General features: G+C 53.4%; 42 protein-coding genes and 1 pseudogene. 24 read left to right on the forward strand and 19 right to left on the reverse strand.

The window, feature by feature from the left end:
* Window positions 1–467: 467 nt before the first annotated feature.
* The 3 genes from TH63_RS14280 to cmk form a co-directional block, all read right to left on the reverse strand.
* Entirely contained in the window at window positions 468–1,010 is a 543-nt protein-coding gene (locus TH63_RS14280) for a DUF502 domain-containing protein (RefSeq protein ID WP_048921533.1), read from the reverse strand.
* A 76-nt stretch (window positions 1,011–1,086) separates the two neighbouring features.
* Window positions 1,087–1,983, reverse strand: coding sequence for a 4-hydroxy-3-methylbut-2-enyl diphosphate reductase (locus TH63_RS14285; RefSeq protein WP_048921534.1), 897 nt, complete (start codon window positions 1,981–1,983; stop codon window positions 1,087–1,089).
* A 76-nt stretch (window positions 1,984–2,059) separates the two neighbouring features.
* Window positions 2,060–2,755, reverse strand: coding sequence for a (d)CMP kinase (gene cmk, locus TH63_RS14290; protein WP_048921535.1), 696 nt, complete (start codon window positions 2,753–2,755; stop codon window positions 2,060–2,062).
* A gap of 302 nt (window positions 2,756–3,057) precedes the next feature.
* On the opposite strand from cmk, the gene ade reads away from it, so the two are divergent.
* Together ade and TH63_RS14305 are read left to right on the forward strand one after the other, a co-directional pair.
* Complete coding sequence (gene ade, locus TH63_RS14300) at window positions 3,058–4,704, forward strand: adenine deaminase (RefSeq protein ID WP_048921537.1); 1,647 nt, start codon at window positions 3,058–3,060, stop codon at window positions 4,702–4,704.
* Between the two features lie 460 nt (window positions 4,705–5,164).
* Complete coding sequence (locus TH63_RS14305) at window positions 5,165–6,004, forward strand: sulfite exporter TauE/SafE family protein (protein WP_231583480.1); 840 nt, start codon at window positions 5,165–5,167, stop codon at window positions 6,002–6,004.
* Between the two features lie 97 nt (window positions 6,005–6,101).
* Here the strand turns inward: TH63_RS14305 and TH63_RS14310 are convergent, their stop codons facing one another.
* From TH63_RS14310 to TH63_RS14335, 6 genes and pseudogenes are all read right to left on the reverse strand, one after another.
* Window positions 6,102–6,533, reverse strand: a complete 432-nt coding sequence (locus TH63_RS14310) for a response regulator (RefSeq protein WP_048921538.1) — start codon at window positions 6,531–6,533, stop codon at window positions 6,102–6,104.
* Window positions 6,530–7,816, reverse strand: a complete 1,287-nt coding sequence (locus TH63_RS14315; RefSeq protein WP_048921539.1) for a sensor histidine kinase — start codon at window positions 7,814–7,816, stop codon at window positions 6,530–6,532. Before TH63_RS14315 ends, TH63_RS14310 begins: the two co-directional genes overlap by 4 nt.
* 180 nt (window positions 7,817–7,996) lie before the next feature.
* Window positions 7,997–8,974 (reverse strand): annotated as a pseudogene (locus tag TH63_RS14320) (PLP-dependent cysteine synthase family protein); the annotation flags it as partial.
* Between the two features lie 157 nt (window positions 8,975–9,131).
* Window positions 9,132–9,824: a carboxypeptidase-like regulatory domain-containing protein gene (locus TH63_RS14325; protein WP_048921541.1), complete on the reverse strand. Its 693-nt coding sequence runs from the start codon at window positions 9,822–9,824 to the stop codon at window positions 9,132–9,134.
* A gap of 84 nt (window positions 9,825–9,908) precedes the next feature.
* Window positions 9,909–10,646 (reverse strand): hypothetical protein, encoded by a 738-nt coding sequence (locus TH63_RS14330; RefSeq protein ID WP_048921542.1) that lies wholly within the window; start codon window positions 10,644–10,646, stop codon window positions 9,909–9,911.
* Between the two features lie 258 nt (window positions 10,647–10,904).
* Window positions 10,905–12,140: a metallophosphoesterase gene (locus TH63_RS14335; RefSeq protein WP_048921543.1), complete on the reverse strand. Its 1,236-nt coding sequence runs from the start codon at window positions 12,138–12,140 to the stop codon at window positions 10,905–10,907.
* Between the two features lie 149 nt (window positions 12,141–12,289).
* On the opposite strand from TH63_RS14335, the gene radC reads away from it, so the two are divergent.
* The 6 genes from radC (at window position 12,290) to rny (ending at window position 19,249) form a co-directional block, all read left to right on the forward strand.
* Complete coding sequence (gene radC / locus TH63_RS14340) at window positions 12,290–12,994, forward strand: RadC family protein (RefSeq protein ID WP_048921544.1); 705 nt, start codon at window positions 12,290–12,292, stop codon at window positions 12,992–12,994.
* Between the two features lie 375 nt (window positions 12,995–13,369).
* The gene (locus TH63_RS14345) at window positions 13,370–13,981 is read left to right on the forward strand and encodes a DUF1684 domain-containing protein (protein WP_048921545.1); all 612 of its coding nucleotides are present in this window, start codon (window positions 13,370–13,372) and stop codon (window positions 13,979–13,981) included.
* A gap of 425 nt (window positions 13,982–14,406) precedes the next feature.
* Entirely contained in the window at window positions 14,407–16,821 is a 2,415-nt protein-coding gene (gene pheT / locus TH63_RS14350) for a phenylalanine--tRNA ligase subunit beta (RefSeq protein WP_048922863.1), read from the forward strand.
* Between the two features lies 1 nt (window position 16,822).
* Window positions 16,823–17,119: a hypothetical protein gene (locus tag TH63_RS14355; protein ID WP_048921546.1), complete on the forward strand. Its 297-nt coding sequence runs from the start codon at window positions 16,823–16,825 to the stop codon at window positions 17,117–17,119.
* A gap of 179 nt (window positions 17,120–17,298) precedes the next feature.
* Window positions 17,299–17,589: a cell division protein ZapA gene (locus tag TH63_RS14360; RefSeq protein WP_048921547.1), complete on the forward strand. Its 291-nt coding sequence runs from the start codon at window positions 17,299–17,301 to the stop codon at window positions 17,587–17,589.
* A 67-nt stretch (window positions 17,590–17,656) separates the two neighbouring features.
* A complete protein-coding gene (gene rny / locus TH63_RS14365; RefSeq protein WP_048921548.1) occupies window positions 17,657–19,249 on the forward strand; it encodes a ribonuclease Y in 1,593 nt (530 codons plus the stop codon).
* Between the two features lie 701 nt (window positions 19,250–19,950).
* On the opposite strand, the gene TH63_RS14370 is transcribed toward rny, so the two are convergent.
* The 3 genes from TH63_RS14370 to TH63_RS14380 form a co-directional block, all read right to left on the reverse strand.
* On the reverse strand, window positions 19,951–20,535 hold the full coding sequence (locus tag TH63_RS14370) for a carboxymuconolactone decarboxylase family protein (protein WP_048921549.1): 585 nt from the start codon (window positions 20,533–20,535) through the stop codon (window positions 19,951–19,953).
* Between the two features lie 158 nt (window positions 20,536–20,693).
* Window positions 20,694–21,251 carry a peroxiredoxin gene (locus tag TH63_RS14375; protein WP_048921550.1) on the reverse strand — a complete coding sequence of 186 codons (558 nt, stop codon included), beginning with the start codon at window positions 21,249–21,251 and terminating at the stop codon, window positions 20,694–20,696.
* Window positions 21,252–21,298: 47 nt separating this feature from the next.
* On the reverse strand, window positions 21,299–21,775 hold the full coding sequence (locus TH63_RS14380; protein ID WP_048921551.1) for a Dps family protein: 477 nt from the start codon (window positions 21,773–21,775) through the stop codon (window positions 21,299–21,301).
* 383 nt (window positions 21,776–22,158) lie between these two features.
* Between TH63_RS14380 and TH63_RS14385 the strand changes: the two genes are divergently transcribed.
* Complete coding sequence (locus tag TH63_RS14385) at window positions 22,159–23,094, forward strand: hydrogen peroxide-inducible genes activator (protein WP_048921552.1); 936 nt, start codon at window positions 22,159–22,161, stop codon at window positions 23,092–23,094.
* Window positions 23,095–23,147: 53 nt separating this feature from the next.
* Here the strand turns inward: TH63_RS14385 and agaR are convergent, their stop codons facing one another.
* On the reverse strand, window positions 23,148–23,912 hold the full coding sequence (gene agaR, locus TH63_RS14390; RefSeq protein ID WP_048921553.1) for a transcriptional repressor AgaR: 765 nt from the start codon (window positions 23,910–23,912) through the stop codon (window positions 23,148–23,150).
* Between the two features lie 601 nt (window positions 23,913–24,513).
* On the opposite strand from agaR, the gene TH63_RS14395 reads away from it, so the two are divergent.
* The 12 genes from TH63_RS14395 to TH63_RS14450 all read left to right on the forward strand — a co-directional run bounded on the left by TH63_RS14395 (window position 24,514) and on the right by TH63_RS14450 (window position 42,258).
* Window positions 24,514–26,163, forward strand: a complete 1,650-nt coding sequence (locus TH63_RS14395) for a glycerol-3-phosphate dehydrogenase/oxidase (RefSeq protein WP_316931926.1) — start codon at window positions 24,514–24,516, stop codon at window positions 26,161–26,163.
* Window positions 26,164–26,168: 5 nt separating this feature from the next.
* A complete protein-coding gene (gene glpK, locus TH63_RS14400) occupies window positions 26,169–27,683 on the forward strand; it encodes a glycerol kinase GlpK (RefSeq protein ID WP_048921555.1) in 1,515 nt (504 codons plus the stop codon).
* 12 nt (window positions 27,684–27,695) lie between these two features.
* Window positions 27,696–28,424: an MIP/aquaporin family protein gene (locus TH63_RS14405; RefSeq protein WP_048921556.1), complete on the forward strand. Its 729-nt coding sequence runs from the start codon at window positions 27,696–27,698 to the stop codon at window positions 28,422–28,424.
* 318 nt (window positions 28,425–28,742) lie between these two features.
* Window positions 28,743–30,077: a glycerol-3-phosphate transporter gene (gene glpT, locus TH63_RS14410; protein ID WP_048921557.1), complete on the forward strand. Its 1,335-nt coding sequence runs from the start codon at window positions 28,743–28,745 to the stop codon at window positions 30,075–30,077.
* 42 nt (window positions 30,078–30,119) lie between these two features.
* Window positions 30,120–33,389 (forward strand): SusC/RagA family TonB-linked outer membrane protein, encoded by a 3,270-nt coding sequence (locus TH63_RS14415; protein WP_053093820.1) that lies wholly within the window; start codon window positions 30,120–30,122, stop codon window positions 33,387–33,389.
* 13 nt (window positions 33,390–33,402) lie between these two features.
* A complete protein-coding gene (locus tag TH63_RS14420; protein ID WP_048921559.1) occupies window positions 33,403–34,863 on the forward strand; it encodes a SusD/RagB family nutrient-binding outer membrane lipoprotein in 1,461 nt (486 codons plus the stop codon).
* Window positions 34,864–34,888: 25 nt separating this feature from the next.
* Window positions 34,889–36,145, forward strand: a complete 1,257-nt coding sequence (locus TH63_RS14425) for a DUF5689 domain-containing protein (RefSeq protein ID WP_156180630.1) — start codon at window positions 34,889–34,891, stop codon at window positions 36,143–36,145.
* 243 nt (window positions 36,146–36,388) lie between these two features.
* On the forward strand, window positions 36,389–37,564 hold the full coding sequence (locus tag TH63_RS14430; protein ID WP_197088565.1) for a phospholipase D-like domain-containing protein: 1,176 nt from the start codon (window positions 36,389–36,391) through the stop codon (window positions 37,562–37,564).
* Window positions 37,565–37,626: 62 nt separating this feature from the next.
* A complete protein-coding gene (locus TH63_RS14435) occupies window positions 37,627–39,021 on the forward strand; it encodes a Gfo/Idh/MocA family protein (protein WP_082161702.1) in 1,395 nt (464 codons plus the stop codon).
* A 128-nt stretch (window positions 39,022–39,149) separates the two neighbouring features.
* Window positions 39,150–40,562, forward strand: coding sequence for a calcineurin-like phosphoesterase C-terminal domain-containing protein (locus TH63_RS14440; RefSeq protein ID WP_048921562.1), 1,413 nt, complete (start codon window positions 39,150–39,152; stop codon window positions 40,560–40,562).
* Between the two features lie 41 nt (window positions 40,563–40,603).
* A complete protein-coding gene (locus TH63_RS14445) occupies window positions 40,604–41,518 on the forward strand; it encodes a glycerophosphodiester phosphodiesterase (RefSeq protein WP_231583481.1) in 915 nt (304 codons plus the stop codon).
* Between the two features lie 29 nt (window positions 41,519–41,547).
* Complete coding sequence (locus TH63_RS14450) at window positions 41,548–42,258, forward strand: GDSL-type esterase/lipase family protein (protein WP_053093821.1); 711 nt, start codon at window positions 41,548–41,550, stop codon at window positions 42,256–42,258.
* A gap of 163 nt (window positions 42,259–42,421) precedes the next feature.
* Here TH63_RS14450 and sucD read toward each other — a convergent pair whose 3' ends face one another.
* Window positions 42,422–43,312 (reverse strand): succinate--CoA ligase subunit alpha, encoded by an 891-nt coding sequence (gene sucD, locus TH63_RS14455; protein WP_048921564.1) that lies wholly within the window; start codon window positions 43,310–43,312, stop codon window positions 42,422–42,424.
* Between the two features lie 226 nt (window positions 43,313–43,538).
* Between sucD and TH63_RS14460 the strand changes: the two genes are divergently transcribed.
* From TH63_RS14460 to TH63_RS14470, 3 genes are all read left to right on the forward strand, one after another.
* Window positions 43,539–49,421: a carboxypeptidase-like regulatory domain-containing protein gene (locus TH63_RS14460; RefSeq protein WP_048921565.1), complete on the forward strand. Its 5,883-nt coding sequence runs from the start codon at window positions 43,539–43,541 to the stop codon at window positions 49,419–49,421.
* Window positions 49,422–50,150: 729 nt separating this feature from the next.
* Entirely contained in the window at window positions 50,151–51,044 is an 894-nt protein-coding gene (uvsE, locus tag TH63_RS14465; RefSeq protein ID WP_048921566.1) for a UV DNA damage repair endonuclease UvsE, read from the forward strand.
* Window positions 51,045–51,176: 132 nt separating this feature from the next.
* Entirely contained in the window at window positions 51,177–52,181 is a 1,005-nt protein-coding gene (locus TH63_RS14470) for a DUF6929 family protein (protein ID WP_197088566.1), read from the forward strand.
* A 78-nt stretch (window positions 52,182–52,259) separates the two neighbouring features.
* Here the strand turns inward: TH63_RS14470 and TH63_RS19845 are convergent, their stop codons facing one another.
* The 5 genes from TH63_RS19845 to TH63_RS14495 form a co-directional block, all read right to left on the reverse strand.
* Window positions 52,260–52,712, reverse strand: a complete 453-nt coding sequence (locus TH63_RS19845) for a T9SS type A sorting domain-containing protein (RefSeq protein WP_053093822.1) — start codon at window positions 52,710–52,712, stop codon at window positions 52,260–52,262.
* 92 nt (window positions 52,713–52,804) lie between these two features.
* Window positions 52,805–53,533, reverse strand: coding sequence for an SGNH/GDSL hydrolase family protein (locus tag TH63_RS14480; RefSeq protein WP_076606498.1), 729 nt, complete (start codon window positions 53,531–53,533; stop codon window positions 52,805–52,807).
* A 149-nt stretch (window positions 53,534–53,682) separates the two neighbouring features.
* Window positions 53,683–55,068 (reverse strand): lysophospholipid acyltransferase family protein, encoded by a 1,386-nt coding sequence (locus TH63_RS14485; RefSeq protein WP_048921568.1) that lies wholly within the window; start codon window positions 55,066–55,068, stop codon window positions 53,683–53,685.
* A gap of 241 nt (window positions 55,069–55,309) precedes the next feature.
* On the reverse strand, window positions 55,310–55,795 hold the full coding sequence (locus TH63_RS14490; RefSeq protein WP_048921569.1) for a DUF4112 domain-containing protein: 486 nt from the start codon (window positions 55,793–55,795) through the stop codon (window positions 55,310–55,312).
* A 286-nt stretch (window positions 55,796–56,081) separates the two neighbouring features.
* The gene (locus TH63_RS14495) at window positions 56,082–57,533 is read right to left on the reverse strand and encodes a carbon starvation CstA family protein (protein WP_048921570.1); all 1,452 of its coding nucleotides are present in this window, start codon (window positions 57,531–57,533) and stop codon (window positions 56,082–56,084) included.
* Window positions 57,534–57,671 lie beyond the last annotated feature (138 nt).

Here is a 57,671-nt window from a genome sequence, read left to right on the forward strand (position 1 = left end):
GAGGGAGACTTTTTTACTTGAAAGGAAACGCAATTGAATCTGCAAGGAGAAGAAGCCGCCACCTCAAATGGCACAGCCCTCCCCTTTCGGATGCTTAAATATATCACAACTGGCCCAGATTCCTGCTTCCCGAGCGGTTTATTGCAAATACCCTGCCCGGTCTTAGTCACCAGGGTAATGGTGGTAAAAGACAAAAATCCGTTTTGGGCCTGTTTTCTGTAAAACAGGCCCAAAACGGATTTCCTTTCCCTGCCGCAAGTTTAGCGACCGCGTAACTTGTGGCTTGCCATTTAGTAAGTTTATAAACTTACGTACTCTATCCAGTACTTCTAACTTGCTTTCTAAGAGGAATAAGGGAGTTGAAAACTCCCTCCTATGAAAAACCACAAGTTACGCTACCGCTAAACTTGCGGCAGGCTTTTCTGTTTTGGGCCTGTTTTCAGTAAAACAGGCCCAAAACAGAAAAGCTATAGACTGGACACGCCCCCAGACACAATGAACTTCATCATCTCCCCGCTTGGGATGTCCAGGTAGGTGACATTCTCCCGGTCCACCAGAAAGAGCTCACCCGAGAAGTTGTAGGAGTGCGGGAAATAGACAGCCACTTTTTCTGGCAGGTGAATTGCTTCCATGGAGGGCTGCGTCACAAACCCCAGTTTAAAGGTATCCTGGTACTGGGTCATCTTGACCAGCACCGGTTGGTTGAATTTCTGGTTCTCGCCCACAAAGGCGTCAAATAGGTCTTTGAGCGAGGAATAGATCATGCTCACCAGGGGCAGGCGGTTCATGACGCGCTCCGTGATCACCAGAAACGGCTTTACCAGGAACGAAGAACCCACAAAGCCCACAATGGTCACAAGCAGGATAATCAAAAGCAGGCCTACGCCGGGGTACTCCAGCCAGAAAAGATCATCCAGCCAATTGATGATGGCAACAATAATGTAAACGGTAAGCGAGATGGGGGCTACAATCAGAAAGCCATTTAAAAAATAGCGAAGCAGTCGTTTCATGTTCAGGAAGATAGGAAAAAAGCCCCGTCTCCGGGGCTTTCCAATATACTCATTCTCTAATATTTTGTTTTTAGGGCTACTCCGCTACCGGGTGGCGCTGCGCCTGAATGGCGTCTGCCACTTCCTGCATCAGCCACATGGGCGTAGACGTGGCGCCGCAGATGCCCACCGAGGCCGCGTCTTTAAACCAGGCCATGTCCAGTTCCTGGGCGTTCTCCACAAAGTAGCTGTTCGGGTTTACCCGCTGGCACACCGCGTACAGGGCCTTGCCGTTAGAGCTTTTCTTACCACTCACAAAGATGACCACGTCATGCAGCTGCGCAAACTTGTCCAGTTGCGGCTCACGGTTAGAGACCTGGCGGCAGATGCTGTCGTTGGCGTCCAGATTGAAGGTCTCCATGCCGCTGTTGCGGGCCGCGGCCACGCGCTCCTCAATCAGCTCCTTCATCTTGTAGAAGCCTTTAGTGCTCTTGGTGGTCTGGCTGAACAGCGTGATGGGGCGGGTATAATCCAGTTGGTCCAGGTCTTCCTCGGTAGTAACCACAATGGCCTCGTTACGGGTCTGGCCGGCTAAGCCAATCACCTCGGCGTGGCCTTGCTGCCCATAAAGTACAATCTGGCCGTTCTGGGTTTTTACGTTGTCATAGGCGTGCTTCACGCGGTTCTGTAGTTTAAGCACCACAGGGCAAGAGGCGTCAATCAGTTCCAGGTTATTCTCCAGGGCGGTCTGGTAGGTTTCGGGCGGTTCGCCGTGCGCCCTGATCAGGACCTTGCAGTCCCGGAGTTCCTGCAGCTGCTCGCGGTCAATGATGCGCAGGCCCTTGTTGTAGAGGCGCTGCACCTCCATGCTGTTGTGCACAATGTCACCCAGGCAATACAGTTCCTGCACTTCCTCCAACTCATCTTCGGCCATCTGAATGGCGAACTCTACCCCAAAACAGTAGCCTGAGTTTTTATCTATGGTTACATTCATATTAAGGACACCAATATCAAGTGGACCAAAAGCGTGCTACGGCCCTGGGGTTTTACTTATCTTTTTAACAAATCAATTACCGGGCTAGTTCTATCTGCACCTGGGCAGAGGCCACTAGATCCAGTACAAAATCTACCTGTTCGTCAATGGTGATGTGCGAGGTGTCCAGCAAATGGGCGTCCTCAGCGCGGCGCAACGGGCTCTCGGCACGGGTAGAGTCAATGTGGTCGCGCTTCTTCAGGTTCTGCACAATCTCGTCATAAGGTACCAGTTGGCCTTTCTCCAGCAACTCTTCCTGGCGTCGGCGGGCGCGGGTGTCCACATCGGCGGTCATGAAGACCTTCACCTCGGCATCTGGGAAAACGGCAGTGCCAATGTCGCGGCCGTCCATGACCACGCCGCGGCGCTTGCCCATTTTCTTCTGCTCGGCCACCATGGCGTGCCGCACAGGGGCCAGCACGCTCACCTCGCTCACCTTCTCAGAAATGTACATTTTCCTGATTTCGTCTTCCACGTTCAGGCCGTTCAAAAACACCTCGTTGCGGCCGTTCTTGGGGTTTCTATGGAAGGTGACTTCAATGTTGTTCAAGGCTTCCTGCACCTTTTTGGGGTTGGTGAGGTCTATGTAATGCTCCAGAAAATACAAAGTAACTGCCCGGTACATAGCCCCGGTATCAATGTACGCGTACCCTAATTCTTTTGCCACTTGCTTGGCGGTGGTGCTTTTACCGCACGAGGAGTGCCCGTCAAGAGCTACTACAATCTTCTTCATACCTTTCCTTAGGGAAATTGAGGATTAGCAATCTTTGGTGGGGCAGGGAATTCCCTTGCCCGAACGTTGTTGACGCTGGTAACTTTTGGTCTTCTTGCTCAACGAGGACGAAGATTTGTGCGTACAGGCAGGGCTTACCGCCCCCAGTGCCAGGCACCAAATCAACCCAAAGGAAAAAAACTTTCTCAAAACCATTAACTTTGGACGCAAAGATACACGTTATCTGCCGGAACCGCCACGGGATTTTATAACCATCTCGGTTTCGGGCCTGTTTTTCTCAAAACTCCTCTAAAACACACCTCATGGCAACACCCAGGTTTTTCAAAGTAAGCGGCAACATTATAGATGTGTTGCGGCAGGAGATTTTCCAGGGCACCGTAGAGGTGATGGATGGCCAGATTGTCCGCATTGTGCGGGAACCCGTCACCCAAACGCAGTACCTGCTGCCCGGGTTCATTGACGCCCACGTGCACGTAGAGAGCTCTATGCTGGTGCCCTCTGAGTTTGCGCGCCTGGCCGTGGTGCACGGCACGGTGGCTACCGTCTCAGACCCGCATGAGATTGGCAACGTGCTGGGCCTCAAAGGGGTGGAATACATGCTGGACAACGGCAAGAAAGTACCGTTCAAGTTTTTCTTCGGGGCCCCGTCCTGCGTGCCGGCCACGCCCTTTGAGACGGCGGGCGCCGAAATAACGCCCGAAGACATTGAGGAATTGTTTCTGCGGCCCGAGGTGAAGTACCTGGCCGAGATGATGAATTGGCCCGGCGTCCTGCACCAGGACGAGCTGGTGATGCAGAAAATAACCCTGGCCCAGAAGTTTGACAAGCAGGTAGACGGCCACGCCCCCGGCCTGCGGGGCGACCAGGCCGCTGCCTACGCCGCCGCTGGCATCACCACCGACCATGAGTGCTTCACCGCCGACGAGGCCCTGGACAAGCTGGCCGTAGGCATGAAGATCTTGATACGGGAAGGCAGCGCCGCCAAGAACTTTGAGGCCCTCATTGAGCTGCTCTCAGAGCACTCCGCTAACATCATGTTCTGCTCAGATGACAAGCACCCAGACAACCTGGTGGAAAGCCACATCAATGAACTGGTGAAGCGCGCCCTGGCCAAAGGCCACGACCTGTTCCACATTCTGCAGGCCGCCTGCGTGAACCCGGTGCGGCACTACAAGCTGGAGGTGGGCCTACTTCAGGAGAAAGACCCCGCCGATTTCATTGTCATTGACAACCCCCAGGACTTCAATATCCTGCAAACCTATATCAACGGCAAGCTGGTGGCCGAAAACGGAAAGACCAAGATTGAATTCACGCCCAGTGAGGTCATCAACAACTTCCATGCGGAGCGCAAAACCGTAGAGCAATTCCGGCTGCCCGCCGAAGGGCCTACCCGCATACGCGTGATTGAACCCTATGACGGGCAACTGATCACCGGCTTGGTGACCACTGACGGTAAGCTGGAAAACGGCAACCTGGTGAGCGATGTGAAATTTGACATCCTGAAGATGACCGTGGTAAACCGCTATCAGAACGCTGAACCCGCTATCGCCTTTATCAAGAACTTCGGGCTCAAGCGCGGGGCCATTGCCTCCAGCGTGGGCCATGATTCTCATAACATTATTGCCGTGGGCGCGGATGATGAAAGCATTTGCCGCGCCGTGAACCTGCTCATTGACGCCAAAGGCGGCATCTCAGTGGTAGACGGTGCCCGCGAGGAAATTCTTCCCCTGCCCGTAGCGGGTATCATGTCCGCCGAAGACGGCTACTGGGTGGCGGAGCAATACGCCAAGCTGGACCGCGCCGCCAAAGACCTGGGCTCTACCCTCAACTCGCCCTTCATGACCCTTTCCTTTATGGCCCTATTGGTGATTCCTGCCCTAAAGCTCTCAGACAAAGGCCTGTTTGACGGCCAGAACTTCCAGTTTGTAGACGTGATAGCTGATGAGTAGTAAAGAGAGATAGCTCATTGGCGTTTCAAGGCTGTTTTGCGGAAAACATGCTCAAAACAGGCTATTGGTCAGCACGAGTAGTCATCCTGGCCTTCAAGGTGGAACGAAACGCCTGCAAAAGATAGGTGGTTAGAATGAACTTCAAAGGGGTAACGGAAAGCGTGAGTCCCGGAAGTAAATCCGCGCCGTAGAGGGCAGTATTCTCCTTCTATTTTTTTATTGTCATCCTGAAAGGACCTTGTGGGCGAACTGGAAAAGCGGAAGAGTTTGCGCTTCTACAGCTTACCCACCAGGTCCTTTCAGGAGGACATATGGGGCATACGCTCCCTTAGATATCCTTACTTCTTTCCTGCGGGCAGCAACCATTCCGGGGTAGGGCAGTAAGCAACTAGAGGGTTTAGCAGGAGGCCAGGGAAATATATCTGCCTCTCCCCTGACCAGGTCATTTATTCCCAACAGCTTGATTACAGAAATTCTTCTATTTTTAGTGGGGGTGGCGGTAAGCGCTTTCGGGACGATGGTGGGCTTTGGGGGCGGGGTGTTTCTGGTGCCCATCCTGATCATTTTCTTCCAGTTTCCTATTGAGCTGGCCATTGGCAGTGCCATGTGCGCCTTGCTTCCGGGGGCGCTGGTCGCGTCTATCTTCAACTTCCGGGAGAAAAGTATTGATTACGTGGTGGCCTCTCTGCTGCAGTTGCCGGCCATGCTGGGAACCGTGATCGGGGCTTTTCTGGTGGCCTACATTCCGGTGCTTCCCATGCAGGTGTTCTTTGCCTTGTTTGTGCTATCCATTGGTATTTACATGCTGGCCACCTACCGCAAGGTACAGACCCGCCAGCGCGGCATGATGTACCGCATTAACCGCATGCCCACTTCCTTTATCCGGAAGAACCACCCCAGGCACCTGGCCTACCGGCTGAACGGCAGCCTGATGGCGTTTCTGGGACTGTGCACGGGCGTTATTGCCGGTCTGTTTGGGATTGGGGGCGGCTTTCTCCAGACGCCCATTATGATCAAGGCTTTCAACATCCCCTCGCAGATTGCTATCTCCACCTCCTTGTTTATTCTGATCATTACCAGCCTTTCCGGCATCTCCTCGCACTATTGGCTGGGCAATATTGACTGGAACCAAAGCATTCCTTTAATGCTGGCCTTCGCGGTGGGGGCGTTGCTGGGGAATATCCTCAAAAAAAGGCAAGCCACTACCTCCCGCAAATCGTCTGAACGGCTTATTGGCATTGGGCTGGTCTTGGCCGGGGCCAGCGTGATCATCCATATCTTCCTCAAATACGAATTCTAGCGCATCGGCTTGCCCGGTTACCCTTTTACCAGACAAAGCGTTTTAGGGCCGTTTTCTTGAAAACAGGCCTAAAACGCTTTGCCCAGATGCTGACAGGTTAGCCTTCCTTCTCCTGGAAATAGGTATCCAGCAGATACTGCACCTTCTCTTCGTTGAGGGGCTTGGTAAGGTAGGCAATGTGGCCGGCGGCGGCGCGTTCGGTGTCCTGGTTGTGCTCTGAGGTAGTGAGCAGGGCCAGCACCACGTCCTTGCGGAAACCCGGGTCCAGCTTCTCAAACAGTGACAGGAACTCAAACCCATCCATGACCGGCATGTTAATGTCCAGCAGGATAAGGGCAGGCTTGAAATAGTCCGTGGACTGCGTCTCTACGTGGCCCTGGCTTACGGCATACAGGTAGTCAAAGGCCAGTTTCCCGTTCCGGAATTCCTTGATCTTGTCTGTGATCTTCATCCTGCTGAGCAGGCGGTGGTTGAGGAAGTTATTGGTATCATCATCGTCAATGAGCAATACACCGTCTAATTTTTTCATACGCGTGTGGCGGTAGCTTTAAGATGGTTCACAAAATACAGCCGGAAAGTGGTGCCTTCGCCTATCACGCTCTCCACCTCTACCTTGCCGCGGTTGTTCTCCATAATTCGTTTTATGATGTAAAGTCCTACGCCGCTGCCTTCTACGTGGTCATGGAACCGCCGGAACAAGGAGAACAACTGAGGACCGTATTTAGTTATATCAATACCAATGCCGTTGTCCTGCACTTTCAGGACAATGTAGCCCTCTTCCAGCGCAGAGGATAGGAAAATCTGCAGGGGCCGTTGGGGCTCACGGTACTTGATGGAGTTAGAAAGCAGGTTGTACAGCAGGCTGAAGAGGTTGTCTTTGGAGAAAAACACCTCGGGCGCGGCCGAGAAATCTACCTGCAGGTCTGCCCCGGAGGTCTGTAAGTGCTCGGCTAGGCGGGCTTTCACCTGTGCCAGCACCTCCACAAAGGGCACCATGTCCATTTTTGACTCTTCCAGCGGTTTCTGGATGCGGCTTACCTCGGTTAGGTTGTTGAGCTTGCGGTGAATGCGGGCCACGGAGTCATCTAAGCGGGCAAAGAGTTGGTTCAGCTCTGGGTTATCTGGCGGCAGGTCTTCCCTGATGGCCTCCACCAGCCCGCTCACGTTCAGAACCGGCCCTTTTAAATCGCGGGAGGCGTAGTAGACAAAGTCGTCCAGGTCGGCGTTTTTCTTTATCAGCTGGTAATTCTTGGCCATGAGCTTTTTCTCAGCGCGCTGGCGTTTCTTGATCTCCTCTTCCAGGTCGCGGTTGGCGGTGATCCATTGGGCGCTGCGCTCTTGCACCTGCTTCTCCAGCTCCTGCTTAGACTCCTGCAGCGCTAGCTCTATTCTCTGGCGTTCTTCTATCTGCTCGCGCAGGGCGGCATTGTTTCGGCTCAGTTGCCGCAGGCTGGGAATGGCCAGCAGGTTGGGAATGGCCTTGAAGAGCATGATAGCCGCCACGTTGGCAATAAGGCCCAGCACCAGTTTCACTATGAGCAAAGGCTCCAGCCAGCGGTCATTCACCCAGAAACTGAACAGGTGCACAATGCCGCCCATAAGGGCGATGACCCCGAATAAGAGTAGTACCAGCTTGCGTTCCCGGTCTTCGCGTTTAAAGGTGAGGTAGAAAAGAATAGCCGCCACCATGAGAAAAGCGGTGACCACCAGAAGCTCACTGGCCAGAAACAGACCTTCCAGCCCTTTGGCCTTGGCAGAAACGCTTGAGGGTATTTGTTGGGGTAATTGATAAAGAAGCACGGTTCTGTCCATGAAAAGTATAATCTGAATAAAAACGGCCTACTACCCTATAATGTTTCCTTGCCCATGGCCAGCTCCTCAAATGTAGCATAAAGCGACAAAGGTTAAAAACCAGAATCGGTCTCCCACTCTCAAAAAGCAGAAGACCGATTCTTACCTGTTTTCAGGAAAACGGCTCTAAAACAGGAATTAGTCCAGGTAGCCCTGCTCGCGCATCCAGTCATCATTGTAGATCTTGCCCAGGTACCGGGTGCCGTGGTCTGGCAACACCACCACCAGCACATCATTCTCAGAGAGGTGCTCGCGGGCGTATTCCAGGGCGCCGTACACGGCAGAACCGCAAGACCAGCCCACAAATAGTCCTTCTTCCTTGGCCAGGCGGCGGGTCATGAGGGCACTGTCTTTATCGGTTACCTTAATGAAGGTGTCAATGAGGTCAAAGTTCACGTTCTTGGGCAGGATGTCTTCGCCAATCCCCTCGGTTTTGTAGGGGTAGATCTCATTCTCGTCAAAGATGCCGGTCTCTTTGTATTTCTTGAACACAGAGCCGTAGGTGTCCAGGCCTACTACTTTAATGTCTGGGTTCTGCTCTTTCAGGTATTTTGAGATACCGCAGATGGTGCCACCGGTGCCTACCCCCGCCGCGAAGCAGGTGATCTTTCCTTCGGTCTGTTTCCAGATCTCGGGGCCGCTGGTGTCATAGTGCGCCGCGGTGTTGGAGAGGTTGTCATACTGGTTGGGGTAGAACGAGTTGGGAATCTCCTGGTTCAGGCGCTTGGCCACCGAATAATAGGAATCTGGGTGCTCGGGGGCCACGTTGGTAGGGCAAACAATCACCTCGGCGCCCACAGCCTTCAGAATATCCACCTTCTCCTTGCTCTGCTTGTCAGACATGGTGAAGATGCACTTGTAGCCTTTGGCGATGGCGGCCAGGGCCAGGCCCATACCGGTGTTCCCGGAGGTGCCCTCAATAATGGTTCCGCCTGGTTTCAGGATGCCCGCCTTCTCGGCGTCTTCTACCATGCGCAGCGCCATACGGTCTTTCACCGAGTTACCCGGGTTGAAATACTCCACTTTGGCCAGCACGGTGGCTTTTATGCCGTCTGTGACGCTATTCAACTTCACCAGGGGGGTGTTGCCAATGGCCTCAATAATATTGTTGAAATACATAGTTTTAAGAGTGATGGGTGAAGGGGAGCAAAGGTGACCAGGCGTCACCGGCGCAACCGCCCTGTTCTGTTGGTTTTTACCTATTTAACCTCCTGCAAAACGCAGCTGCAAAGGTAACCAAAATTTTTAAGACCTGCCGGGCCGGGGCCGGGCGCGCTTACCAACGGGGGTCATAGAAGCTGGTGGTGTCTCTAAAGAACCGGTTATAGCGCAGGCGGGCCTGCCTAATGGAGTCCTGCCGGATGATGAGTCGCTCCAGCTGTTTCTGCCGTTCACGCTCCTCCATGAGTTTAGCCACGCGGCTACGTTGCCGGCCCTCCTTAGAAAACTGCTCATACAAAAACGTAAGCGGACTTATAAGCGGGTCTGCGGGCGCGGGAGACCCGGGCGGCACCAGGAAAATTGGAATATTGGGGTTTAACCGGGGTTTGGGCGGCGCAGGCCGGGGTTTCATGTTCCGCAGCACGCGGTCTACTTTCTCTGGGGTAGCCTGTTGCGACACCTTCACCTCCTTTAACTGCACGGTTTCCTGCTGCAGCAGAATGTTCACCCGCAGCTCCGTGACGCTGCGCAGGGCGGGCACGTACGTTTTCTCTTTGTAACCCAGCGCCCTAAACACCAGCGTGTCTGAGGCCGGTATCTGCAGCCGGAAGGCGCCGTGCTCATTGGTGGCCACCCCCTGCCCGGTGCTTTTCTGGTAGACAGAGGCCCCCGCAATAGGTGACTTGTCTTTTTCCTGCAATACCTGGCCGCTTACCCAGATGCTGTGCCCTGCGGTTTGAGCTGCTCCCTCCTGCGCTACCAGAAGGCCAAGAACCAAGAAAAACAAGAAGCCTAAACGCTTGACCATACAGTAGCAGAGGAGCAATAACCTTAATAGAAAAAGGCCTACCCTTCTTACTGGGCAGGCCTTTCAAAGATAGCTAGAGAACGGTTAGTTCTCCAGTTTTATTTTAGTGTCACCAGACTTGTATTTCACTTCGCCCTTCTCACGTTTTATTTTGGCGTTATCGGTTTTGATTTTAGACTCGTCGCCGTCTCTTTTCACCTTGGTATCGCCGGCCTTTATCTTGGCCTCATCACCGTCTACTTTCATTTTAGACCCGTCCTGGGCTTTGTGCTTCAACTCATAACCATAGTACTTGTTACGGTTGCTTTCATAGGCCTTGAACTGCTCTGGGGTAAGCAGGCCTTTCACTTCCATGTCTACGTTGGTATTCAAAGACTCCAGCTCATTGTAATAGGTGGTAGGATAGTCCTCGGGGTAGCCGGTTACTTCCATGTTGCCTTGCGTGCTCACGCCGCTGTCTGCCACCATCATGTCACTGGTGTTGTCTGCGGCGTACCCGGCGCTGCGGTTGGTGCTGCTGTAGCGGGTCTCCAGCTCGTTCATGTGCCGGGCCCGGTTGTAGAGCACCGTTCTTATGCGGGCCTGGGTGGCGGTATCCAGGCGCAGGTCCTGTGACATCTGCGAGGTCATGCGGTTGGCCCGTTCCCGGTACTCCGCGTCATAGTTATAGGTGGTGGCGGTACTGTCAGTAGTAGCCCCCGATGCGTTGTCTGGCGTGCTGCTATCATTGTTCTGGGTTTCTGTTGAAGTGCCGGCGTCTTCACGGCAGGCTGTAAAAGACATTGCCCCTACCACCATCAAAATCAAAAACTGCTTTTTCATAATTTCTTATCTTAAAGGAAACATCTGGTCCTACTCATCACTTGTCTCCCCTTGGTACGGCAACCAAAGGCCCAGGTTATATACAAGTTGCACTTTCCCCACAAACTTGCTTACAAGCCAGCAAACCATAAAGAGCGCTTTAAAATAAAAATTTCCTGTTTTAGGGCTGTTTTACCAAAAACAGCCCTAAAACAGGAATTGCACTCTCACGTTTCGTTTTCAGGTAAAATTTATCTTCCGGCCATGGGCCGAGCCACCTTACGCCTGGCTGCGCCTGAACTCAAACACCGTAATCTCCGGTAGAAAGCCCACGCGCCCGTGGTACCCCAGAAAGCCCAGCCCCACGTTCACGTAGAGAAACTGCTTCCCGTTCTGGTAGAGCCCTGACCACTGTTTGTACACATACTGCACCGGGCTCCACTTAAACCCGGGAATGTTCACGCCAAATTGCATGCCGTGGGTATGGCCCGAGAGGGAAAGGTCAATGTCTTTGTAGTGTTGGTTCACTTCGCCGTCCCAGTGCGAGGGATCATGGGTGAGCAGGATCTTGAACGGCAGGTGCTCAGATCCGGCGTGGGCCCTGGACAGGCTTCCGTACTTAGGGAAATGCATGCGCATGCCCCAGTTCTCCACACCCAGCAGCCCAATCTTCTCGCCGTTGCGCTCCAGCACCCGGTGCTCGTTCAGGAGCAGGTCCCAGCCGGCGCGGCGGTGGTGTTGCTTGAGCGTGTTCAGGTTCTGGATCTTGGCCTCATGGTTGGGCCAGGCCACGTAATCGCCGTAGTCATGGTTGCCTAAGATAGAGTACACCCCGTTGGGCGCCTTGATTTTGGCCAGGATATCCAGGTACGGTTCTACCTCAGAGGCCACGTTGTTGACCAGGTCCCCGGTGAAGACCACCACATCGGCGGCCTGCTGATTGATGAGGGCCACCGCTTTCTCCAGCGGCTCCCCGGAATGGAAGCTACCTGAGTGCATATCTGTGATCTGCAGCAGCTTGAACCCATGGAAAGAGGCCGGCAGGTTGGCAAACTCCAGGGTCACTTTCTTTACCTGGTAATCATAGGCGCCCTTCACCATGCCCCAGATGAGCGTCCCGAAGGGGATAGCGCCCATCACCAGCGCCATTTGGCTCAAAAACGTATGTCTGGACAGATCAAACCGGGGCTTCTCTGGTCCGCGCACCGCGTTAGACACCCACTGCACCAACCGGATGCCATCATCCAGCAGCAGGAAAAGCACCACCACCAGCTTAGACACGAACAGGATAAAGAGCAGGTTGGCCACCTCCATGCGCACCGGGTTGGGGGCTGTGCCCCGAGTCAAAAGCGCTACCAGCAGCGTGCCCAGGGTGAACAGGCTGAGCGACCAGTAGCCCACAAAAATGGCCCTCCTGAGCAGGAAAGGCAACCCTACCGACACGGTGCGCACCGCCTGGAAAACGTAGACGTCTATGAGAAAGACAAGTAAAAGTGTGAGGATCAAACGAACCATAAGAATCTAAAGGCAGATATAAGGCAAAGAAACATGTTGCTACAAGAAAAGGTGTACGGGAAATTGCGTTGCGGCGGTGAACTATTTGCGGGCATAGAGAATTGTACTGAAAATTTCAACCTGATTGCCTGATCACTAACCTTTTGCCTATGTCAACAGTTTACGCTCCTGCCCCGCTTTCCATAAAATCCTGGGCCGAGGAAGACCGCCCCCGTGAGAAGCTTCTGCTCAAAGGCCGTGCCGCCCTCTCAGACGCCGAGCTCATTGGCATTCTCATTGGCTCCGGCACGCCTAAACTGAGCGCCGTAGACGTGGCCAAGCTGATTCTGGCCGCGGTAGACAATGATTTGAACGCCCTGGCCCGCCTCACGGTCAAGGAACTGCAGAAGCACAAGGGCATCGGTGAAGCCAAGGCCATCTCTATTGTGAGCGCCCTGGAACTGGGCCGAAGACGCAAAGAGGCCGCCCCCGCCGTAAAAACCCGCATTACCTGCTCCACTGACATCTACGACTACATCAAGCCCCACCTCCTGGACCTGCCCCACGAGGAGTTCTGGATCATTCTCCTCAACCGTGCCAACACCATCATGAAGAAAATACAGATCAGTACCGGAGGCGTGGCCGGCACCGTGGCCGATCCCAAACTCATCTTCAAGCACGCCCTGGAAAACCTGGCCAGCGCCATCATTCTGGTGCACAACCATCCTTCGGGCCAGCTAAAACCCAGCGCGGCTGATATCTCCCTCACCAAAAAACTGCAGGAAGCCGGAAAGGTTTTGGATCTCCCCATTCTGGACCACCTCATCTTCACCGACAGCAGCTACTACAGCTTCGCGGATGAGGACCTTTTGTGATGGCTGGTTGTTAATTGTTGATTGTTTTAATTTGGAAAGGGCGGCTGCTGAAAAGTGGCTGCCTTTTGTTTTGGGCGTGTTTTTGGGAAAACAGGCTCAAAATGCCATTCCAGAATTGTAGCGGCGTTACACTGTAACGCCGTGGTGCTACGCAGCAAAGCCGCCTCAGAATACTGAAAAACCTCATTTTGCAAAAAGATTTCTGCTGTGTATTAAGGCCTGTTCTTGTGGAGACGTTTCAGTGTCATATAACCACAGCGTTACAGTGTAACGCCGCTACATCTCTCCTTCTTTAGAAAAACAGGCCCAAAACGGCTTCTTTCTCCACCGTATCATTTTCTTTCCGACCTTTGCGCGCTCAACCTGCCTTAGTTCATGAAAGGATTCAGATACATTATCATTATCGGCGTGCTGCTCATTATGGGTTACCTGCTCAAGGACCTGTTTTTCAACGATGAAAGCTACAACCTTGCCGTGCAGAAATTTCGGCAAAACAAAGACCTCACCTTCCATAGCGTTTCCCGCTCTCCCCTGCCAGACACCTTGCGCCGCGCCTTTACCGGGTTAAAGTATTATGAACCCTCCCGGGACTATGAAATCTCCGCAGACTTTAAAGCAGAAGAGCGCCCCGAACCCGTAGCCATGGCCATGAGCACCGGCGACAAGGAACCTTATTTCGTAAAAGGCAAGGCCTCCTTTGAGCTGGACGGCCAGACCCACACCCTTACCCTTTACCAGAAAGCCGGCGCTACCTCAGACAGCCTTTTCATCCCCTTCACCGACCAAACCAATGGCTTCGAGACCTACGGCGGCGGCCGTTACTTAGACGCTATTCCTCTCGGCCAGACGATTATCCTGGACTTCAACAAGGCCTACAATCCCTTCTGTGCCTACAACCCAGAATACGCCTGCCCCATGCCACCTGCTGAGAATCGCCTTAAGGTGAAGATTCCGGCTGGTGAGAAGGAATATGCTAAGAAGGATTAGCAGTTGGTTGTTAGTAGTTAGTTCTTAGCGATACAATTTCAGATAACTAAAACACTCACTGGCCCGTGGCTCCCGGTGAGTCTGGAGACTCAATTCATCCCATGTCACGAGTCTGGAGACTCGCGCCAGATAGTAATACCGCCCGCTCCAAAGACCTCGTAGCGTACGGAGGTCCTGCGAGTGTCTGTGCCAATTTCCTCCACCTTCCCAAAACTTGAAAACCCGTTTTCAGCCTGTTTTCCAGAAAACGGCCTTAAAACGCATCATTCCTACCGCCTTTTCCTAGACCACCACCCTCTCCCCGCCACAAAAATTCCCTCCTTTACACCCATGTTTACCAGTTTTTGGTAATTTTGAAAATTGTAGCCGCAAAACGGCTTCTGGTGGGGCATGTCCGCACCTTTCATAATCAGAGAACCAACACCATGCGCATATCCCTTGATTGGCTTAAAACCTTAATTGCTATAGATAAACCCGCCCTAGAAGTGGGCAAACTCCTCACAGATGCCGGCCTGGAAGTAGAAGGCATTGACATTGTGGAGGCGGTTCCCGGCGGCTTGCAGGGCATGGTTATTGGTGAAGTGCTTACCTGCGCCAAGCACCCCGATGCCGATAAACTGAGCGTAACTACCGTAGACACCGGCGACGGTGAACCCAAACACATTGTCTGCGGCGCGGCCAACGTGGCAGCGGGTCAGAAAGTGGTGATTGCTACCGTGGGCGCTACCCTGTACCCGGCGGGCGGCGAGCCGTTCCAGATCAAGAAATCAAAGATAAGAGGCGCCGTGTCTGAAGGCATGATCTGCGCCGAGGACGAGATTGGCCTGGGCCATGACCACTCGGGCATCATGGTACTGGATACCGATCTGCCCAACGGTACCCCGGCAGCCCAGTTCTTCGGACTGGCCTCTGACGAGGTGTTTGAGATCGGCCTCACGCCTAACCGCGCCGATGCCGCCTCGCACCTGGGTGTTGCCCGCGACCTGCAGGCCTTGCTCAAGACGCCGTATCAGTTACCAGACCTAAGTAGCTTCCAGGTTGCTAACACCAGCCTGCCTATCTCCGTGGAGATTGAGAACCCCGAGGCTTGTCCGCGCTACGCCGGGGTGAGCATCTCGGGTGTGACCGTGCAGGAGTCGCCGAAGTGGTTGCAGCAGCGGCTGCGGGCTATTGGCCTGTCGCCGATCAACAACGTGGTAGATGTGACCAATTACGTGCTGCACGAGTTGGGCCAGCCTATGCACGCCTTTGACGCCGCCAAAATCAAGGGTGGTAAAATCATTGTAAAGAATGCTAACGAGGGCGCCAAGTTCACCACCCTGGACAGCATGGAGCGCACCCTGCGCGCCGAGGACCTGACCATCAGCAACGCCGAGGAACCGATGGTGCTGGCGGGCGTGTTCGGCGGTTTGCAGGCAGGCGTAACTGAGGCGACCCAGAGCATTTTCCTGGAAAGCGCTTACTTCTCCCCGGCCGGCATTAGAAAAACCTCGCAGACCCACGGCCTGAAGACCGATTCTTCGTTCCGTTACGAACGCGGCACCGATCCTGAGATGGTGATTACCGCCTTGAAACGCGCCGCCCTGTTGATTCAGGAAGTGGCCGGCGGTGAAATTTCCTCTGAGATTGTAGACGTCTACCCTACTCCTATTGAACCAAGGCAGATACAAATCAGCTACGCGCGGGTGCACCAACTTATTGGTCAGCACATCGGCGAAGCCAGAATCAAAGAGATCTTAACGGACCTGGGCATGGGCTTGGCCGAAGAAACTGCGGAGGACCTGCTATTGAATATTCCGGCTTATAAAGTAGACGTGACCCGCGAAGCCGATGTGGTGGAAGAGGTGCTGCGCATTTACGGCTACAACAATATTACCCTGAGCGAGAACCTGGCGGCCAGCTATCTGGCCAAGTTCCCCAACCCGGATCCAGAGGTAACTACAGCCCGTATTGGTGATGCCCTGGCGGCCAACGGCTTTCTGGAGACCATCACCAACTCGCTCACCAACTCCAACTATTACAAAGACGCTGAGGGCAACACTCCGGCCGAACTGGTGCCTATCCTGAACTACAACTCTGAGGACCTGGATGCCATGCGCCTGACATTGGTGTACTCGGGTTTGGAGGTGCTGCGCCACAACATTAACCGCCGCCAGCGCGACCTCAAGATCTTTGAGATTGGCAAGACCTACCGCAAAGACGGCGAGAAATACAAAGAGAACAATTACCTGGCGCTGTTCATGACCGGTAACCGAGCCGCCGAAAGCTGGCAGCAGGCTTCGGCCAAGGCCTCTTTCCATGACCTGGCGGGCCAGGTGCAGCAGGTGCTCACGCTTTGCCGTCAGCCTCACTTCACCACCAAGCCCACAGAACACCCTTATTTAGCGGGTGGCGTGACCTACCAGAAAGGCGACGTGACATTGGGCCACATTGGCTTGCTCAAGGAAAGCGTGTGCAAACAGGTAGACGTGAAGGAGCAGGTGTGGTACGCCGAACTGAACTGGGACTACCTGCTGCGCAACTACAAAGACAAGCTGGTGTTTGCCGAGCTGTCTAAATTCCCGGAGGTGCGCCGCGACTTGTCATTGGTGGTGGAAAAAAGTGTATCTTTTGACCAGATTAAGCAGGTGGCCCAGCGCGTGGAGCGCAAGCTGCTGCAAGATGTGAACGTGTTTGACGTCTATGAGGGAGACAAGATTGAGGCCGGCAAGAAAGCCATCGCCATCAGCGTAACCCTGCAGGACCAGAACCAGACCTTAACTGACAAAGTGATAGATTCTACCATGAGCCGTTTGATGCAACAGTTTGAGCACCAGCTAGGAGCCGTAATCAGGAAGTAAGATGGCAGCCAAATCCTACCTTACCCAGATACAGGCCATTGAGGACAAAGTGCACCAACTGGTACAGCAATACCACGCGGGCCAGGAGCGGCTGCAGGCCGCCCACCAGGAAATTGCGCGCCTACAGCAAGTGATTCAGGAGAAAGACGCTGAGATAAAAAATTTTCAGAATCAAGATAATATTAGTAAAATTGTACAAACCATAGCAGTAGACACTACCAATTCAACGGAGTTGAAGCTAAAAATAAATGAGTACCTGCGCGAAATAGACAAGTGCATTGCTTATTTAAGGGAATAGTAGAACGGAAGTTGTCTGGATGCGATTGTTGTTTGTTCTCTCTTTTGCGTGCCTTTGCACGCTGACATACCAATTTAGAACCTAAGGCTTGACATGCGGCATTTTTACTTTTTAAACACCACGCAGGGCAACCTTCTAACAAACAAACGCGCCACGGCAGCATTTAACAGCATCTGGAGATGAGTGAGTTATCTATACGAATCAAGATAGCCGACCGCGAGTATCCGATGCGGGTAAACGAGGACGAGGAAGAAAGGCTGCGGCAGGCCGGAAAGTTTCTGAACGAGCGCCTGAGAATGTTCAGGGAGGAGTTCGGGATTCATGACAAGCAGGATCTGCTGGCCATGATTGCACTGGAAACCGCCGCCGACAAGATAAAGACGGAAGACGCCGCCGTTGAAACCCAACTTACGTTGGAGCAGAAACTCTCTTCTTTGAACCAACTGCTCTCTTCCCTGCAGCTCGGATAAACACATCCACTCCGCCACCCTTGGCGACGTGTCATTGCTATACTTAACCTTTTTTAAAGTTATAGCCATGACTATTTATATCATTTTAGCAGCGCTGGTGGGCGCGGGCATCGGCTTTTATGCCGGCCGCGTCATGCTTCTGAAGCTCTTCAAGGAGCAGGAGCACCAAGCCACCGAACGCGCCAAACTCATCATCCGCGAAGCGGAAGCCAAAGCCGAAAGCCAGAAGAAAGACAAGATGCTGGAAGCCAAGGAGCATTTCCTGAAGCTCAAAGCCGAGTACGAGGAAGAGGCCAACCGCAAGAAAAACATCATCATCCAGAATGAGAACAAGGTAAAGCAGCGCGAGCAGTTCATTACCAAGCAGCAGGAAGACCTCAAGAAAAAAGAGCAGGAAACCGACGTTCTCAAAGACAAACTCAACCAGCAGCTGGAAGGCTTCAATAAACGCAAAGAAGACCTGGAAGCCCAGTTCCGCGACAAGCAAGCCAAGGTTGAGAAAGACCACCACGAGATTCTGAGCCGCCTGGAGCGCATTGCCAACCTGTCTGCCGACGAAGCCCGCGAGCAATTGGTAGAAAACCTGAAGTCTGAAGCCTCTACCCGCGCCTCTTCTTACATCAAAGACATTGTGGCCGAGGCCAAGCTCACCGCTACCAAAGAAGCCAAAAAGGTAGTGATTGAGACCATTCAGCGCACCGCCGCCGAGCACGCCATTGAGAACTGCGTGTCTATCTTCAACATTGAGTCTGATGACATTAAGGGCAAGATCATTGGTCGTGAGGGCCGGAACATCCGGGCACTGGAAGCTGCTACCGGTGTAGAGATCATTGTAGACGACACGCCTGAGGCGATTATCATCTCTGGCTTTGACCCGGTACGCCGCGAGATTGCCCGCCTTTCGCTGCACCGCCTGGTAGCCGACGGACGCATTCACCCGGCTCGTATTGAGGAAGTGGTGGCCAAGACCAAGAAAAGCATTGACGACGAGATTGTGGAGATTGGCGAACGTACCGCCATTGACCTGGGCATACATGGCCTGCACCCCGAACTGATCAGAATGGTGGGCCGCATGCGCTTTAGATCATCCTACGGCCAGAACCTGCTGCAGCACTCCAGAGAAGTAGCGAACCTTTGCGCCACCATGGCCGCTGAATTAGGCCTAAACGTGAAACACGCCAAACGCGCCGGTCTGTTACACGATATTGGAAAAGTAACCACTGAGGAGCCGGAATTACCGCACGCTATTATTGGTATGCAGCTGGCCCAGCAGTACAAAGAGCACCCAGATGTGTGTAACGCCATTGGCGCTCACCATGATGAGATTGAGATGACGGCCATGATTTCGCCTATCATCCAGTCCTGTGATGCTATTTCCGGCTCGCGCCCTGGTGCCCGCCGCGAGATCATGGAGTCGTACATCAAGCGTCTGAAAGAACTGGAAGAAACCGCCCACTCCTTTGAAGGCGTGAACCAGTGCTACGCCATCCAGGCCGGCCGCGAGCTGCGCGTGATGGTAGACGCCGATAACGTGACCGACGAACGCGCCTCCCAGCTGTCTTTTGATATCTCGCAGAAGATTGAGAAAGAGATGCAGTACCCAGGCCAGATCAAGATCACGGTCATCCGGGAAATGCGCTCCGTTTCTTACGCCAAATAGTTATGAGTGATTAGCCTTCTGTTTTGAGGCTGATTTCCGAAAAACACCTTTAAAACGCCCGTTGCCGAAAAGCGACGGGCGTTTTTGTTTGTAGGGGCAATCCCTGCTCCTGTGGTGCACTGGTTATGTACCTAAAAGCGTTCCCAAGTGATTCCCCCTTTGAGGGGCGCAGGGGGGTGTTTACACCTGCAGATTTGGCGTTCCTTACTTTTGCTTGTAGGGACAGGGCTTGACCTGTCCGAAACGGCTCCAGCTGTAACCCAGCATTTGCCCTGGAACTGCCGCTTCTCCCTCACCCCACCCCTTTCCATTCATGGAAGGCAATTCTGAAGTCTGTGTTTTGGGTCTGCTTTGTGAAAAACAAGCTTAAAACAGATTTATCAGCGTAAGTTGTCATCCCCCTACCCCCTTCAAAGGGGGACGCAGAAGAAGGCAATGCGTGCGGACAGGTCAAGCCCTGCCCCTACAGCAAAAGTAAGGAACGCCATCATCCTCAGGTGTAAACACCCCTCTGCGCTCCCCTCAAGGGGAGAGTCTGCGCTTAGTTGAGGGCATTGCGTTTTGAGGCCATTTTCCCACAACCACACTCAAACCACCTTTCACAAAAAGAAAACCGCGATAGACGAATGCCTACCGCGGTTTCTTGGCCCACTGCTAGTTTCCTGGTAATGGGGTATATTATATATCAGTTGAGAGGATACTTATCTAATCACCTTGCTCACGCCCACCACTACGGCGGCAATACGCACGGCATCAAAGATTCGTTGCTCAGAGGCGCCTAATTTGCGCACAGATTCTTCATGGGAGGTCACGCAGCGCTCACAGCCGTTGATAGCCGAGATAGCCAGACTCACCAGTTCAAAGAATTCTTTGCCGGTTACCGGGTTCATCATGATGTTCATTTTCACTTTTGGCGCGGCAGATTCATAAAAATCTGTGTGCATGAAGTGTTTGAAGCGGTAGAGGATGTTGTTGGTGCTCAGCAGAGACGTTACGGCAACAGCCTCAGCTAGCTCGGCGTCAGTGGCGCCGTGGGCAGCAGCCAGCGTCCGGAATGACTCAGACAGCGTGTTATTTTCCTCGTTCACCGCCGCCGACAGGGCAATGAGGTAGGCTTCTTTGGAGGTCACGTTCTCAGACTGCAGCGCGGTTTTAAGGTTGATGCGCAGGTCTTTCAGATATTTGGAGTCGCCGGTAACCAATTGGTCCAGGCGCGCGAAGGATTGGTCAGAAAGACCTAGGTCTTTCAGGAAATCTTGTTGGGTTTCTTGTATGACAGAAAGCATGGCTTTATAGTTGGTAGTGATTCGTTATTAGTGATTAGGAGTACCGCTTGGATCATGGGTAGACAAACACGCCCGTAACCTAAGTAGAAAAAAGCCTGCGGGGCCGGAAAGTGACAGACACTAAAATCCGACCTTCCGCAGACTTCCTTTAAAAGAAATTAAACAGCTAAAGTGGCTTCGCCTTTTTTCCAGTTGCAAGGGCAAAGCTCATCGGTTTGGAGGGCGTCCAGCACGCGCAGCACTTCGGCTACGTTGCGGCCCACGCTCAGTCCATTCACGCTCACCCACTGGATGATGCCTTGTGGATCAACAATATAGGTCACGCGGTAGGCAACTTTTTCTTCGGCGTCTAAGATACCCAGCTCTTCGGCCAGGGATTTAGAGGTGTCGGCTAACATAGGGAAACGAAGGCCACGCAGGTCGTCGTGGTCGCGGCGCCAGGCGGCGTGCACAAACTCAGAGTCTGTAGAGGCGCCAATCAGTTGAGTGTCACGGTCCCGGAACTCGTCATAGTTCTTGTTGAACTCGGCAATCTCAGTAGGGCACACAAAGGTGAAATCCTTGGGCCACCAGAACATTACCAGCCATTGGTCGTTTTCGCGGTGCTCTTGCTCAGTGATGGTTCTAAACTCTTGGTCTCTCTCTAAAGAAACAACAGCTTTTTTGGAAAAGGCAGGGAATTCCGCCCCAACAGATAAAACTCGGTTTTGGTACATGGTATATAGATGGTTAAAAGAAAATAAAGGGTTTAGCGGAGCGGGGTTTAATCAGCCTGGAAAGCGTTCAGCATCCAGAGGTTTTTCTCCAGGGTGTTCAGGTCATCGCTGATGAGCCCCTGGGTTCCCTCGTCCTCCAATTCGCCGGCCAGGGCCAGCACCTCGCGCTCTAAATGGATGATTTGGCCAATGTTCTCCACGGTGGCTGCCACGGTCTCTTTGTCTGAGGTCAGGTTCTTTCTTTCCTGCACCGTTGAGGTGGCCAGGTAGTCTGAGAAGCTGTGCATGGGCGTGTGACGCAGGGTCAGGATACGCTCGGCCACCTCATCAATGGTCTCAAAAGCGGCCGTGTACAGTTCCTCAAACTTGGCGTGCAGCGCAAAGAAGTTGCCGCCTTTAATGTTCCAATGGAAGGCCCGCAGGTTCTGGTAATAGACATGGTAATTGGCCAGCAGCTCATTGAGCTTAACGGCTAAATCTTTGGTGTCTCTGCGGGCTAGCCCTAATTCGTTATGCGATTCCATAGTTGTGTAATTGGTTAGAAAATCATGATTCACTGCCTAACCTTACGACAAAGGTGACCCGAATGATTTTATCACTCAAATCGATAATGCCTATACCATTATCACTAAAAACTATTATCTTTAGTCAATCAGATAGGCGTCAAGGGATTAAGGCAAATCCAGTCCAGGTACAGGCACCAGATATAAATGCATAACCCCAGTTCTATAGGGGAAATATTAATTTGAAAGCTGAGGATTCCTTTGGAAAAGAGACCTTTCCCGAAGGAAACCCCGCGAGCAAAAGGCACCTGTCTGACTATCACGCTTCGCTAAAACCCCTGTTTAAAGTCGGTTTCCTAAAAACAGGCTCAAAACAGAAATCACACATCTTTACACCTTTACTCATGACGCTTACCCAACTGGAATACCTGCTAGCCGTTGACACTTACCGCCACTTCGCCACGGCCGCCGAAAAGTGTTTTGTGACGCAGCCTACCCTGAGCATGCAGATCCAGAAACTGGAGGAAGAACTTGGCGTGCAGGTATTTGACCGCAGCCGCGTGCCGGTGCGCCCCACTGAACTGGGCATTGAGATCATTCTGCAGGCGCGCGTGACGGTGGCTGAGTTCAAGAAGATTGAGGAACTGGTCAAGGTACAGCGCGACGGCATTGGCGGAGAACTCAGGATTGGCGTCATCCCTACCCTGGCCCCCTACCTAATCCCGCTGTTCATCACCGACTTTATTCAGAAATACCCGCAGGTGCACGTGGTCATTCAGGAACTGGTAACCAGCAGCATTGTAGAGAAACTAAGGCTGGAGCTATTGGATGTGGGCCTTTTGGTGACGCCACTCAATGACAAAACCATGGTGGAGGTGCCGCTTTTCTATGAGGCCTTCGTGGGCTACCTTCACCCCTCACACGCGCTGGCCAAACAGAAAACCATCACCGCCGAGGAAATTGACCCCGCCGATTTATGGCTGCTCAATGAGGGCCACTGCTTCCGGAGCCAGGTACTGCAGCTCTGCAACCGCGCCAAAAGCACGCGCAACGTGCACTTAGATTATGAAAGCGGCTCCCTGGAAACCCTTAAACGTATTGTAGAAACCCAGAGCGGTATGACTCTGCTACCCGAACTATCGGTGCAGGAACTGTCTGAGGAGAAGAAAGCCATGGTACGGCCCTTCGCGGAGCCGCAGCCCTTGCGGGAAGTGAGCCTGGTAGTGCACCGCAGTTTTTTGAAGAAACGCATGATTGAGGCGCTGCGCGATGAGATTGTGGGCCACCTGCCAGCCGGACTGCGTGAACGGAACCCTGTGCGGGTGGTAAAAATCAAGTAACCTGTTTCAGGCCCGTTTTTGAGAAAAAAGCCCTGAAACAGCAAATAGAAAGGTTAGACAATGGTCACTTTCACGCCCATACCCTTGAGAGTATCTATGGTGTGCTCAGAGATGCCTTTGTCGGTGATGATCTCGTCAATGTCCTCAAACCCGCAGATACGGCCAAAACCCCGGCGTCCAAACTTAGAGGAGTCTGCCAATACAATAGTTTTCTGGGAGATATTGATCATCTGGCGGTTCAGGCGGGCTTCCATCACGTTGGTGGTAGTGAGGCCAAACTCTATGTCAATGCCGTCTACGCCCAGAAACAACTTGCTGCAGGAAAAATCGGCGAGCACGCTTTCCGCGTAAGGACCGGTAACACTGGAAGAGCTTTTCCTAAGCAGGCCGCCTAGTTGCAGCACCTCCACCTCGGGGTGGCGCAACAGCTCCAGGGCCACGTTCAGCGCCGAGGTAATCACCATCAGGCTCTCCTGGGGCTGTATACTTTTGGCCAGCGCCATGACCGTGGTACCAGAGGCGATAAGTATGGAGTCGTTAGGCTGCACCAGCCTGGCCGCGGCCGTGCCAATGAGCTTTTTCTCACCGGTCTGCATGGTCTCCTTCTCATTCACCGGCCGGTCAATGGTGTAGGGGTTGTTCTGGGTGGCGCCGCCGTGGGTCCTAAACAAAAGGCCTTTGTCTTCCAGCAGTTTCAGGTCCTTTCTAATGGTCACCGATGAAACGCTCAGCTCCTCGCATAGATCCAATACCTGCACCTGCCCTTTCTGCTGAAGCTTGTTTAAGATATGCTGGTGCCGTTCCGTAATATTAATCATGATGCCAGGTTTTCAGATCGTAACAAAAGCAAACAAACAGTAGTGGTTTCGCTTTTACACAAAATTAAAATTTTTCAAACCGAAACAAAGCCTTTCGTTTCGCAATATTCATGGGGCAGCCATTTCCTGAAGTGGCACCCCGGGGCTATAATCTCTCAATGGTTCCTTTCTCAGGTCCAAAAGGTAGAAGCTGCAGGGATAGTATTTCAGAGAAACTAAACAGGTAAAATTTCGCCACCCCTACTATAACCACTAAAGCCAGTTTAGGTTTATTTCATCAAAAACGGCCTTAAAACAGCATTCAATAAAGCCTTCGTCTCTGTATATTACAATAGATTCACCCACCCTTCCCTGCTCGTTTGCTCCATTTCCTTGCCTCGGCCCTTCCCTTGTTTCCGTTATTTGCCACCTAAAATCACCTTGGGCTTTTGACGGCCAAAGAAGATTTTCTCTTGTTACTTCCCTTCCATTTTTGCCATTTTTACAAAATTACCTGCTGCCACACAGGTGTTTTATTTAATTTCGTTTGGTTATGTTATTTGAAGTACATAATTTTAAAATGAAATAAATAGAAACAGAATAAGGCTTAAAAGTAATTGGCGTGAAAGTAAAAGAACCTAATCATCTAACCTTTAAGAGAGATTCCTTTCTGGAGGAGGTAAAAAGAACGGCGGAGTGGGACATGATTGTCATTGGCGGAGGCGCCACTGGCCTGGGGGTAGCACTAGATGCGGCCGCACGCGGCTTTAAGACCTTATTACTAGAGCAGTCAGATTTTGCCAAGGGCACGTCCAGCCGCAGCACCAAACTGGTGCACGGCGGGGTACGCTACCTGGCACAAGGCGATATTAAATTAGTGTTGGAGGCCCTGCATGAGCGCGGCCTGTTACTCCAGAACGCTCCCCACCTGGTCAATATCCAGTCTTTTGTGATTCCTAACTACAGCTGGTGGAACGAGATCATGTACGGCGTGGGCCTTACGATCTATGATTTAATGGCCGGCCGTTACCGGTTCAACAAAACCACCGTCTTGTCTGGCAAGAAAGTAGCGCGGTTGCTGCCCAACATTCAGGAAAAAGGCCTTAAGGGTGGCGTACAGTACTTTGACGGTCAGTTTGACGATGCCCGCCTGGCTCTTAACCTAGCCCAGACCTGCGCCGAGCAGGGCGGCGTGCTCCTGAACTACATGCAGGTAATGAACCTGCTCAAAGACTCCAAGGGAAAGATAGCCGGCGTAAAGGCCCGCGATCTGGAATCTGGCCAGGAATACCAACTCAAAGCAAAATCTGTGGTCAACGCCACTGGAGTTTTCGTGAACGATATACTGCAAATGAACGCCCCGGCGCAACAGCCGTTGGTACGCCCCAGCCAGGGCGTGCACGTGGTCCTAGACAGCTCCTTCCTGGAAGGCGACAACGCCTTGATGATCCCCAAGACGCCAGACGGGCGCGTGCTGTTCGTGGTTCCGTGGCACAAGCACCTGCTGGTGGGCACCACTGATACCCCTTTAGACAAAAGCAGCCTGGAACCCCTTGCCCTGGAGCAGGAAATAGATTTCATTCTGGAAACCGCCAGTAAATACCTGGTCAAAAAGCCCACCAGAAAAGACGTGTTAAGTGTGTTCGCCGGCTTACGGCCTCTGGCGGCCCCCACCAAGAACACCAACAGCACCAAAGAGATCTCGCGCAGCCACAAACTGCTGGCCGCGCCGTCGGGTCTCATCACCATTACCGGCGGCAAGTGGACTACCTACCGCAAAATGGCCGAGGACACGGTAGACAAAGCCATTGAACTGGGACAGGTACCGGCCAAGCCCTGCGTGACGGCCAGCCTTAAAATACACGGCTACGCCACCCCACAAAAGAAGACCGAGCACTTTGCCATTTACGGCACCGATAAAGAATACATCAAAGAGCTGGCGGCCCAGTTCCCAGAGTTGATCCAGCAGTTGCATGAGCGCTTCCCTAACATTGCCGCCGAGGTGGTGTGGGCGGTTCGGAATGAAATGGCCCGCACCGTGGAAGACGTGCTGGCCCGCAGAATGCGCATTCTGTTTCTGGATGCCCGCGCCGCCATGGACATGGCCCCCCAAGTGGCCCAACTTATGGCCACTGAGCTTGGGTATGATGATGCCTGGCAGCAAAAGCAGATCCAGGACTTCAATGCCCTGGCAAGCCATTACCTACTGGAGCCTTACACGCCTCACGCAGCCTTTGCTTCCTCCAACGCGCACATCAGCCACAACCACTAAGAATTATGGCACAGCATATACTTTCTCTTGACCAAGGCACAACCAGCTCCCGAGCCATTGTCTTCAATAAACAAGGAAACATTGTTTCCCTGGCGCAGAAAGAGTTTACCCAGTTCTACCCGCAGCCGGGTTGGGTAGAGCATAATGCCAGTGAGATCTGGTCTACGCAGCTAGGCGTGGCTGCCGAGGCTATCTCCAAGGCAGGGCTGCACGCCAAGGATATTGCGGCCATAGGCATTACCAACCAACGCGAGACCACCGTTCTCTGGGACCGCCGCACAGGCGCCGCCATCTGCAATGCCATTGTGTGGCAGGACCGCCGCACCGCCGGGTACTGTGACAGCCTCAAGCAACAGGGCCTGGAGGAAATGATCCAGCAGAAAACCGGTCTGGTGATAGATGCCTATTTCTCAGCCACCAAAGCACGTTGGATGCTGGAGAACGTGCCGGGCGCCAGAGAGCTGGCCAATGCCGGGCACCTGGCGTTCGGGACGGTAGATTCCTGGCTTATCTGGAACTTGACCGGCGGTCAGACCCACGTAACGGATGTCTCCAATGCTTCCCGCACGCTGCTGTTTAACATCCATACCCTGGCTTGGGACCAGGAACTGCTGGACCTGTTTGACATTCCAGCCAGTGTATTGCCTACCGTCACTTCGTCCAGTGAAGTGGTGGGCCACACGTCCGGCTCCCTGTTTGCCACCCAGATTCCAATTGCCGGTATTGCCGGCGATCAGCAGGCTGCCCTATTCGGGCAGATGTGCACCAAGCCCGGCATGGTGAAAAATACCTACGGCACCGGCTGCTTCATGCTCATGAACATTGGTGAGAAACCCATTGTCTCCAACCACAAGCTGGTGACCACCGTGGCCTGGAAAATAAAAGACCAGGTGCATTATGCGCTGGAAGGCAGTATTTTCATTGCCGGCGCCGTGGTGCAGTGGCTTAGAGACGGGCTGGGCGTAATCTCCCACTCGTCTGAGGTTGAGGCACTGGCTGCCAGCGTGACCAGCACCGACGGCGTGTACCTGGTTCCGGCCTTCGCCGGTCTGGGCGCCCCCCACTGGGACCAGCATTCCCGGGGCACCATGGTAGGCATGACCCGCGGTACCACCTCGGCGCACCTGGCCCGCGCCGCTCTGGAGAGCATCGCCTACCAGACCATGGAGGTGCTTAAAGCCATGGAGGCAGATTCTGGTATTGAGATCAAGGAACTGCGGGTAGACGGCGGTGCCACGGAGAACAGCCTGCTCATGCAGTTCCAGGCCGATATCCTGAACGCCCGGGTAGTGAAACCGGCCATCACCGAAGTCACCGCCATTGGGGCCGCTTACCTGGCAGGCCTGGCCACTGGCTTCTGGGACAGCGTGGAAGACATTCAGGAGCAATGGATCATCAAAAACAGCTTTGAGGCGAACCCGGCCCAGGAGACCCAGACGGGGATCAACGGTTGGTTACGGGCAGTACGCGCTGCCAAAGCCTGGTCTCAGGATGATCAGTCACAACCTTCTACTTTTTAACCAAGAAACGCTATGTCAGCATTTACCGCCGAGATCATCGGCACGATGTTTCTGATTTTATTGGGCGGCGGCGTAGTAGCCAACGTGGTCTTAAAAGGCACCAAAGGCAATAACAGCGGCTGGATGGTGATTACCACCGGTTGGGCCCTGTCTGTATTCGCTGGGGTGGTGATTGCCGGACCTTACAGCGGTGCCCACCTGAACCCGGCCGTGAGCATTGGCCTGGCCATTGTAGGCAAGTTTCCTTGGGAGCAGGTAGGTCCTTATGTGTTGGCGCAGCTTATTGGCGCCGTGGCCGGGGCACTTTTGGTATATCTTTTATACAAGCCGCATTTTGACTCCACTGAAGACCCGTTGGCGCAGTTGGCAGTGTTCAGTACCGGTCCGGCTATCCGGCACCCATTCTCTAACCTGTTCAGTGAGATAGTGGGCACCTTCGTCCTGATCTTTGTGATCCTGTACATCACCAACCCCGAGATGGGCGACCAGAAAACACCCATTGGCATGGGTTCTTTGGGGGCCTTGCCGGTCACGTTTCTGGTATGGGCCATAGGGCTGTCTTTAGGCGGCACCACCGGCTATGCCATTAACCCGGCCCGTGACCTGGGGCCCCGTATTGTGCATGCCCTGGTTCCCATGAAAAACAAGTGCCACAGTGACTGGCGGTACGCCTGGATTCCTATTCTTGGACCCGTGCTGGGCGCAAGTCTGGCCGCCGGGGTTTTTCTGGTTCTACAGTAGCAGCAGGATTGGAATTCCAGGAGGTATTGTAACCAGGTCTCCACTAAAAAAAGGAAGTAGCACTTTCTTGAGACAGGTAGCTAAACAGGAAAATATTGACTTGTCTGCCACCTGAACCCAAAAGGGCTTTTCTGATGACAAGTCAATATTAATCTTTTGTTAAGTTAAGAAGGGGCAGCCATTTTAAGGGAAATCTGCCTTATTTTTGAAAGAATATAGACTTAGTAACCAATTGCAAACATGATCCTCTTTTAGGTTTAAAATGCCACTTAAAAGAGATTGCACAAACAACCGTTTCTCACCCTCTCACCACAACGAATGAGTATTTTTTCCCCAGCCCGTCATATTGACAAACTTCCGCTGCAGCGCATAGATCCGGAATATAAGCGACTGCGGCTTCAGGTTTTCTTAGGAATCTTTGTTGGCTACGCCGGGTACTACCTAGTGCGCAAGAACTTCTCCCTGGTCATGCCCGACCTCATTGAGCAGGGATATTCCAAGGGTGATCTGGGTTTTGCCTTATCAGGGGTTTCCATTGCCTATGGGTTGAGCAAGTTCCTGATGGGCAACGTCTCTGACCGGAGCAATGCCCGCACCTTCCTGACCTTTGGCCTGGTGCTTTCGGCGCTGACCATGATTTTCATGGGGGTGGTTCCTTTTGCCACCAGCTCTATTGCCATCATGTTCATCTTGCTATTTGTGAATGGCTGGTTTCAGGGTATGGGCTGGCCGCCTTCGGGCCGCGTGATGGTGCACTGGTTTTCCACCAAGGAAAGAGGCACCAAAATGTCTATCTGGAATGTGGCCCATAATGTGGGCGGCGGCCTGGTAGGCCCTATCGCCATTGCGGCCGTGGCCATCTTTGGCACCTGGGAAAGCAAGTTCTATTTCCCGGGCATAGTGGCCCTGGTGTTTGCCCTTTTCGCTTACCTCACTATCAGAGACACCCCTCAGTCTTGTGGCCTGCCTACCATAGAAGCCTATAAGAATGATTACCCCGTGAACTACTCAGATGCCCTTGAAAAGGAAATGACCGCCAAGGAGATTTTCCTGGACTATGTGCTCAACAACCGGGTGCTCTGGTACATTGCCTTCGCCAACGCCTTTGTGTACCTGGTGCGCTACGGCATTCTGGACTGGGCCCCTACTTACCTGGAAGAAGCCAAAGGTTTCTCGGTGAAGGAGACGGGTTGGGCCTATTTCGCCTATGAGTACGCCGGTATCCCGGGCACCCTGCTGTGCGGTTGGATCAGTGACAAGGTATTCAAAGGCCGTCGCGCCCCCGCCACCATCATTTATATGGTGTTGGTATTGGTGGCGGTGCTGGTCTACTGGAAAAACCCACCGGGCAACATCATGATTGACAACATTGCCCTGGTGGCTATCGGGTTCCTGATTTATGGCCCCGTGATGCTGATTGGCGTGCAGGCCCTGGACCTGGTCCCTAAGAAAGCAGCAGGCACCGCTGCTGGGTTAACCGGCTTGTTCGGGTACCTGGGTGGCGCCCTCTTCGCCAATATCGCTATGGGCTTTATTGTAGACAAGTGGGGCTGGGACGGTGGCTTTATCATGCTGGTGGCTGCCTGCCTGCTGTCTATCGCCTTCACGGCGCTTACCTGGCAACGGGAGAAAATCCACCTCAATCTTCAATAATCTCTCAACTTGAGTTAAAACCGCAAACAACAAAAACTGCATATGACTACATTCTTACAACCACCCCCGCCGCGCAGGTTGAGCTTGGGTAAAGGCCTTTTACTTGGCTCCTGCCTTTTATTAATGGGCCCGGGCGTGCAGGCAGCCCCTGCCAGCTATGGCGCCTTTTTGCAGCAGACCGGCCAGCAGGCAAAAGTGCCGGTGAAAGGAAAAGTGATTGATCCTACAGACGGCACCGGCATGCCCGGGGTAACCATTTTTGTAAACGACCAGGCCGTTGGCATGACCAACGTTGATGGAACCTTTGACCTAAGCGTGGCATCTGGTGCTACCCTCTCCTTTACCTTTATTGGGTACCAACAGCAGCGCGTGGTGATTTCCAAACCAGAGCCGAACCTTACCGTTAGCCTGCTCACCGATGCCAAGCAACTGGGCGAGGTAGTGGTAACGGCCTTGGGTATTGAGCGGGAGGAAAAAGCGCTGGGCTACTCAGTGACCACGGTGACCGGAAACCAGATCTCTGAATCTATGCCTAACAACTGGACCGATGCCTTATCTGGAAAAGTAGCGGGTCTTAACCTGGTGAAATCTGGCGGCGGACCGGCTGGTTCTACCAAAGTGGTTTTGCGCGGTGAAACCTCCCTGGGCGGCGACAACGCGGCCCTGATTGTGGTAGACGGCGTGGTGATGAGCGGAAGCAGCGGCAAGCAGACGGGTAATGGCAACAGCTCTTACATGTCTGCTGACTCCCCCGTGGACTTTGGTACCAGCTTAGCAGATATCAACCCCGAGGACATTGAAAGCGTGTCTGTGCTGAAAGGCCCTGGGGCTGCAGCCCTTTACGGTGCCAGAGGTGCGAACGGTGCTATTGTGATCACCACCAAGCAAGGTTCTTCTGTGCAGAAAGGCATGGGCATTACCTTTAACTCTAACACCACCTTGGCAACTATCAACCGTTGGCCAGATTACCAGAACGAGTACGGCCAGGGCGCTGCCGGTCAGGACCTGTATTACTCGTATGGCAATACCGAAGACGGTTCCAGCACGCTGAGCACCAGCTCTGCCTGGGGCCCTAAGTTCAACGGACAGTCGTACTTCCAGTATGATCCTACCAATTACCGGGTAGCACCTACCCAGCGAACCCCATGGAAAGCGTACCCCAACAACCGCAAAGACTTCTTTGAAACCGCCAAGACGTTCACTAACAGCCTTACCCTGTCCGGCGGAACCACCAACACCTCGGCGCGTCTTTCTTTCACCAACTCACAGAACACCTGGATTGTGCCCAACACCGGGTATGACCGTAACACCGTGGCCCTGCAGTTGAACCACAAGGTGAACGACAAGCTCTCTATCGCCACCAAGGTGAACTACACCAGCCGCATTAGTGATAACCTGCCTACCACCGGGTACAACAACCAAACCATCATGTACTTCATCAGGGGGCTTACCCCTAACATGGACATCAACTGGTTTAAAGACTACTGGTTGCCGGGCAAAGAGGGAATTGAGCAGCTCAAGCCATTCAGTAACCTGTTAGACAACCCGTATCTGCAGGCCTATGAGATGCTCAACAAGTCCAGAAGAAACACCTTTGTGGGCAACATCTCGGCAACCTATAACTTCACCAAGGAACTGAGCCTAATGGTGCGCAGCTCCACAGACTTCATGACCGAAGCCCGTTCCCAGCAGCGCCCTAAGAACTCCAACAAGTTCACCGAAGGCATGTACCGCGAGCAGGACATCTTCACCCAGGAGCAGAACAGTGACTTCTTGCTGCGTTACGAGAACAACAGAAACTCAGACTTTGAGTACAGCATGTCTTTTGGCGGAAGCACCATGAAGAACACCTACATTCTGGATGAATACAGAGCAGACAAGTTGTTGTACCCTGGTATCTATAGCCTGGCCAACAGCATGATCAACGTGGAGCCCCGCCCAAGAAGAGCGCGCTACGGCGTGAACAGCTTCTACGGTTTAGCTACCATTGGCTACAAAGACTTCCTGTTCCTGGACGTGACCGCCCGTAATGACTGGACTAGTACCCTGGTAACCCCACAAAGCGTTTCCGGCGTTAAGTCAGACAACCCGTCATTCTTCTATCCTTCTGTGAACCTAAGTGCGCTGGTTTCTGAGGCCATAGAGTTACCAAGCCAGATCTCTTTATTGAAACTGAGAGGCTCCTGGGCCAAAGTGGGTAGCGGTGGAACAGATCCTTACCTGACTAGCTATGCCTATTCGCCGGTGATCAATTTCGCTTCTGGACTTACCAATCCTTCTGTGATTGCCAACCCAAATCTGAAGCCCTTGACCACCACCAGCCTTGAGTTTGGCCTGGACCTGCGTTTGTTCAAGAGCCGTCTTGGTCTGGACCTGTCAATCTATAAGAACAATACCTATGACCAAATCGTGACCCCTCCTATTGACCCAGCCAGCGGTTATGCTTCTATGGTTATCAATGCCGGCGAGGTAGAGAACAGAGGAATTGAAGTTCAGTTGAACGGTGCCCCTTTCAAGTCTAAAAAAGGGTTCAGCTGGAATGTCTTCGGGACGTTTGCGGCCAACAAGAACACCGTGGTAAGCCTGCCAGACAGCTTGAAGAGCATGGTATTGTCTACCGTTTTCGGTAGCCGTGGTACCGTGGAAGCCCGCGTGGGTGACCGTCTGGGAGACATGTACGGCCTGGGCTACAAGCGCTCACCTGAAGGACAGATCATCTATGACAAAGGATACCCGGTTCTGGGCGATGAACTGATCTACCTGGGTAACTACACCCCCAAATGGAGAGGAAGCATTGGCAATGAGTTCAGGTACAACAAGTTCAGGCTGAATGTTCTCTTTGACGGTCAGTTTGGCGGCGTTGGGTACTCACTTACCCATGCGGTATTAATGGAGGAAGGCAAGCTGAAGAAAAGCTTACCGGGCCGCTACAACGGCATTATTGGCGAGGGTGTGATCGCGAACGGCGACGGCTCTTACCGCCCTAATGACGTGGTGGCCACCAACATCCGGGATTACTACTTCACCCACTTTAACCGTGACAACCTGGAGTCTAACGTGTTCAGCACAGACTACATCAAGCTGCGCGAGGTACGCTTTGACTATGACATCCCTACCAGCTACCTGAGTAAACTGAAGATCCTGAAAGCAAGCGTGGGCGTGTATGGCCGTGACCTGCTGGTCTTCTCTGAGTGGCCGGCCTTTGACCCTGAGTTTGGCACCCTGGGAGACGGAGACATCTCCTCTGGCTCAGAGATTGCCCAGTTCCCTTCAACCAGAACATTTGGGTTAAACCTGACTGTAGGCTTTTAATTAAGAAATCATCATGAAGAAGATAAGAATAATGGCCCTGGCCTCCCTTATGGCCGTAGCGTTGGGCAGCCCGTCCTGTACCAAGGACTTTGAAGAAATGAACACAGACCCTAACCGGAGTATAGCGGCCACTCCGGAGGCCCTGCTGGCTCCTGCATTGCATAGGTTGGTGGCCAATAACCTGGACCGCGCCCTGCGGGTGAGCAATGAGTTAATGCAGGTGCACGTGACTACCATTAACTCCCGTGAGTTCCACCGCTACAACATCAGGCCCAGTGAGTCTGACTTTATGTGGCGCAACTGGTACCTGCAGCTGACTAACATCAGAGACATGTACAAGAGCGCCTCTGCTACCCAGCAGCCCGGCTACAAAACCTACATGGGCATCTCCCTTATCCTGGATGCCTGGGTAAGCTCCCTTATCACAGACATGTTTGGAGACGTGCCCTACTCTGAGTCCAACAAAGGCAAAGAAGGCATCATTCAGCCTAAGTTTGACAAGCAGCAGGACATCTACCGTGACCTTTTCCTGAAACTGGAAGAAGCCAATACCCTGCTTACTGAGAACACCAACCTGCCTTCCACCGCCACTTCCCTGGACCCTCTCTACGGAGGTTCTGCCTTAGCCTGGCGCAAGTTCGGGAACTCGCTTTACCTGCGGTTGCTTCTGCGCGTTTCCGGAAAACCGGAGACGAACGCCGCAGCCAAGATCAAGGAGATTGCCGAGACAAACAAAGCCAAATACCCGATCATGGAGACCAATGAAGAGTCTGCGGTGCTGCGCTTTACGCCTACCCCGCCGCTTACCTCTGAGTTCTTCAACTACCGCGAGTTTGACTTCAACGGGGACAAAGGCTACACCGAGTTCTTCATCAATAACCTGAACGCTTGGTCAGACCCGCGCCGTGACAAATGGGCCACCCTTTCAGGCGGTAACTTCATTGGCATGGTGAGTGGCTATGAGCCCGGGCAGGTGCCAGACCGTCAGTCGTACCCTAAAAAAGAGTTGATGAATGAGCCCCTGCTGGGCAATATCCTCAACTACCCAGAGGTACAGTTCATCCTGGCTGAGGCTGCCCTGAAAGGCTACATCAGCGGTTCGCCTAAAACCTATTATGACAAGGGCGTGGAAAGTGCTATCACCTTCTGGGGATTGGTAGTACCTACAGACCATCTGACCAAGGAAGAAGTGAAATGGAATGAAACGGAGACGTTTGACCAGAAAATGGAAACCATTCATCTGCAGAAATACTACACACTGTTCTTCACAGATTTCCAGAGCTGGTATGAGTTCCGGCGTACCGGCCACCCGGTGCTGCCTAAGGGCCCGGGGCTGTTGAACAACGGCGAGATGCCGTCACGTTTCAGGTACCCTATTAGCGTACAGGCCCTGAACACGGCAAATTATGATGCCGCCGTGGCCTCCATGGGAGGGCCAGATGACATCAATACAAAAGTTTGGTGGGACCAATAGATTATAGGTTATGAAAGTTAAAAACATGAAAAATATAGCAGGCTCGCTGGCATTACTGTTCGGTGGCCTGGCCTTTTCCTCCTGCCTCAAGGAAGATGTCAACCCCGCGGTGGGTACGCCCAATTCTGTGGCCAGCATCTACGTGGTGAAAGACCTGTACAGAGACGCAGATGTGGCGTTGGGGCCTAACGTGCTTTCCGGCGCCTACCTAACCACCGGTACCATTATCTCAGACCCTGCCTCAGGCAACTTGCCGGCCGGTTCTGTGGTGATCCAGAGCAACTGGCGCAGCCTGGTAAGGGGCCTGATCCTGAAAATGGATCCGGCCACGGCGGCCACCCTTACCCTGGGTGACTCTGTGGTGGTGGACCTGAACGGAGCCACCCTTACCAAAAGCGGTGGTTCTATGCAGGTGACCGGCTTAACCGGCGCCAAAGTGAGCAAGGTAGCCAGCAACCGGAAGGTAACTGCCCGTGCGGTCTCCCTGTCGGCGCTTAACAGCAAGTTCTCTGAGTTTGAAAGCACGCTGGTAAGCGTGACGGCAGATGTGAAACCTCTGCCCGTGAGCGGGGAAACAATTGCCGGTTCCAAAACCCTGGATGACGGCTCTGAAAGCACCTTTACCTTGTTCACGGAAACTAACGCCGCCTTTGCCTCTACCCGCGTAGCGCCTAACGCCACGTTTGTGGGCATTCCGTACGCGCTAGGCGATGCCAAGCAACTGCGCCTGCGCAACAACGCAGACATTCTTTCACCAAGCGGGCCGCTGTACCCTGGCTACCCAGAGGACTTTGAGTTCCCGCTGGAGTCTGTAAAGAACACCTACGCCTCTAGAGCCATTGACCTGCGTACCGGTAACTGGACCCTGAACAATGCCATCTTGGGCAATACCGTGAACCGTGACAGAATTGTCTCTGGCAAGCAGGCCATCCGGTTCCAGCAGAACCTGACTACCTCGGCCACACTGCAGATGAACTATGACCTGCCTAACGGAGCCACCAAGGTGACGGTCTGGTACGGCGCCTACTACACAGATGCGTCTTCTACCTTCGCGCTGGAATACTCCACAGACAAAGGCGTTACCTGGAAAGAGATTGGCCGCAAGTCTGATGCGCACTCCACGGCCACCAGCCTGATTGCCAAACAAGCCGTGTTTATGATGAACATTCAAGGGCCGGTTCGTTTCAGGATCAACAAATTAGGTCTTGGACCAACAAGCGTGCCTACGGTATACAACGGCCGCCTGGGCGTTGATGACTTCGCCGTTTACCAAAACTACTAATCCCCCGGTTAGTAAACCCTGTACCCTTACTTTCGTTTTGGGCCTGTTTTTCTGAAAACAGGCCCAAAACGGATTTTACCAATCTCCCCTGTATGCATCCCGTTTACCGCTTCTGGCATAAGCACCGTCTGCCCGAAGGCACCCCAGAACCAGCCGTCCCTATTGCCTAAATAAAGGACCATGCCTCCTCTCCCAGGAGAAAAAGAAAAACAGGTTACCCAAGAAGACCAAACAGTGAAACCCATGCCTAGAAGTACGTATTTGTTTTTCCTGCTTTTGTCATTTCTGATAGCTTGCCAGGGCCAGGAAGACCCTGTAACCCCCACTGCCCCATCGGTAGAAAAAGCATTGTCAGCTCCCCTCCCAGACCTGATCTTCACCAACCTTTCACAGATTTCGGCCTCCAAAGAATCTCCCGTGATCATGGAGCGACTGAGAGACCTCATTGATGCCTCCCCCGCCAAGGCAGACATTCACCTGAACATCTTTCTGTTCAGTCACCAAACCATCATAGACGCCCTGCAACGGGCCAGCGACCGGGGCGTTAAACTGCACCTTATGCTTGATCTGAGCCGTGATGAGTCATTGGTGGAAAACCCCATGACCATCAGTAAGCTCAAGCGTTTTCTCAAACCCACTTCAGAGATAGTCACTATTACCAGTGACGCCAGTTCCAGTAGCATCAACCACAACAAGTTCGCGCTCTTCTCTAATATCACCACCGCCACCGGTCCCAAAGAAAAAGTGGTTTTCCAGACCTCGCATAACTTCACGGTGGCAGACTCCAAGAAAATTCAGGACGCGGTGATGCTGGCCAACGCCGGCCTGTACGGCGCTTACCTCACCTTCTGGCAAGACATGAAGGACAAGGCCGTCAGCGGCATGAAAGACTTCTATTACCGCGAGTACCATGACCCGGCAGTGGGCATCTCGGCTCTTTTCTTCCCTAAGCGCAGAAACGGCACCTCTTACGGCGCAGACACCATTCTTGAAATACTGGACGGCCTCTCTGAACCCGCCACTGCTCGCATACAGATTGGCATGTCTGACTGGACGGCTTCCCGCACGGCCATCATCACAAAGCTGGAGCAACTTAGGGAGCAGGGGGCCACCATTGAGGTGATTGCCAAAGACAAGGTAGACCCCGAGGTATTGGATGGCCTGGCCCGGCTCAAGGCCAAAGGCGCCTATGTGAAGGTGTATGATATGAGCCAGATCAACAACCACGCTAAGTTTATGCTTATCAGAGGCAAGTGGAAAGGCGAGAACGTGAACCTGATGGTAACCGGCTCCCATAACTTCACGGGCAATGCCCTGCGCAACAACAATGAGACCCTGCTGCTCTTAAAGAACCACACGGCCCTGTTTGACACCTACACCGCCTTTTACCAGGAGATGAAGAAGTTGCCTGGCCAATAACGCATACCAACCCTGTATCCTACTCCGCCAACAAACCTACCAGACTAACAAAACCTTCTCCCATGAACCGCAGGAAATTACTAAAGTCGCTGGGCCTGAGCATTGGGGCCGCCGTCATCAGCACCGAGGCGCTGGCCAAGCTGGGTGACAACACGTATTCTTATACCCTTCCGGCTAACCCGCTGCACCAGCCCATGGCCAAACCGGTCACGGCCATTACCATTGGGGCGGGCAACCGGGGCAACGTGTACGGCAACTACGCGGCTAAATTCCCAGACCACCTGGACATCATCGGGGTGGCTGAACCCATTCCCCTGCGCAACGACCGCTACGCCAAAAAGCACAACATAGCCCCGGAGAACCGGTTCAACACCTGGGAAGACGTGTTCAAGCGCCCCAAGTTCGCTGATGCCGTCATTATCTCCACCCCAGACAACCTGCACTACGCGCCCTGCATGAAAGCCCTGTCCATGGGCTATGACATTTTGCTGGAGAAACCCATCTCGCCCACCGAGAAAGAGTGCCGTGACATTTTAAAGCTGGCCAAAAAGAACAACCGCATTGTGGCCGTGTGCCACGTGCTGCGCTACGCCCCCTACTTTGTGAAGATGCGCGAACTCATTGCCCAGGGCGCCATTGGTGAGGTGGTGAGCGTGCAGCATTTTGAGCCAATTGAGCACCTGCACATGGCGCATAGTTACGTGCGCGGCAACTGGCACAACTCCAAAGAGACCACGCCCATTATCCTGGCCAAGTCCTGCCATGACCTGGACATTATCAAGTGGGTGATCAACAAACCCAGCAAGAGCATCTTCGCCATGGGCGATCTGAAATGGTTCAGGAAAGAGAACGCGCCCCAGGGCAGCACCGCCCGCTGCACCGATGGCTGCAAGGTAGAGCGTGAGTGCCCGTACTCGGCTATCAAGCATTACTATGAGAACCGCCAGCGCCTGTCTGTGCTGGACCTGCCCGAGGACAAAAGCCAGCACGGCCCGGTGATCATGGAGAAGCTCAAGACCACCAACTATGGCCGTTGCGTGTACCGCATGGAGAACGACCAACCCGACCATTACGTGACCGCCATCCAGTTTGCAGACAGCGTGACGGCCAGTTTCTCCATGGAGGCCTTTACTTCTTACCATGGCCGCCGCACCCGCATCATGGGCTCTATGGGCGACATGGTAGGTGACATGACAGAACTGGTGGTAAAGGATTTCAGGACGGGCAAAGAACTGAAACTGGTGCCCAAGGCCGAAGACGTGGAAGGCTACAAGAACAGCGGCCACGGTGGCGGCGACTGGCTGCTGGCCCATGACTTTGTGCAGGCCGTATCCCAACAGAACCCCAAGCTGCTCACCTCCACCATTGACGAGTCTATTGAGTCTCACCTGATGGGCTTTATGGCCGAGGAAAGCCGCAAGAAAAATAAGATGATGGACATTCACGTGAATGCCTGATACAACTGATATCTGCTTAATCACCTCTTTCTGTTTTAGGCCTGATTTTTGAAAAACAGGCCCAAAACAGAAAGAGACGCCACCCCTAACAAACTATTCAGGTGACCGGGTCACCGTTTTGCTTACCCATGAAAAGAAGAGTCTTCCTCCAGAATTTAGTATTAGCCACCGGCGCCCTGTTTGTTTCCAGCCCGGGCGTGTTTGCCCATGAGAAAGCGTCGCGCCAGAAGCTGAAAGGCACCGTTACCGCCAAAGGAGCCAAACTGAAAGACGTGGTGGTCTCAGATGGTTTCTCAGTGGTGACCACCGACCGCAAAGGCCGCTTTGAGTTACCCATGAACCCCAAGGCGCGGTTTGTGTTTTTGTCTGTGCCGGCGGGGTACGCCTTCCCGCAGGAAAACAGCCTGGCCCGCCATTACCTGCCCATTCAGGAGAACGCCAACTACAATTTTGACCTCACGCCGCTGAACCAGGACGACACCCGCCACAAGTTCATTGTATGGGCAGACCCGCAGGTGAAAAACGCCAATGACGTGAAACTGATGATGCAGGAATCGGTGCCGGACGTACAGAAGCTGGTGCAGGCCATGGGGCCAGATACCCTGGTGCACGGCATGAGCGTAGGCGACCTGGTATGGGACGAACTCGCGCTTTTCCAGGATTACAACAAGGCGGTGGCGGCCATGGGCATCCCGTTCTTCCAGGCCCTGGGCAACCATGACATGGACTACCGCCTGGGCGGCGATGAAACCTCAGACGCCACCTTCCAGAAAGTATACGGCCCCACCTATTACTCTTTCAACCGCGGCAAGGTGCATTACATTGTGCTGGATGACGTACGTTATCTGGGCACCGAGCGCGACTATGACGGCCACGTGTCTGAGCAGCAGCTGGCCTGGCTTAAGCAGGACCTTGCCTTCGTGCCCAAAGACCACCTGGTGATCCTTAACCTGCATATCCCCGTTTTCCTGGGGGTAAAAAACAAGAAGGATTTATTGAAGACGCTGAAAGGCTACCAGGTGCACATCATGTCGGGGCACACGCATTACAACCAGAACATTGTGCAGGACGGCGTATTTGAGCACGTGCACGGCACGGTCTGCGGCGCCTGGTGGACGGGCCCTATCTGCACCGATGGTACCCCGGGCGGCTATGGCGTGTATGAGGTAGACGGCAACCAATTGAAATGGCACTACAAGTCTACGGGCTTGCCTTCCAGCCACCAGGTTAGCCTGCACGTGGAAACGCTTACCAACCAGAAGCGCCTCATGGCCAACGTCTGGAACTATGATCCCGCCTGGAAAGTGGAGTGGTTCGCAGACGGCGTGCGCCAGGGCGAACTGAAACAAACCACCGGTTTTGACCCGGTCACCATCACTATGTTTGAGGGACCTAAACGGCCTGCCAAGCGCGGTTTTGCCGAGCCTGCTAAAACAGACCACTTGTTCATGGCGCATTTCAGCCCAACGGTGAAAACGGTGCGGGTGGTGGCCACCGACCGTTTTGGTACCACATTTGAGAACCAGATAGAAATCGCCTAGCTTTAACGGCCGTGCCTTCGTTTCACCTTTTACTTACCCCTATGCGTACTTGCTTTTACCTTGCAATAGCCTCTTTCGCCCTTATGACCGCCTGTAAAACCAGTGCCCCTGCCGCCCAGGAAAAACCGCCGCTGCCTGCCTTTGACCTGGAAGGCCACCGCGGCGCCCGGGGCCTTATGCCGGAAAACACCATCCCGGCCATGCGCAAAGCCATAGACCTGGGCATGACCACCCTGGAGATGGACGCCCATATCACGCGGGATAACCAGGTGGTCATTGCCCATGATGATTTCTTCAACCCGTTGTTCGCGCTCACGCCAGACGGCAAGGAGATACCCAAGGAAGACGCCAAGAAATACGCGCTCTACCAGATGGACTACGCCCAGATCAAAACCTTTGACGTAGGCTCCCGCCACTACGGCAACTTCCCGAAGCAGCAGAAAATGAAGGCGCACGTGCCCCTGCTGGTGGACCTGATCGACTCGGTGCAGGCCTACCTCAAAGCCAACAACAAGCCGCAGGTGTTCTACAATATTGAGACCAAGTCAAAGCTGGCCGGTGACAACAAGCTGCACCCAGACCCCGAGAACTTTGTCAAGCTGTTGATGCAGGTGGTGGAGAAGAAGAAAATTACGCCCTGGGTGATTGTTCAGTCGTTTGACCCGCGCACCTTGCAGTTCATGCACCAGAAGCACCCGCACGTAAGGACCTCTCTGCTGGTAGAAAACAAGAAGTCATTGGAGGAGAATCTGAAAACGCTGGGCTATACTCCTACCATCTACAGCCCCAACTACAAGCTGGTGACGGCAGAGCTGGTAAAGAAATGCCATGACCTGGGTATGAAAGTGATTCCTTGGACGGTGAACACCACCGAGGAAATCAATCAAATGAAAGCACTGGGCGTGGATGGCATCATTTCTGATTACCCTAACCTGCTGGCCACTCAGCAACAATAAATTCAACGTATTCCCCTAATTTCCCTTTTATGACTACCAATCAAGTTTTACGCCCACTTTTCATATTCTTTTTCCTGCTTACAGGCACTGTGACCTTCGCACAGACCGAAACCCTGGAAAAAACCGCCAAGTATGACAGTACCTACCGTCCGGCCGCCTATGATTTAAAAGTAGAGCAGTTCAAGGCTTTCCCAAACTCTACTAAGGACATCATCTTCCTGGGCAACAGCCTCACCGCCAACACAGACTGGACCGAGCTCCTGCAGTTGCCCTCCGCCAGAAACCGCGGCATCTCCGGGGACATCACCTATGGCGTGCTGGAGCGCCTGGACGAGGTGATTGAAGGCAAGCCCGCCAAAGTCTTCATCCTCATCGGCATCAATGACATTTCACGCAACGTGCCAGATGCCTTGATCCTGAAGAACTACCAGAAGATGGTGAGCCGCATAAAGGCCGGATCGCCTAAGACCAGGATTTATCTGCAGACCCTGCTGCCCGTGAACAACACTTTTGACAAGTTCAAGAACCACTACAACAAAGACCAGCACATTGCCTTTGTAAACAAGGGTTTGAAGGAACTGGCCACCAAAGAGAAGGTCACCCTCATTGACCTGCACCCCCATTTCTTAGACACTGACAAGCGCCTGAAGAAGGAACTTACCCATGACGGCCTCCACCTGACCATGGCGGGCTACAACAAGTGGGCGGAGGTTTTGACCAAAGGCGGGTATTTGAAATAGCCTCTTAATGATTTTAAACAGGAATTCCGTTTGGGGCTGTTTTTGGTAAAACAGCCCCAAACGGAATTCTTTCATTTAGGAGTCTTGGCGATAGCTTACTTCACGCAACAAAAAAAGGCTGCCCTTTTCAGGGCAGCCTTTTCTATATCTGGTAAGTGATTGCTTATGCGTTGGTCAACTCACCTTTCAGGGCTTTCACCATGGTGTCACCAATTTCAGCGGGAGAGTCTACCACAAAGATACCGTTCTCACGCATGATCTTCATTTTAGCGGCCGCGGTATCATCGGCACCGCCGATGATGGCACCTGCGTGACCCATTCTACGCCCGGCGGGAGCAGTTTGGCCAGCAATGAAACCAACTACTGGTTTTTTGTTGCCGGTAGACCGGATGTACTCAGAAGCCACTGCCTCATAGTTACCGCCAATCTCACCAATCATCACAATGGCGTCAGTCTCAGGGTCTTCCATTAACAACTGTACCGCGTCTTTGGTCGGGGTCCCGATGATTGGGTCACCACCAATCCCGATGGCGGTAGAGATTCCTAAACCGGCTTTCACGATCTGGTCGGCGGCCTCATAGGTCAAGGTACCAGACTTAGAAACGATTCCGATTCTGCCTGGCTTGAACACGAAGCCTGGCATAATGCCTACTTTGGCTTCGCCTGGGGTGATCACACCCGGGCAGTTTGGCCCGATCAAGGTCACGTTCTTGCTTTTCAGGTAGTTTTTGGCAGCTACCATGTCTTTCACCGGAATACCTTCGGTGATACACACAATCACGGCAATACCGGCATCGGCGGCTTCCATGATGGCGTCTGCAGCGAAGGCCGGTGGCACGAAAATGATAGATACATTGGCACCGGTCTGCTTTACGGCATCGGCCACGGTGTTAAAAACCGGACGGTCTAAATGGGTAGTGCCCCCTTTGCCCGGCGTTACGCCACCTACCACGTTGGTACCGTACTCAATCATCTGCTGTGCGTGGAAAGAACCTTCTGAGCCGGTGAAGCCCTGCACAATCACCTTGGAATCTTTATTTACTAAAACACTCATGTGTAGTGGATTATGTGAGATGTACGCTCTAATTTGGAAACTGTACGCAAAAATAGGCTTTTTTGCTGCGCATCCAAACTAAGAAGAGGCAATAAAGCAGGCAGGCCGGGCATCTTCTGGATTGGGGCTGTTTCGGGGAAAACGGGCTGGGAAATGGGTAATAGGGCTAGATTAATATTAACTAAAGGCTATTCTTCTTACCTTAAGTAAAATTTACGCTCCCCAGATGAACCTGCGTACCCGTGCTGCTTTTGGCTTCCTGCTCCTGCTTACCTGCTGCCTGTTTCTGGCCCTGCCCACCCGGGCCCAGCAGAACCTGGCCAACAGCCGTACCACTAGCTTCTACACGTACGTCTATAAAATCACAGACGAAGAGGCCAGGCAGCTCTATGGGAAAGGCATGCACGCGGCCCGGGAAAGTTTTTTCCATTCCAAAATAGATTCCTTCCCTACGAGTCTGGCGTACCAAAAACGGTTGCCGCAGGGGCATTATCTGTATGCGCATTCCGCCGGGGCAGACCTGGAATATTCGCTCACCACCGTAACGCATTCCCACCTACAGCTATTAAAAAACCATGTAGACCTGGCAGCGGTGGTATATGACACGTTAGGGCAACCAATCTCTACCGCCCAGGTGAAGCTCAACAGGAAGACGGTGCCGTTTGATGCCGCCTCCCAAACCTACCGGCTGGCCCAACACAAGAAGGGCGGGCTCCTGTCTGTCACGCACCAGGGTTTCACCTTTTATGTGCCACTTGAAGGGAAAAAGAACAAGCCTCCCCTTTGGAAAATGATGGTCTACGGAAGACCCGTTTCCTATTTGTGGCAACCATTCCGGGATGTTTATTACAGCCTGAAATACCATAACCCTCAGGGCATGGTGCAAGACGTTTTCTCTCTCTTTGATGGTTCTTTTATTGAGGAATGGGAAGAAAACCGCAAACCAAAAGGCTTTCTGGCACTGAACAAGCCTATGTACCAGCCCGGCGACACAGTGCGCTACAAGGCATTCATACTAAAGAAAAACGGCAGGCCCTACCAAAAACCTTTAGTAGCTGAAATCTGGGGCGAAAGTAAAGCAAAACGGATAGGTACCCTTACCCCCTACCGGCCGGGGGCTTATGAAGGGTACTTTGTATTGCATGACTCCCTGCAGCTGCGCCTGGACAGGAACATTCACCTGGACTTGGTGCGTGAGAAGAAGTACGATGACCAGGATATTATCTCCACTAATTTCCGGTATGAAGATTATGAGCTGAAGGAAAACACCTTTACCCTCCGGCTGGAGCAAAAAGAATACTATGCCGGCACTACGAACAAGGTAATTATGCGGGGTGCAGATGCCAACGGCCTTACCCTTACCGGGGCCCGCGTGGAACTAACCGTTCTAACCAGGCAAGTCAAGTATACCAAAGAGGCAGTGCAGTTTATCCCTGACACGTTGTGGGTGCACCAACAGACCCTGGAGAATAGCGGGGAAACCACTATTGCCTTACCTGCCTCTATTTTTCCGAAGGCCAGGATAGAGTATGAGGTAGTGGCGGCTTTCCTGAATTCCAACAATGAGCGTACCGTGCAGAGTGCCAAGGGCACGTACTCTTTTGAGGCAGGGTACCTCCAACTCACGCTAAAGAATGACAGCGTGCTGGCGCAGTATAAAGAAGGGGAAAAATCGGTCCCAAAAGCGGCCACCCTGGTAACCTGGGACAGCCAGCATGAAAAGTTACAGACCCAACCGGTACAGCTTCCGGCGCTGCTTCCGCTTCAGGCTAATGCCCGGGAATATGAGCTTCGCGCCGATAAAATGAGGGTCACCTTGCCCCTTAAAAACGAAAGCGCCAACCTGCAATTTTACTCAGAACGCACGGGTGATTCCCTTTTCCTGACCCTCCAGAACCCCAGACGCCTGCCCTTCTGGTATTTTATTTACCGCAACAACCAATTGGTTGACCGGGGCCAGGACACTACCGCCCTATGGAACTACCACCGGAAGGCCAGTCACGAAGACCCCTATTACGCCTCAGTGCAGTACCTATGGGCGGGCCAGGTAGAGAGTGAGGAATACAACGCGCCCTTCCGGAAAAAGGAATTGGATATACAGGTAAACGCCCCTGCCACGGTGTATCCGGGGCAGCAGACCACCCTCACGCTGGAAGTGAAAGACGCTAAAGGAAAACCCGCGCCTGATGTAGACCTCACGGCTTATGCCCTTACCTCAAAGTTCAAAGATGCTTCCCCGCCAACGGTGCCATCTTTGGGGGTTTACCGAAGCAGAAAAAGTAAAAGCTCCTTCAAGATAAAGGAACCCGCTACCCATGGCGCCCAACTGCTGCAGTGGCAACATTGGCGGAAAGCCATGGGCCTGGACAGCCTTGCCTATTACCAACTGCTCTACCCAGAACAAGGGTTGTTCACCAACTACGCTTTTCCGCCGGACAGCCTAACTCAGTTCGCGCCGTTTGTGGTGGACTCTGGCCGGGTGGTACCAGTGCATGTGATTTACCTCAACCAGGTACCGGTTTATTTCTCTGGCACAGACGTGGTGCCGCCCTACTCTTTCCCCACAGACAGCGGATACCATCACCTCAAACTACGCACCGCCAAACACCTGATCACGGTAGACAGCGTGTACCTGAAGCATGGTCAAAAACTTATTCTCAGCATTGACCAGAATAAAATGCCTGGCTTGCTCAAAGCCGCGGAGAAAGGAAGACTCACCGATCTGGAGCAGGGCTACCTGAGCCAATACCTTTTGCCCGTGGAGCAGAACTTTACCCAAGGCCTCTCCTACCTCAGTCAGGGTCGGGTAGTGCAGTCCTTGCCTAACGGCGAAGACAGGGGCCCCTTTTATAAAACCTCCAGAAACGACGCAATTCTCGTTGGCCCTTTCAAGCCCACTTCGGTGCAGTTCCACTCTTATGGCAACTATACCACCAGCTTCACCCATGAAGGAAATTACCTCTACCGTTTTGAGCCTGGTTTACTGAAAATGCGCGAAAAACAGACCTTCCCCGGTAAGGTTGGGCTACCGTTTTTAAACACCTCTTACAAACTTTCCAGAACCACCCTGGCCGAAATCTCCCTCACTGAGGAACGCTTGCAACAGCAGTGGGAAACCACCCAAAGCGAATACTGGCTCTCAAAAACACTGGAACGCCAGGAGTACGGCACTAAGCCAGGCACCGGCCGGCTGCAATGGCAACTGGATTCCACTTTCCAGATCAGCCCCAGGTTTGTCTTTTTGTATAAGCCCAATGCCACCAACCAACAGATAAAGATGTACCCCGGGAGTGTGACCCAACTTCCGAAACTAGAGCCAATGGCATACCATCTGGTACTGGTTTTCCCGGATCATAGCCAGGTCAGCGCCCTGGTACAGGTAAAGTCAGACGGGGTGCTACGCCTTAATTTCACCAAGACCCAGCTAAAGCCTTCCACCTCTGAAACCAGAGCCCTGGAAAACTACCTACTTAAAAGCGCAGAGGCACTTAGACAGAGAAGTAATCCAGGGGCTATCCAGATGCCTGCGCCCACGCCTCCAGCGCCAGAGGTGTACAGAGGAAATTCGGCTTCCTTTTCAAACCAGGTGCGGGGCCGGGTGCTTGACCAATTCACTGGCGAACCCATGCCAGGGGTAACCGTGCACCTGAAGGGCACCAGCTCAGCCGCTGTAACAGATATGGAAGGAACCTACACCATAGATGCTCCTGCGGATGCCGTTTTGGTTTTCTCCTTTATTGGCTATGTTACCCAGGAAGTTCAGGTGAAAGGCAGCAACCGGATAGACGTTCAATTAAGGACAGATGCCAGGGCCTTGGATGAAGTGGTAGTGGTGGGCTATGGAGTTCAGACCAGAAGTTCGTTATCTGCTTCAGTTGTTACTATACATAACCAACTTAATGGCCGCGTTGCCGGAGTAGCTTTGACAGGCTCAACCAACTCTATCCGCATCAGGGGAGCCTCTTCTATCCAGGGCAATTCCCAGCCGCTTATCATTGTAGACGGTGTTCCATTCAGCGGGATCCTGTCTGACCTGCGTGCTGATGCCATAGCAACTACTACCACCCTGAAAGACGCTGCCGCAACCGCTATCTATGGTGCCGCCGGAGCCAACGGGGTGATCATCATCACCACCAAAAAAGGCAAAGCCAATGCCGCTCAAACCTTGCTTGCCAGTGCAGACACAGACGCCTCTGTCTCCATCAGAAGCTACTTCTCTGATTACTCCTTCTGGCAGCCGCGCTTAACCACAGACAAACAAGGCAAAGCCACGTTTCCGGTCACCTTCCCCGGCGATGTCACCAGCTGGAAAACCCACGTGCTGGCCATGGACGGTGGCAAACGCAGCGGCACCTCCTCCACGGAGATCAGGTCTTTCAAAGCCATAATGGCGACCTTGAGCGGACCCCGGTTTTTGATTGAAGGCGACAAGACCCAGATCATAGGAAAGGCCATGAACTACCTGCCAGACACCGCTACCGTACAAACCAGGTTTGCCTTCAACGGCCAAACCCTGCGAGAGCAACAGACCCTGAAACTGGCCCGGGTATATACTGACACGATCATGGTACAGGCCCCGGCCGTGGCGCCAGACTCCGTGGAACTACTGTTTAGCTTACGGCAAGGCAACGGTTTTTCTGACGGAGAGCGGCGGCATATTGGCGTCTATAAAAAAGGCGTGCTGGAACGGAAGGGCCAGTTCATAGCACTCCACAAAGACACCACTCTCACCCTCACCTTTGACCCCGCCAAAGGCCCGGTGCATTTCTACGCGCAAGGCAATCTGCTGCAGGTTATGCTAGACGAGATCTCTTACCTGCACCGCTATGAGTACTGGTGCAACGAGCAGGCCGCCTCTAAACTCAAAGGCCTGCTGTGGGAGAAACGCATACAAGCCCAACTGGGCAAACCCTTCGCGCATGACAAAATAGTACGTCGCCTGATCAGGCACCTGGAGAAAACCCAGCAGCAGGACGGCACCTGGAGCTGGTGGGAAACCGGCCCCGCCTACCTCTGGATCAGTCATCACGCCACTGAGGCTCTGGTCATGGCTCAAAAGGAGGGTTACCCTACTAATTTCAAGAAGCAGCCGCTGGTAGACTATCTCACCTTCCAGATGGAAAAGAAAGACGCCCCAAATAAAATGAGGGCCCTGGAGTTACTGCACCAATTGCAGGCCAAAGTTGATTTCCCGGCGTACGTAACCAACCTGGAGAAGCAACCCAAATTAACCCTGGAAGAACAGCTGCGGCTTACCCGGCTTAGGCAACAACTGAAGATGCCGGCCCCGCTGGACACCCTGCTGCATTACCGCCACACCACTATGCTGGGCGGCCTGTATTGGGGCCAGGAAAAGAGCAGCCTCTTTAATAGCCACATCTCCAACACGCTACTGGCCTATGACATCTTAAAAGCCACCGGTAACTACCCCCGCGACCTGCTCCAGATTCAGGCCTATCTGCTGAATGAGCGACGCACTGGTCACTGGCGAAACACCTATGAATCGGCTAGAATTCTGGAGACCCTGTTACCTGATTTGGTAAAAGAGAAAGGTAACGTGCCCGAAAACTCGCTGGTGCTAAGCGGTGCCTTGAACACCACGCTGCGACGCTTTCCGGCAGATACATCCTTTGTGCCCACCCAATCGCTCACGCTTAGGAAGCAGGGCAGCTTACCGTTGTACCTGACGGCTTACCAAAACGAGTGGATCGCCCAGCCTGCCCGAGTAGAAAAAGATTTCACGGTACGCACTTCCTTTGCCGGCACCCAAAATACCAAAGCCGTCCTGGCGGCAGGTAAACCCGTAGAACTGAAAGTGGAGGTAGAGGTAAAAGCCGATGCTTCTTACGTGATGATAGAAGTGCCCATTCCGGCTGGCTGCTCTTATGACACCAAATCCAGCTGGGGCCGCCATGAAGCCCACCGCGAATATTTCCGGCATAAGGTTGCCATCTTCTCCAACCACTTAGACAAAGGCACCTACACCTTCACCATCCAACTCCTACCCCGCTACAAAGGCACATACACCTTGAACCCCGCCAAGGCGGAATTGATGTATTTCCCCACGTTCTTCGGGCGGGAAGGGGTGAAAACGGTGGAGGTAAAATAGCAGAAGTGCGTTTTGAGGTGTTTTGGGAAAAATGGGCTGGAAACGGAATTGATCTGCAGGAGTTGTCATCCCACTACCCCCTTCAAAGGGGGATGGAATGCGTTCCTTCCTGTGTAAACACCCCCCTTCGCCCCCCTCAAGGGGGGAGTCTGCTTTGTAGTAAAAGGTAAAGCGTTTTGAGGCTGTTTTCCGGAAAACGTGCTCGAAACAACCATACCCATTTCACCGTGCTGTTCGGGATTTGTAATCCCGAATAAAGGAAAAGCGGATTTGCAATCCGCCGGGAACCAAGAACAAAATCGCTACCGCCGGGGATTGCAAATCCCCCCTTTCGGTACTTCCGGATTGCAAATCCGGAAGAGCTCAACTGTCATTCTCCAGTCTTTACCTCGAGCGCCTCGCTTGTGGCCTTGTAATTACTTTAGCTAAAAGCGAAAGGCAAAGCGGCCGCAAGGGCAGTGCGAGGGGGAAAGACGGGGCCCCGCGGCCGTGAGCGCTCGGAGGGAAGAGATGCAACAAGACAGCATAAGGACTCAGGCGACAGCTGCCACCACGCCAGCAGCAAGCGGAAAAAGAATACAACACTCAGGCGAAAGCAGGTACCACGCTAGCCAAAGGCGGAAAGAAAGCATGAATCCAGACAAAGCCCGCTAATCCCTCCCTTTCCTTTTCAAACCCCGTAAACAACTGACCCCGTTAGCGGTTTACCTGAACAAATACCTTTAAGCCATGAAAATAGGATACCCTTGCGTGAATGAGTCTATGGATTGCAGTACCTCTACTACGTTTAGACTGGCGTCTTACAGTGAGGCCCGGCTCATAGAAAACGTGGAGAAAAACCTGGCGTGCCTAAGAAGAATTCTGGAGTACAACCTGGAGCATGGGTTTCTGTTCTTCCGGATGAGTTCGGGGTTGGTGCCGTTTGCCAGCCATGACGTCTGCACCTACAACTGGCAGCAGCATTTCCAGATGACCTTCAAGCGTTTGGGCGATTTCATCAAGAAACATGATATGCGTATTTCCATGCACCCAGACCAGTTTGTGGTGCTCAACTCGCCAGACGAGCGCATTGTGCGCAACAGCATAGCGGAGTTGGTGTACCAGGGCAGCGTGATGGACCTGATGGGGCTGGACTCCACGGCCAAACTGCAGATTCATGCGGGCGGCGTGTACGGCGACAAACCCGCCGCGCTGAAGCGGTTCATCCATACCTATCACACCCTGCTTCCGGGAGAAGTAAAGGCCCGGTTAGTGGTGGAGAACGATGACCGCCTGTACAGCCTTCGGGACTGCCTGGAACTGCACGGTGAGACGGGCATCCCCATCCTGTTTGACAACTTCCACCATGAGTGCCTGAACAACGGCGAGCCCATGGCCGAGGCGCTGCAGCTGGCCGCCGGCACCTGGCACCCTGAATCAGACGGCGTGCTCATGATGGACTATAGCTCGCAGGCCCATGGCGAGCGCAAGGGAAAGCATACCACCACCATGGAGACTGATCTGTTCCGGGAATTCCTGACCCACCTGAACGGTCTGGACGTGGACATTATGCTGGAGATCAAAGACAAGGAGGCCAGTTGCCAGCGGGCGCGGCAGGTACTGGAAGAACTGTCGCTGGTGTAAGGCTGTTTTGGTCCTGTTTTCCTAAAATTGGCCTTAAAACGAAATATGCCGTACAACTAAGCGCTTTCACTTGGCAGCGAAGTTGGCTTTACGTGGGCTCCTGCCCCAGGCATTCATTTTACCATGGAAATTTTGAACCGTATCACTCAGTTTTGCACCCTGCTTTCAATGGCCGCTCTGCTTACCAATTGCCACTCTTCCTCAGATGCCAACCAGGAGCCACCGGCGGCGGTGATCACCAGAAAAGTGTCCTTGCCTACCATCCCTTCGGCCTCCGGCATTGAGAAGGTGAATGACCGGTACTATATCATCGGGGATGACTCGCCGTACCTGTTTTGCCTGAACGAGGCCTTTGAGGTCACCCAGAAAATATTACTCCTGGATTCTGACGCCGTGGTGAACGGCCGCATACCCAAACCGGTCAAGCCCGACCTGGAGGCCATGACCCAGGTAAACCTGGAAGGCGACCCGTATCTGCTCATCATGGGGTCGGGGTCCATGAGCACCCGCAACACTGCCTACCTGATACCCATCACCCCCAAGGGCGCGGGCAAGCCTAAAAGCGTTTCCCTGGTAGAACTCTACGGAAAGTTAAGCGCTGACAAAAACATCATCGGCCAGGCCACCCTTAACATTGAAGGCCTGGGGGCCGATGAAGAATACCTGTATCTGTTGCAGCGGTACGCCCCGGGGGGCCAGAACGTGCTCATCACCTACACCATTTCCTCCATAGAATCTTTTTTACTGGGGAAAGCGCCTGGCCCTAAACCTACCACGGTACAGGCCTGGGCCTTGCCCGATATTGCACGGATAAAAACCGGTTTCTCGGGCGTGGCCCCGGCGCTGGGCGGAAAACTCTTGTTCACGGCCTCCGCCGAGGAAACCCCTAACGCGGTGCTGGACGGCGAAGTCTACGGCAGCATGGTAGGCTGGCTGCTGGCGCACCCGCACCCTTCGGCTAAGCCCGCTACCCCAGAGGTGGTGGTACCCATCACGGAGAAAGGCGGCGGCGCCTATAAAAGCAAGATAGAATCCATCTGCATCACCAACCAACACAGACACAACCTCACCGCCGTGGCCGTGGCCGACAATGACGACGGTTTCTCAGAGCTGATTGTGCTGGAATTTAACTGGTAGCCGCATACGGTGACGGCAAAAAATAAGGCCTGCGGAGAAACTTCTCCGCAGGCCTTTCTGCTACTCATTGAGGGATAATTACTTCAGGCGCACGCGCATCTTTTTCCAGTACACGGTGGTGGGGGTTTTCACCTCTACCAGGTAAGTACCGGTTTTCAGTTGGCCTATGTTTACAGGAGGGGCCAGGGTATGGTCACCCGCCGGGATGGGTTTCGTGTACAGGACCTTTCCGGCGTAGTTGGTCAGTTCCAGCACCCCGTCTTCGGTCATGTCCTGCTGGAAGGAAAGCAGGAAAATATCCTTCTTCTTATCCTCCGGGAACAGGTCTATGCCAGAAAGGGTCTCGCGACGAACCGGAGCCACGGCATTTTTAGGGGCAGTAGTATTTTTAGTAGCTTGGCTAACCGCGGGGGTTTTGCCTAAGGCGATGGTATTCTTCTTTGCCGGTGACTGGGCCTGGACAGGCGCACCCGCCATGGCTAAAAACCCCGCCAACAACAAGGCACCAACTGCGTTCATGTTCATTTCCATACGCGATATCATTAGAGGTTGAATCTGGTCCGCTAGCGCGGCGAAATCTCTAATACATATACCGTTCCAAAAATGAAGCTTTCCAGAAAAAATTAGTCGGTTAAGATCTTTTTCGCCTCAGGCAGTACCCGCTGGGCCCATTGGCGGTGCATGAGGCCGGAGTAATGTAGCCCATCTGGGGCTAGCAAAGAAGGGTTTTGGGTAACCATTAAAGACAGGTCATAGATGTCTACCACCTTTATGCCGGCCGTGGTGGCCTCGGTTTTGATGACCTCATTAAACTTCTGGATCTGCGCCGAGATGTACGCCCGGTCATAGCCCGCCCCAAAAGGCGTGGCGCCCCAGTCTGGGATGGTGAGCACCACCACGTTCTTGGGGTCTTTCTGGGCCAGTTGCGTGCTCAGGGCCAGAAGCTCCTTGAACTGCGTCCTGAACTCCTCCAGGCTGCGCCCCTGGTACTGGTTGTTCACGCCAATCATCAGAGACACCAGGCCATAGCCCCCGGGAAGGTTCTGGGCCTTAACCTGCTGCAAGAGGTTAGCGGTGGTCCAGCCGGTCTGGGCAATGATGCGGGGCTCCCCTACCCTAATGCCTTCCGGCGACAGCAGGTTGGCCAGGTGCAGGGGCCAGCGCTCTTGGGCGGGCACGCTTTGCCCAATGGTGTAGGAATCGCCTAGGGCCAGGTACGTGGAAACAGTGCCAGAACCAGCGGGCGGCTGGGGCGCGGGTAGGTTATCAGCATCATCGCCCCCGGCAGAATCACAGGCCACCAAAAACACCATACTCACTAAAAGCAACCACACACTGGCTAGAAACCGCATACCGTTCAAGTAAAGAAACCACCAGGAAGAACCTCCTCCCCTTTGGGTTACTTACGCAACAGACCGCTTCTTTGGATTGTTCAATTGCAGGTAAGTCTGGCCAACTGGCTGAAACCGCAGGTCACACCCGATGAAGGACTATTTTCTGATCAGGCTTTCTCGGTTTCGGGGGTGGGTTCCTGGGAAGAGGCTAAAAACTCGGCGCGGGCCTTTTCCAGCTCTTGAATAAGGCGGTTGCGCTTTTCCAGGAGGCTTTGCAGCACGGTGGTACGGCGGTAAAACAGGGTAAAGAAAATCCAGTGGCGGCGGGCTACGTGAATGCGGTGCCAGTAATGCAGCACAAAGAACCCGGTGATAGGCAGCGCCACCAGGTACCCCACCAACGCCCAGCCAGACAAGCCCAGCCACGTGTGAACGGCCCACCCCACCAGGGCGTAGAAAATAGGAAACGTGAACATGCCTACGGTCATCATGATAGGTGCATAGAACTCTATGTCTTTGGTAAGCGAACGGGCTATTTTGGCCGGCAGAATGTAGGGCAGGTAATTATGCACCAACCCGAAGAGGTACACCGGGAAGCCTAAAAGGAGGTAGACAATGGTTTTTACTGTACCCCAGGCCACGGTGCGCTTGGCGGGGGCTTTCTTAAAGGCTTCGGGCACCAGCCCCACGCTTTCCAGGTGTTGGAAATACTCGGTCAGGTTGGTGCGCAGTTGATGGACGCGTTCGGGTTGCCGGGCCTCAAAATACTTGATGCTCTGCACAATCGCCTTGGTAAAGTTAAACCGTTCTTTGGTGGCCGAGGAAGGAAGGTGGAGTTCCTGCGTTAGGGTGTCCTGGTAGACGGCCTCTATCTGGCGGGCCAGTTCGTCTTCCTCCTCAGTTTCGGTGTGGATGATGAGCGATTCCAGCCTTTCCTTCAGGTGATCTGTGAGCAGATGGGCGGCCTTGAAGGGGTCCTGGGCATACGCCTCGGCGTACTCCTTTACATGAATAGGTTCTCCCACGTTCACAAACACATCGCTCCTAAACCGGGAAGGGTCTGAGTAGTTGAGGCCCACGGGCACAATGCGCAGGCCCAGGTGGAAGTTGTGCTGGGCCTCGGCGCCCAGGCTGATGCGGGCGGTACCGGTCTTGAGCGGGCGCAGGCGGCGCTGCATAAAGCTGTTGCCCTCCGGGAACACCATGAGCGTGCCGCCTTTGCCCAGAAACTCATAGCATTTGGCAAAAGTGGCATCGTTCTGCACCGTGCCTGTATCACCCACGTCTTCGCGGCGGTACACGGGTATCATGAACAAATGGTGGAACAGCCACCCCTGGATGCCCGGTTTAAAAAAACTGCTTTTGGCCAGGAAATAGATATCCTGTTTCATGAGCGAGGCCGTCACCACCGGGTCCATGAGCGTGTTGGGGTGATTAGATACCACAATCAGGGGCCCCTCAGAGAACAGCAGGTGCTTGTTGTTCACCGTGAAACGCCTGAAGAACACGCGCAACGCTATCCTAAAGATGGTCTTAAGCAGAAAATACAGCATAAAGGCAATTGGTTAAACGTAGGAAGCTACGCATTTTCAAGCTCATTTCAGCAAAACAGGCGTAAAACGCAAAGCTCTTGGTTTTCAGTGGTTAGTGGACAATCCTAAATCCTCAGGAATTCATTTCTTATCCCTTAAGGCTTTTCTATCCAAAAAAGAAGAGCCGTTTTAGGGCCGTTTTCGTGAAAACAGCCCCGAAACGGCGCTATAAGATATCGTCTATTGCTCAGGCTTCGTTGGTTTACCAGGCAGAGGAAGCCCACAGCCACAGGTACTCGGCCAGTTTCCAGAGCCCGTACAGCAGCAACCCGAACACCACCACAAACACCACCAGAACCGCTACAATGAAGCCCGTTCCCTTGCCCTGGTACTGGCCCTCCTGGTAATGGCGGCGCAGCAGTTCCACGTTGCGCTGGTTGGCCTTGTACCCGAAGTCAAACAGCCAGCCCACGATAGGAATACTGCCAATGATGGCGTCTAGCACAATGTTCAATAGCATCCGGAATACCAGCGCCCGGCTGGCCCCGTGCTTGGCCATGGTCATCACCAACACCCCCGACATGGCAAAGCCCGCCATGTCCCCCACTACCGGCAGCAGCCCCATAATAGGGTCTAACCCAAACCGGAACTTGGTGCCAGGCAGCACAAACTGATTATCTAGCAGCCTTGAAATTGACTCCACCCATTTCAGGCGGTCATCTACAGGGGGATTGAGCTTGGTTTCCATTTTAGTAGTTACTGTTTTCCCCTACATACGCAGAACCGCCCTGTTAGATTACCTGGCGTCTTGGCTGGGTTTTTTGGTGGTCTTTTATATCTGAACATCGCTGCCTGAACGGTTACACATCAAAGTTCTCAACAGAAGGTATTAACTGGTTTCAGGAAAAGCCTTCGGCAAAGCCGAAACCGCGGCAAGGCAATTAGTCCACCTTTAAAGCAGCACATCCCGTTTTGGGGCCATTTCTGGAAAAACGGCCCCAAAACGGGAAGTGCGCTGCCTGTAAGAACTAAGGCTATTTTACCAATTGCATGGCCGGTGCCTGCTTTGACCTATATACCTTGAACAAGGTGAACGCCAGCAGAAGTAAGGCCACAGAGAACCCAACGCCGTAGGCAATCATGACCGGTAACTGAAAGCCCTCAGGGGCCACCAGAATATAAGAGGTGGCCACGGCCGTCATGAACACCGCTGGCACCAGAGATACCCAGAACTGCTTTTTCTCCTCAATCAGGTAAGCCGTCACTACCCACAGCACTACCGTGGCCAACGATTGGTTGGTCCAGGCGAAATAGCGCCACACCACCCCAAAATCAATCAGGGTCAAGGCATAGCCTGCGGCGAATAACGGGATACTGATCAAAATACGGTTTTTGAAGGGACCCTGGTCAGATTTCATAAAGTCCGCCACAATGAGCCGGGCACTCCGGAAGGCCGTGTCACCGGAGGTGATGGGAGCGGCCACCACGCCCAGAAGCGCCAGCACCCCTCCCACTTTTCCTAGCAAAGAATGGGAAATCTCGCTCACTACCCAGGCGGCGTTTCCGCCCTGCTGAACCATGGTCTCATTCAACTCCCGCACGCCGCCAAAGAAACTCATGCTGATGGCCGCCCAAATAAGCGCTACTACGCCCTCAGTGATCATGGCGCCATAGAAGATGCTGCGGCCCTGCTTTTCATTAGTCATGCAGCGCGCCATCATAGGAGACTGCGAGGCGTGGAAACCCGAAATGGCGCCGCAGGCCACCGTCACAAACAGCATAGGAAACAACGGAAACGTCTCTGGGCTGGAATGCTGGTTGTAAAGGCTGTCAAAGGTGATCTCCGGGATATGCAGCCCGTCTTTGAACATGATAAAAGAGATGCCCACGGCCATAAACAGCATGGCCACCCCAAACAATGGGTACAAGCGGCCAATGAGTTTGTCAATGGGGAGAATGGTGGAAAGGAAATAGTAGACGAAGATAATCCAGACCCACATGGTCACGCCGCCCCCGGCCCCACCGCTAATGCCGTCCAGGATCTTGGCCGGGCCCATGATAAACACCGCGCCCAACATCACCATTAAGATGATGGTGAAGACCCGCATGAACTGTTTCATGCCGTTGCCCAGGTAACGGCCCGTGGTTTCGGTGATGCTCTCCCCGCCGTGGCGCAAAGACAGCATACCCGAGAAGTAATCATGCACCCCGCCCGCAAAGATGGAGCCCAGCACAATCCAGAGAAAGGCCGCAGGTCCCCACATGGCGCCGGCCACCGCCCCGAAAATAGGGCCCAGGCCCGCAATGTTCAGGAACTGGATCAGGAAGATCTTCCATTGCGGCAGGGCTACGTAATCTACCCCGTCTTCCATGGTGATGGCGGGTGTGGGCCTGTTGGGGTCAGCCCCAAAGATGCGCTCCACCACTTTGGAATATACCATGTAGCCCACAATGAGCGCAAGAACAGAAACGAAGAACGAGATCATACACTTTGCTGGTTAGAACAGGTCACTAGAGTAACGGAGATACTTTCTGTTTTAAGGCTACTTTGGCTAAAACAGGCCCAAAACAAAAGGAAGATACAAAAAAATGCCCGCGCCCGCCCAAATATTTTCCGGGCAGGC

The sequence above is a fragment of the Rufibacter radiotolerans genome (assembly GCF_001078055.1).
Classification (GTDB): domain Bacteria; phylum Bacteroidota; class Bacteroidia; order Cytophagales; family Hymenobacteraceae; genus Nibribacter; species Nibribacter radiotolerans.

Excerpts from the sequence above, each read along its gene's own strand:
- agaR (WP_048921553.1), bottom strand. The coding sequence starts at position 23,912 with ATGATTAATATTACGGAACGGCACCAGCATATCTTAAACAAGCTTCAG.
- TH63_RS14315 (WP_048921539.1), bottom strand. The coding sequence starts at position 7,816 with ATGGACAGAACCGTGCTTCTTTATCAATTACCCCAACAAATACCCTCA.
- TH63_RS14445 (WP_231583481.1), top strand. The coding sequence starts at position 40,604 with ATGCGTACTTGCTTTTACCTTGCAATAGCCTCTTTCGCCCTTATGACC.
- TH63_RS14495 (WP_048921570.1), bottom strand. The coding sequence starts at position 57,533 with ATGATCTCGTTCTTCGTTTCTGTTCTTGCGCTCATTGTGGGCTACATG.
- cmk (WP_048921535.1), bottom strand. The coding sequence starts at position 2,755 with ATGAAGAAGATTGTAGTAGCTCTTGACGGGCACTCCTCGTGCGGTAAA.
- TH63_RS14355 (WP_048921546.1), top strand. The coding sequence starts at position 16,823 with ATGGCAGCCAAATCCTACCTTACCCAGATACAGGCCATTGAGGACAAA.
- glpT (WP_048921557.1), top strand. The coding sequence starts at position 28,743 with ATGAGTATTTTTTCCCCAGCCCGTCATATTGACAAACTTCCGCTGCAG.
- TH63_RS14430 (WP_197088565.1), top strand. The coding sequence starts at position 36,389 with ATGCCTAGAAGTACGTATTTGTTTTTCCTGCTTTTGTCATTTCTGATA.
- TH63_RS14425 (WP_156180630.1), top strand. The coding sequence starts at position 34,889 with ATGAAAAATATAGCAGGCTCGCTGGCATTACTGTTCGGTGGCCTGGCC.
- TH63_RS19845 (WP_053093822.1), bottom strand. The coding sequence starts at position 52,712 with ATGGAAATGAACATGAACGCAGTTGGTGCCTTGTTGTTGGCGGGGTTT.
- TH63_RS14435 (WP_082161702.1), top strand. The coding sequence starts at position 37,627 with ATGAACCGCAGGAAATTACTAAAGTCGCTGGGCCTGAGCATTGGGGCC.
- pheT (WP_048922863.1), top strand. The coding sequence starts at position 14,407 with ATGCGCATATCCCTTGATTGGCTTAAAACCTTAATTGCTATAGATAAA.
- TH63_RS14280 (WP_048921533.1), bottom strand. The coding sequence starts at position 1,010 with ATGAAACGACTGCTTCGCTATTTTTTAAATGGCTTTCTGATTGTAGCC.
- TH63_RS14335 (WP_048921543.1), bottom strand. The coding sequence starts at position 12,140 with ATGGTTCGTTTGATCCTCACACTTTTACTTGTCTTTCTCATAGACGTC.
- glpK (WP_048921555.1), top strand. The coding sequence starts at position 26,169 with ATGGCACAGCATATACTTTCTCTTGACCAAGGCACAACCAGCTCCCGA.
- TH63_RS14490 (WP_048921569.1), bottom strand. The coding sequence starts at position 55,795 with ATGGAAACCAAGCTCAATCCCCCTGTAGATGACCGCCTGAAATGGGTG.
- TH63_RS14420 (WP_048921559.1), top strand. The coding sequence starts at position 33,403 with ATGAAGAAGATAAGAATAATGGCCCTGGCCTCCCTTATGGCCGTAGCG.
- TH63_RS14345 (WP_048921545.1), top strand. The coding sequence starts at position 13,370 with ATGAAAGGATTCAGATACATTATCATTATCGGCGTGCTGCTCATTATG.
- TH63_RS14440 (WP_048921562.1), top strand. The coding sequence starts at position 39,150 with ATGAAAAGAAGAGTCTTCCTCCAGAATTTAGTATTAGCCACCGGCGCC.
- TH63_RS14460 (WP_048921565.1), top strand. The coding sequence starts at position 43,539 with ATGAACCTGCGTACCCGTGCTGCTTTTGGCTTCCTGCTCCTGCTTACC.
- TH63_RS14480 (WP_076606498.1), bottom strand. The coding sequence starts at position 53,533 with ATGCGGTTTCTAGCCAGTGTGTGGTTGCTTTTAGTGAGTATGGTGTTT.
- TH63_RS14405 (WP_048921556.1), top strand. The coding sequence starts at position 27,696 with ATGTCAGCATTTACCGCCGAGATCATCGGCACGATGTTTCTGATTTTA.
- TH63_RS14485 (WP_048921568.1), bottom strand. The coding sequence starts at position 55,068 with ATGCTGTATTTTCTGCTTAAGACCATCTTTAGGATAGCGTTGCGCGTG.
- uvsE (WP_048921566.1), top strand. The coding sequence starts at position 50,151 with ATGAAAATAGGATACCCTTGCGTGAATGAGTCTATGGATTGCAGTACC.
- TH63_RS14285 (WP_048921534.1), bottom strand. The coding sequence starts at position 1,983 with ATGAATGTAACCATAGATAAAAACTCAGGCTACTGTTTTGGGGTAGAG.
- TH63_RS14360 (WP_048921547.1), top strand. The coding sequence starts at position 17,299 with ATGAGTGAGTTATCTATACGAATCAAGATAGCCGACCGCGAGTATCCG.
- TH63_RS14330 (WP_048921542.1), bottom strand. The coding sequence starts at position 10,646 with ATGAAAAAGCAGTTTTTGATTTTGATGGTGGTAGGGGCAATGTCTTTT.
- ade (WP_048921537.1), top strand. The coding sequence starts at position 3,058 with ATGGCAACACCCAGGTTTTTCAAAGTAAGCGGCAACATTATAGATGTG.
- rny (WP_048921548.1), top strand. The coding sequence starts at position 17,657 with ATGACTATTTATATCATTTTAGCAGCGCTGGTGGGCGCGGGCATCGGC.
- TH63_RS14370 (WP_048921549.1), bottom strand. The coding sequence starts at position 20,535 with ATGCTTTCTGTCATACAAGAAACCCAACAAGATTTCCTGAAAGACCTA.
- TH63_RS14450 (WP_053093821.1), top strand. The coding sequence starts at position 41,548 with ATGACTACCAATCAAGTTTTACGCCCACTTTTCATATTCTTTTTCCTG.
- TH63_RS14375 (WP_048921550.1), bottom strand. The coding sequence starts at position 21,251 with ATGTACCAAAACCGAGTTTTATCTGTTGGGGCGGAATTCCCTGCCTTT.
- radC (WP_048921544.1), top strand. The coding sequence starts at position 12,290 with ATGTCAACAGTTTACGCTCCTGCCCCGCTTTCCATAAAATCCTGGGCC.
- TH63_RS14380 (WP_048921551.1), bottom strand. The coding sequence starts at position 21,775 with ATGGAATCGCATAACGAATTAGGGCTAGCCCGCAGAGACACCAAAGAT.
- TH63_RS14385 (WP_048921552.1), top strand. The coding sequence starts at position 22,159 with ATGACGCTTACCCAACTGGAATACCTGCTAGCCGTTGACACTTACCGC.
- TH63_RS14415 (WP_053093820.1), top strand. The coding sequence starts at position 30,120 with ATGACTACATTCTTACAACCACCCCCGCCGCGCAGGTTGAGCTTGGGT.
- TH63_RS14325 (WP_048921541.1), bottom strand. The coding sequence starts at position 9,824 with ATGGTCAAGCGTTTAGGCTTCTTGTTTTTCTTGGTTCTTGGCCTTCTG.
- TH63_RS14310 (WP_048921538.1), bottom strand. The coding sequence starts at position 6,533 with ATGAAAAAATTAGACGGTGTATTGCTCATTGACGATGATGATACCAAT.
- sucD (WP_048921564.1), bottom strand. The coding sequence starts at position 43,312 with ATGAGTGTTTTAGTAAATAAAGATTCCAAGGTGATTGTGCAGGGCTTC.